The following is a 57671-nucleotide window of genomic DNA, read 5'->3' as shown; positions in this document are numbered from 1 at the left end:
CGAAGCGCCGAAAACCTGGGACGAGTATTACCAGCAGCTCGCGCTCATCAAGAGCAAGACCGACAAGTATCCGTTGGCCGGGCAGTTCAGCCGTAACAGTGGACAGAATCTCTACACGTGGCTGACAATGCTGTGGAGCAACGGGGCCGAACTGTTCGACGGGGACGGCAATCCGACCTTCACCTCACCGGAAGCAGTGGCCACCACTGAGAAGTACATCGAATCGGTCCGTCAGGGATACACGCCACCGGCGTCCACGAACTGGGGTGAGACCGATGCGACAACGGCGTTCCTCAAAGGAAACGCTGCCACCGTCATGACTTGGTCGTGGCACCTCGATGACTTCACGAACACGGGCAAGGCTGCACCGGAACTCGACGGCAATGTAGGCGTAGCGGCGCTGCCGGCTTTCGCTGGCAAGACTCCGTCCAGTTACGCCTACACCTGGTTGACGGGAGTGCTCAACACGTCGAAGAATCAGGGTGCTGCTTGGGAATACGTCAAGTGGATGACCAGTGCATCTACAGAGCGCGCCGTGGCCCTGGATAAAGACAACCCCGCCACCACGACCGGAATCACAGTTCACAATTCGAACATGCTCGATCCGGAAGTCAACGCGGCCAACAAGGATTTGCCGGAGATCCAGTACGAAGTTCTCCAGTCTGCTCGCGCGATCCCGATGAATCTGGATTGGCCTCGAATCATGGACATTCTGGCAGTCGCCGTCAATGAAATGGCGAACGGTGCGGATGTGCAGAGCACTCTCGAATCTGCGGCAGACGAGATCAAGAAGCTCGACTGATGGACAGCGAAAATCACTACCAAGGAAGCGAATTGATGAATGCCGATCAGACCGAACAGGTCAAAGCAGTGCTGAACGAAATTGCCTACCAGCCATATGCAGACCCGGAAGAGTTCATCGTCGAGTGGACGGACCGGATTTGGGTAGAGCGCGGAGTTGGGCTGATTCGGGAAAATTACGCACCGGATTCGATAGTGCACGGCGCCTACGGCACCGGAATCGGTGTCGAACCTGTCGTTCGGAGCACGCTGACCAAGATCAGCGGCTTTCCGGATCGGGTGGGGCAGGCAGAAGATGTCGTGTGGGAAGCGCGTGGTGACGATGCGTTTTTGAGTTCTCATCGGATCTTCAGCAGTGGCACGGATACCTCGTTGTCCACCTATGGTCCGCCCTCAGGCCGACGGTACTCCGCCAAGACGATCGCCAACTGTCTGTACCGGCGCGGTGTGATGGAAGAAGAATGGGTGGTGCGCGACGAATTTGCAGTAATCAGCGATCTGGGTCTCGATCCGGAGGCGGTAGCCCGGGGCCTCGCGTTCAGTGAATTCACCGGGTCGGCGACGCTTTCCGGCTCAGTGGACGTCCTCGCCGGCGGAGACTCCGGCCCACGCCCGGATCTGTTCCGGGGCGAATGCGATTTCGTCCTCGAAATGATCGAGGAGGTATGGAATCAGCGCAACTTCGATCGGATCGGGCAATACGTCCCGCGAGACGTGCTGTGCCACACCACCCGCAACCGCACACTCAGTAGACAAGGCAACTTCCAGTCGTCGATCATCGACATGCTCGCTCCGTTCCCGGATGCGCGCATTCACGTTCGGGACATCGCCGCTAACTACTCCGAGCACCATGGTGGTCTCCGCGTTGCGGTTGTGTGGTGGCTCACGGGAACGTACACAGGGGTGCCTGCGTACGGACGGCCGACTGGCTCGCCAGTGCAGGTACTGGGATCGTCCCAGTTCCTCTTCCGCGACGGCAAGATTACGACGGAATGGCGTATCTACGACGAACTCTCGACTCTGACCCAGATCGTCCATGCGCGCGGCGACGAGCCGGCCGTCATTTCAGAAAGGGCATGACATGGCCACAGTGAGCTACGACAGCGCCACTCGTCGATACCCGGGTACCGAGATCGCCGCAGTGGATCAGCTGAACCTCGAGATTGCGGACGGCGAATTTCTGGTGCTGGTAGGCCCGTCCGGATCGGGCAAGACCACGGCACTGAGAATGTTGGCGGGCCTGGAGGACATCGACGAAGGCGGAATTTCCATCGGGGATCGTGATGTGACCATGGTTGCACCGAAGGACCGTGATATCGCCATGGTGTTTCAGTCGTACGCGCTGTACCCACACATGACGGTCGCTGACAATATGGGATTCGCGCTCAAATTGCGCGGCGAGCCCAAGGACGTGGTGAAGGAAAAGGTTGCCGAAGCTGCGCGCCTGCTCGACCTGAGCGCGTACCTCGATCGGAAGCCGAAAGCTCTTTCAGGTGGTCAACGTCAACGAGTTGCCATGGGGCGAGCTATCGTTCGAGATCCTTCTGTGTTTCTGATGGACGAGCCCTTGTCCAACCTCGATGCGAAACTTCGCGTCGAGACCCGCGCGAACATCGCTGCGCTGCAACAGCGACTCGGCACCACCACCGTCTACGTCACTCACGATCAGGTCGAGGCAATGACCATGGGGCATCGGGTCGCGGTGCTCAAAGACGGTATCCTGCAACAGGTTGCCAGCCCGCGAGAGCTCTACGAACGTCCGTCCAACGCCTTCGTTGCCGCATTCATAGGCTCGCCCGGCATGAATCTCGCGACCCTGGCCGTAGCCGGGGGTGGCGTTCAGCTTGGTGATCTCGTCGTGCCGATCGCCCGTTCAGCGTCGTCGGGGCTCAGCGAAGTGACATTCGGAATTCGTCCGGAAACACTGCATCTCGTCGGCGTTGCCGACGAGGGGTTCGAACTCACGGTCGAGTTGGTTGAGGAACTGGGTGCGGACGCATACGTCTACGGCACCGTTTCCGGTTCGACAGGGACACAACGGGTGAACGTGCGAGTGGACGGGCGCACTCCGCCGAAACTGGGGCAAACAGTGCGGGTGGGCGTGCGAAACAACGCCGAAGTGCACCTGTTCCATCCCAGCAGTGGTGAGCGATTGGCCGCCTGAACCGATTGCCGATGGAGGATTGTCCGACGCTATGAGGGGCGTCGGACAATCGTTTCGAAGACCAGCCGGCTCTAAATCAGCTGCCGGACGGGGTTTTACCCGAGAGTCGATACACGCGAGATGAGGACGCATGACAACCATCATGTATGACCTGACGTCACGTGCCGGCCAAATATCACAGCCCATGGTTGGGCGCAGTTCGCGGCGACATCGAAGTCGGACCACGAGCGACAATGCCAGGCATATCTTTGCCTTGGACAGGTTCACAGGCGAATGACTATCAGTGTGTTCGAGCTCTTTTCGATCGGTATCGGGCCGTCGAGTTCGCATACCGTCGGACCTATGCGAGCGGCGAGTATGTTTGTCGACGATTTGAACGCACTCGCCGTCCTCGGCGATGTCGCTGAAATACGGGTAGATCTGTATGGATCGCTTGCGGCTACGGGCGCCGGGCACGGAACGCTGTCTGCCATCCTCCTCGGACTCGAGGGATGTCGCCCCGAGAGTATTGAGCCCAAGGAGATGGAAGCGCGACTCACCCGAGCTCGCTCCACTGGCAGAATCCGACTCGGGGGGACTATAGACATATCGCTGTCGGAAGACGATATGGTGTTGCGCCCGTTGACTATTCTGGATGTTCATCCCAATGCGTTGGCATTCGCGGCAACCGCCGCAGGCGGCCAAGTGGTCCATAGTCGGACCTACTACTCGGTCGGTGGTGGTTTCGTTGTCGCAGAAAATGATTCGGAGCCGTCTACGCGTCGTGATGGACATTCCTTGTCGTTTGGTTCCGCGCAAGAACTTCTCGAGCTGACCGAACGCTATTCACTCTCGATCAGCGAGGTGATGCTCGGGCACGAACGAACACTGCGCTCGGATATGGAGGTTCGAGATCGGCTCTTGCACATACGCGACGTCATGGTCGAATGCTGGCACCGCGGAATCGGCCGAGACGGCTACCTTCCCGGCGATCTCGGCGTGCGTCGCCGCGCTCGTGACTGGTACCAACGTCTTCACGCGGAAGACCGCGCGCGTGACCTGGCCTTCGCTGAGGACTGGGTCAATCTGGTTGCTCTGGCAGTAAACGAGGAGAACGCTTCCGGAGGAAGAATCGTCACGGCTCCCACCAACGGCGCCGCGGGGATCATCCCAGCCGTCCTGCATTACGCCTTGCATTACACCCGGGCAGGTCAAGCGGACCGGGACAATGCGACTATCCGATTCCTACTAGTGGCCGGCGCCATCGGTTCGCTCTACAAAGAACGAGCTTCGATTTCCGGTGCAGAAGTGGGTTGCCAAGGTGAGGTGGGTTCCGCTGCGTCGATGGCTGCCGCCGGTCTGGCCGAAATACTCGGCGGCAGTCCGAAACATGTGGAGAATGCGGCAGAGATCGCGATGGAACACAGCCTCGGGCTGACGTGTGACCCGATAGGCGGTTTGGTGCAGATACCGTGCATCGAACGTAACGCAATTTCGGCGGGAAGAGCGATCAATGCGGCTCGAATGGCATTGCGCGGAAATGGAACACACCGCGTCAGCCTGGACCAGGTAATCGAGACGATGCGGATGACAGGTGTCGACATGAACTCGAAGTACAAGGAAACGTCGATGGGTGGCCTTGCTGTCAACGTGCCGGTGAACATTGTCGAGTGTTGACATCAATATTCGGTATCTAGACCAGGCTCACCTTCGGGTATTGATCATCCGAAGTGCGAACCGAAATACCACTGCGGCACCCGCACCTGCAGCCAGACCGGCGACGACATCGGCAAGAAGGACACCGACGCCTATGCCCAGGACGGCAGCAGCGGCGACGGCAAGGGCGACGTCAGCACGAGGAGCGGCGATCGCGGCATCCTTTCCCCGAGTATCGAACGAGCACCCATCTCAACGGAGCATGTCACGAAACTGTCGTCCGCAGGTGTATCAACAGCAAAATGTGTGAAACGCGTCGGCCCCGACGGAGTTGGACTCCGCCGGGGCCGGGCTATGTGTACTGCGCAGTGTGTATTGGGTGCTGGTTCAGTGTGTCGGGACGGATTCCTTCGAGGAAGTAAGGGACGTATCGGTGTGCTGGCTACCAATCTCCTTGCGGGAGTTGGAGCCGTTGAACCGAGGGAGGAAACCGGCCAGGACGAGTGCGATGACGGCGGATCCGGCAGCGAGGGCCATGACGACGCGGAAAGCGTTCTCCGACGGCAGCGTTGCCCCACCGATGGACATGGTCATCTGGGCGATGACGACACCCGCGATGGCGCTGGCGAATGATGTACCGAGGGAGCGCATCAGGGTGTTGAAGCTGTTGGCTGCACCGGTCTCGGACGGAGGAACAGCCCCCATGATGAGAGCGGGCATCGCGCCGTAAGCCATACCGGTACCGGCGCCGATGATCACTGCGATCACGATCAGTTCCCAAATCGAGTGCATGGCGAAAATGCCGATGCCGTAACCGATTGCGACGACAACGGCGCCGAGCATGAGCGTCACCTTGGGGCCGTGCGAATTGGTGATGCGTGAGGACAGCGGAGAGATCAGCATCATGATGATGCCGGAGGGAGCCATGACCAGACCTGCGGTGAGCATCGAACCGCCTAGGCCGTAACCAGTGACTTCAGGCAACTGGACTACCTGGGGAAAGACCATGCTGGCGGCGAACATCGCGAATCCGAACACGATGGATGCGAGGTTGGTGAAGAGCACCTGGCGGCGGATGGATACGCGTAGATCCACCAGCGGCTTGGGGGTGCGTAGTTCCCACCAAGCCCAGAATCCGAATATCAGGATCGCGGCGCCGAACAGGGAAAGCGTGAGGGTGCTTGTCCAACCCCAGTCGCCACCCTTGGAAATGGCCAGTAGTAGAGCGATGAGGGCGGCTGAGAGCGAGATTGCCCCGCCGAAGTCGAACGTGCCACCTGTGCGAACCGTCGATTCGGGGACCAGGACGACAACAAGTCCAGCCGCAAGAGCGCCGAGCACGGCTGACGCCCAGAACAGGACGTGCCAGTCCGCGTATTCCGCGATCAGGGCCGCGATCGGAAGCCCCAGCGCGCCACCGACTCCCAGCGAAGCGCTCATCATCGCAACGGCGCCGGCGAGTTTCTTGGGCGGAAGTACGTCGCGCATCACGCTGATACCCAGCGGGATGACGCCGGCCGCAAGGCCCTGGAGGATTCGGCCGGCAACGAGGGGGATCACGCTCGAGCTGAGTGCTCCGACCACCGAACCGGTCACCAACAGCGCCATGCTGATCAGGAGCAGACGGCGTTTGCCGAACATGTCGCCCAACCGGCCCATGGTCGGGACGGCGACGGCAGCTGCGAGCAGGGTGGCGGTCACCGCCCACGCGGTATCGGACGCCGGCGCGTTCAGGTACTCGGGCAGATGCGGGATGATCGGGATCACCAGCGTCTGCATGAGCGAGACGACGATGCCGGAAAACGCCAGAACAGCCACCACTGCGGTGGTGGCTGGTGACTTCGAGGTTTGTGGCGGCGTTGTTGGTGGTGGAGAAGTCGGTGGTGGAGAAGTGTTTGACGACATTGCGGTAACTCCATCGGAGGAAGTACGAAAGTGGTTTAAGTCAGTTGCTTGAACTAAACTTAAATCAAGTGACTGACTTAAGGGAAGGGTGTGTCTCCGATCGTGACGAACATCTCCGGTGCCGAGCAGCTTCGGACAGTCGAGGATGATGGTGACCATGACTACGAGGGCTGAAGATGCGACGGCCGAAGCCGGCGTCGCGGCAAATTCCGCGCGTTCTGCTGCAACCCGAGACCGCATCCTCGCCGTCGCCGAGCAGCTGTTCGCCGAACACGGAGTTTTTGCGGTCTCGAACCGTCAGGTGAGCGAAGCGGCAGGTCAGGGCAACAATGCGGCCGTCGGATATCACTTCGGCACCAAGACCGATCTGGTCCGCGCGATCGTGAACAAGCACTCCCAGCAGATCGAGAAGAAGCGCGGCGAACTGCTACGGAAGGTTGAAGGGTCGAAGGACGTTCGAGATTGGATTACGTGTCTGGTTCGGGCGTCGACCGATCACTACGCTGAAATGGGCGGCCCGACCTGGTACGCGCGGTTCAGTGCGCAGATTCTCACCGATCCAGTCCTGCGGAAAATCGTCTACGACGAGGTTCTGGCCTCGCCCACCCTGCAGGAGACGCTTCGCGGACTATCAGCCTGTCTCACTGACATGCCGATGAGTGTTCGACGCGCTCGCGCGGACATCGGACGCAATGCGATCGTGCACATGTTCGCCGAACGTGAGCGCGCGCTTGCAGAAGAGGGGCCGGATGAAGTCACGTCGTGGGAGGACTTCACGACCGACCTCGTCGACGCATTGGTGGGTCTTTGGACTGCCCCGATCAGCCGCTGACCGGCCGCTCATCTGCGCTGTCCACCCGTTCCGGCGGAACCCTGCGCAATGGATCTTGTGCCGGTGGAAGATCCAGGAGCAGCCCGACTCCCGCAAGAATGATGGCGAGCCCACTGACGAGCGCGAACGTGACAGGCTCGTTCAACCACAGCACTCCGATCGCTGATGCCGAAATCGGCACCAAAAGAGTGACGGCCGATGCCGCGACTGGGCCCGCCTGGCGAATGATCCAGAAATAGACCAGGTAGCCACCGGCGGTAGCCCCCAGCCCCAGGGCTGCCACGGCGATGAGTGGACCGACGGTTATGGGCCCCGGTGGGGGAGCGACGGCGGACACGGGCACCAAGAGGGCAACCGCGGCAAGTTGTTGGCCGAGGGCCAGTGTCATTGGTGGAGTGTCCTGGAATGACTTTCGTGCGTAGGCACCTCCGACTGCATACAGCAGCGCCGCAGTCAACGACGCGCCGACGGTAAGCATTGCGCGACTGTCGAGCGCTGACGGCATCCCGCCGACGAGCACCGAGACGCCGGCAATGCCGATCGCAACACCCGAGATTTTTCGCCAGGTGATCTTTTGCCGAAGCCAGAAAGCGGCGACGAATACGGTGAACATCGGAGTCGTGGCATTCAGGATCGACGCCGTCGACGAGTTGAGGCCGACGATCGCAGTTGCGACAAGCGTCAGTGGTCCGGCGACGTTGAGGGCCGCTAACAGAAGGAATGCGGGAAACCGGTGACCGACTGCGCGCCAGGTCGATCTGCTGGAGGCCGTTATCAGCGCGAGAACCAGCGCTGCGACTATGAAGCGGGCATGCGTCGTGCCGACGGCGCCGAAGGTTGGGGCAGCCACGGCAACCAGGGGAAACGAGCTCCCCCAGAGCATGCCGACCAACAGCAAAGCTCCAACTACGGCGAATCGGCTGCTGCCGATTGCTTTCCGATTCTTCATTGAGCCTCTTCGTCAAAGACCTTGCGGACCTGGATGGTCAATGCCTCGACCTACCCTATACCCCCAGTAGGTATCATGATTATTGTGTCATGATGATGCAGGTGGTCGAGGATTGCTTGACGGATAATTCGTTTTCCCACAATGGTTTATGTGGCGAGGTGATGGCCGTACGCGCCTCCGAACCCTCTCCAATATACCTATAGGGGGTATATTGAAAGATGTGTGAGGCTGGCTTCTCGGCTCACCGCCGTCCCCCCCGAGAGAACAGGAATCCCAATGAGCAGATGTGGCTGTGGCAATACCCCGAAGACTGACGCCAATGGCGTTGCAGGCACTGTCGGTACGGCGATGCCGACCGGCGGGAAAGACCTACTCAACTCTGGGAGTGGTGAACTCGTCGAATGTCGGGTCATGCCCGGCAGTGTGATCGAGAAGGCGCGTGCCGAAGCGGAAGGCCTGTTCCGTGACTTCGAAGGCAATCGGTACTGGTTCTGCTGCAAGGGATGTGGTCCTCGATTCGACGCAAATCCCAGGAAGTACGCCGACGTGAGCTGAGCGAAAAGTGGTGGTGCAGGCGATGTCTGCACCACCACTTTTGTTGTAGCGCCGTCGGTGTTCGGGCGGACCGTCATCATCAGACAGCGCGAGCACAAGCGCACTGGGTAGCCGCCAAGGTGCATTCGCCTTGCGTCGTTTCGTATGACGGGGGTGCGGGCAATTTAGCACCGGTCTCCCGAGGCCAAAGTGCAAATCCTGCAACGGCTCCCGCTGCGGCAAGCGCTGCGAGGATGCTCCAGGTGACCGCAAATCCCGCGCTCGTGCCGACCCATCCGGCGATCGGATAGGTGACAAGCCAGGCGAGGTGCGACAGCGAGAACTGGGCTGCGAACACCTCCGGTATACCTGTGGGGTCGACGGAGCGCCGAAGCACCTTTCCGGTCGGTGTGACGATCATGGCCATCCCGGCGCCGATGAGTGCCCACACTGAGGCTGTGAGTATCCACGTGAATACGCCGGCCACGGCGAGGGATGCTGCCGCGCCGGCGCTGAAGACCAGAACGACGGAACCTGCTGTCATCACGGTGCGTTCAGCGGTTCTGTCGAGAATGCGTGGAAGAAGCAGAGCGGTCACCAGCGTGCCGGTGCCCGATGCGGCAAGCATCCAGGCTACGTCGGATTGGGTTCCACCGAGCTCGTCGCGAACGTAGTTGACGGTATTGACCACCACGATCGAGCCGGCTGCTGCCACCACGAGATTGAGGGCCATGATGCCGCGCAGTCGCGGTGTGGTCACGAAGATTCGCACTCCGGACGCGATCCGATCCCACGCCTTGCGGTGAGTACTTCGGCGAGCGTTGGGGATTCGGGTGGCCAGCACGAGCAGCGCCGAGACGGCAAAGCCCACGGAGGTGGCGACGAACAACAGGTTGAACGTCATGAAGGACAACGCGACTGCGGCAAGAACAGGGCTGAGCAGACTTTCCATCGTGTAAGCGACCTGCGATGCCGACAGCGCGCGGGTGAAATCGGCCTCGTCGGTCACGATGTCCGGGATGACCGCTTGGAACGTGGGAGTGAACGCTGCCGACGCAGCCTGGAGAACGCCTACCAGCACGTAGATGTGCCAGATCTCGCTGACGAAGGGCAAGGCGATCACTACCGCTGCGCGAAGGACGTCGAGTGCGACGAGGAAAGCTCGTCTCGGCAACCGGTCTACGTACGCCGCTGCGAGTGGAGCGATCACGACGTACAGGGACATCTTGATAGTCAGCGCGGTGGCCAGCACGGCCCCGGCGCTCGGTCCGGCGAGTTCGTATGCGAGTAGACCCAACGCAACCGTCGCCAACCCAGTGCCGAACAGGGCGATGATCTGGGCGCTGAAGAGCAGGCGATAGTCGCGAATCAAGAACAGACGCATGCTGTTCCGTTCTGGCACGGTCCTAGCGGTCCGGTTCATCTGGTTTCACTCCCGCGACAAGATTGAAAGCTCCGGTCAGGACATTGAGGGCGACGATTCCGACTACGTCGGCGATCTCGCGATCACCGTAGCCGTACGCTCGAAGGTCCGAGATGTGTTCGTCGGAAATCGAGGCAGGTTCCCGGTAGACGCGCAGTCCGAGGTCGATCATTGCCGCGATGGCGGGATCGGCCGACGTGCCCGCGCGGGCACGCTCGATCTCGTCCGCCTCGACGCCGTTGGCGTGCGCGGCGGCAACGTGGGCTTCGAGGCAAACAGCGCAACCTTGCTGGACCTGCACAGCGATCGAGATTCGTTCGCTGATCTTGCGGTTCAACTTCGCTCGCTTCATTGCCCGGCTGAGTTGCAGATAGCCACCCAGCACGGCGGGTGAATGAGCCATCGCCGCAACCATGTCGCCGACCTGTCCGTGACGGTTGACGAGCTCGGCGAGCAGGTCTTTTGATGTGCCGACAGCGGTGGCCGGTGTGAGAGGTGCAAGGCGTGACATGAGGAGTCCTAAGTGGTTCCGACGGTAGTGGGTTCGGTGGACGATCGCCCGCCGAACCCACTACCGGAGTTGGTCAAGAATTGACGGTGGACTTAACGGTTCGAGGCTCTTCGACTTTGGGTGAGCGCATCACTACCGCGGTGATTGCTGCGCCCACCACTGCGATGACGGCTGCACCGATGAACACTGCGGAGAACCCGTTCGTCAGCTCGGTCAGGTCGCCGAGTTGATCAGCGCCGAACACTGCTGCGATCGCGGTCATCACCGCGAGACCGACAGCGGAGCCGACCTGGTAACTGACGTTGACGATGCCGGACGCCAATCCGCCCTCCTCTGGGCGTGCGGCCGAAATCGCCGTACCCAGTGAAGGAATGAACGCCAGCGTCATACCGGCCGCAGCTACCAGCGAGGCCGGCAGCACGTCTACCCAGAAGTTGCCGGTGGGCCGGATCAACGACATCCAACCCAAACCTATTCCCAGGACCAGCAATCCGGCGACGATCATTGCTTTTGCGCCGAAACGCGCCATGGCCCGTGGTGCCACGACGACCATGCCGAGCATGACGAAGATCGTCATCGGCAGCAGAGCCGCACCGGCGGGGAAGGCGCTGTATCCGAGCACTTGCTGCAGATACAGGTTCAGGAAGAACCACATCGGTATCCAGGCGGCGCCGAGCACGAGCTGAGCGATGTTCGCGGCACCGAGGTTGGGCGCCTTGAAGATTCCCAGACGCACGAGAGGCTCCCGACGCTTGGACTGGATCAATACGAATGCACCCAACAGAGCGGCCGACACGGCGAGCGCCAGCCACGTCTGCCCGGATCCCCAACCGACGTCAGGTGCTCTGACGATGCCGAAGACGCCGACAGCGAGGCCCGCGGTGACCGCCAGTGCGCCGAGGAAGTCGATCGACCCGGTACGTGCCGGTGCGTTCGGCATCAGGAAGGGAATGGCGATCAATGCAATAACTGCGATGGGGATGTTGAGATAGAAAACCCAAGGCCAGCTGGTGTATTCGGTGATGACGCCGCCGAGGAACACGCCGGCCGTACCGCCCGCCGGGGCGGCAGCGCCGTAGATGGACAGCGCCTTGGTCATTTCCTTTTGCGTGCTGCCGAACAGCATCATCAGCAGGGTGAGCGCCGATGGCGCGATGAGTGCGGCACCGGCGCCCTGAACTGCGCGGCCTGCAAGTTCGACGGCGACGTTACCGGCGGCACCGGCGACAACGGAACCGATCAGCAGGATCAGCCAACCGGCGGTGAACACTCTGCGGGCGCCGAACAGGTCGGACAGGCGCCCACCGAGGAGGAGTAGCCCGCCGAATGCGATGACGTATGCATTGAAGACCCAGGTGAGACCTTCCTGGGAGAAACCGAGATCGCTCTGCATCTGGGGGAGAGCGACACCGATGATCGAGGTGTCCATGATGACCATGAACTGAGCGGCGGCAATCAACGCCAACGCCCACCACTTACGTGTGGATTGCGGTTGTGTGGACATTCTGAATTCCTTACCTGTACGGGGTATAGGTGATGCTTGCGTGTTCCGGGGACGTCGTAAGCGAGCCGCTGCGACATCGGTGCAGTGTGACGATGAAATGTGTGGGGAATTGATGCTTTCGGAACTCATTCGACCGGCGCTCGACGTAGGTGCGCATCGGATCTCCTTCGAGTGAATTCAAAGTACTTCGGTCGTTCGTTGCATACCCTAGGGGGGTATGGTACAAATTGCAACAGGTTCGATTTCGAAGAGTGCAGAACCCAACGCAGACGGCAACGGAAGTGCTGCCGACCTAAGCTCGGGAGGGCAAGATGTTCAGCAAGAACGGCTACACACTGGAATTGGCAACGTCGGAGGCGGCTGTCGGCAGCAATGTACCTCTGCAATTCCGGATTCTGGATTCAGCGGGAACTCCGTTGACTCAGTACACGGACACCCACGACAAGCAGTTGCATCTGATCGTGGTCGGTCTGGACCTGACCGAGTTCCAGCACGTGCATCCCGAATTGGATGAGAACGGAAACTGGCACGTGTCAGTTGATTTCGCTCATTCGGGAGACTATCGAGTCTTCGCTGACTTCACCCCGGACGGCGGTGACGGAATCACGCTGAGTGCGGATGTACGCGTCGTCGGCTCCTATGATCCCCGGCCGTTGCCTGCCGCTGCTGCCGACACGACGGTCGACGGATACACAGTCTCCCTCGAAGGCGCGGCCCATGCCGGTCAGACATCGAAGCTCACGCTCTCGGTCAGTCGTGACGGAATCCCGGTCACAGACTTGCAGCCCTACCTTGCCGCGTACGGGCATCTGGTCGCGTTGCGTGCCTCCGACCTCGCATATCTCCATGTGCATCCGGACGGTCATCCCGGTGACGGTGTCACGCCAGCTGGTCCGGCAATCACCTTCTACGCCAACATGCCGAGTGCCGAGGACTACCGATTGTTCTTGGACTTCAAACACGACGGGGTGGTGCGTACAGCGGAATTCACGCTGACGGCCGACAATGCGACCCCACCTGTGTCCGAACATGCGAACCACGCGCACCACGGGCACTGAGATCGAATGCGTTTCGCAGCAGCGGGAAAACGGGCATCGGCAATCGCCATGCACCCATCTGTTCGTGCAGTAGCGAAGTGCCTGGCGATGTGCGCAGTGATTGCTCTGCAGGACAACGGAAGCCGAAGAGTATCCGCACATCGCCCCGGAAATGAGAATTGTTGCGACATCACGCGTTGACGAAAAGGAGGATATCGAATGTCGGAAGCGACAGAAGTTGGCAGTGCTCCAGGCAGTGATTCGACTGGCGATGCATGCTGCACGAGCGATTCGCACGGCTACATCTCCGCCAAGGACGACTACCTGGCGCGTTTGCGCCGTATCGAAGGTCAATCTCGTGGCCTGCAGCGCATGGTCGACGAGGACAAGTACTGCATCGACATCCTGACGCAGGTCTCGGCGATGACCAAGGCTCTCCAGGCGGTGGCCATGGGCCTGCTCGAGGACCACATCGGCCACTGCGTCGTCAAAGCCGCTGTTGCCGGTGGGCCCGAGGCGGACGCGAAGATCAAAGAAGCGAACGACGCGATTGCGCGATTGGTCCGCTCGTAGAGCTGTGCTCGACGACCATTGATACCTTGGTGGGCATGTTCAGTGTCGAGATCCGTCGTACATTCGCTGTGAGGCAAGGGCTTCCGGCACCCGTGCGGGACGCAAAGAATTTGCCGCCGCTGATGCCTGCCGAGGGATTCCGCGTGACGATGCGAGTGGCGTTCTCGTTCGAGGACGACCAACTCGGAGATCGTGGATGGTTTGTCGACACGGACGCTCTGGACGAAGCGATCGATCGATGTGCTGAGCGACTGGCGAGCGCCGTCTGGCCGGAGATGTTCGATTTTCGTCCGTCATTCGAGAATGTTGCGAAGTGGGCTTTCGGTGAACTGGCGCCCAGCATTCCCCAACTGACCTACGTCGAACTCGACAACGAGACGATCGGTGTGGCAACAAGATACGTCAGATCGCAGTGATCTGACGTATCTCGTTGCCACGCAGGGTTCGATCGATCGGCTACTGGTAGAGACGCAGTGCGGAACCGATGAATGTCTTACCGAATGCGAGTCCGGCCTTGTTGAAGTAGAAGCTCAGGACCGTATCTGCAAACGGGACTGCGGACACCGTTTTGGTGATCTGCGACTCGGCGTCCGCCCACTCCGCGCATGCTGCGTCGCCGGTCAAACCGGAGGCCTTGGCAACGGCTGCTTCGTAGGCGGGGTTGTTGATCGAAGAGAAATTCTTACCTGCTGCCGGAGCGGGACCGGAGAAGAACGGGACGAACCCGCTGGGAACCGAATTGTTGATCTGGATCCACGCGATGTCCCACTGGTTGTTGTCTTTGCCGCTGAGCATGACGTCGACAACCTTGGTCTGGTCGGCTCCTGTCACCTCGACGGTCGCGCCGAGGTCGGACCATGCCGTCTGAGTGAGTTCGGCTGCTGCGCTGCGCGCATCTTCGCCGGCAGCGTAGAAGAGGCGGAGGGTCAGCGGCTTTCCGTCCTTGCTTCGCTTGCCGTCAGAGCCGGCGGTCCAACCTGCAGCGTCCAGTGTTGCCTTTGCTGCGCTGAGGTCGAAGTCCGGAATGTTGCCTGCGACAGAGTCGTACACGCAGGCGCGGGGTTCGACGGAGACAAGACTTGTTGCACGGGTGCCCTGGCCGCCGGTGATCACTTCAGCGAGATCGTCGAGATTGACGGCCTGGACTAGAGCTTTTCGAACGGCGGGATCACTGGTCGGATTATCCGCAATCTGATTGAAGTACATCTGACCGGCGGGAAGTGGGCGCTGGACCGAGTCGAAATTGGCGGCATCGATGCGATCCTTGTCCGGACCGGCGATCGGAGATGCGCTCAGTTCGCCCGAGAGAAGCTGGTTTGCTGCGGTGCTGACATTGGGTGCCATGACAGCAATGACTGTCTTGGGGACGCCCGGTGTATCGGAGGTGGTGTCGTCGGGGCCCCAGCTGTAGCCGTCGCGACGCTCGAACGTGTAGTGGTCGTTGGCCGAGACTTCGGTGACTTCGAACATGCCGGAGCCCAGCGACTTGTTGTTCGAGGCGGTCGGATCTTCGAGACCGGCATCGCACATGATCGGGAGGCGACTGATGGTGAGGAGGAGGAACGGGGTCGGCGCCGGAGTGGTGACCGTGATGGTGCGGGTGGCGAGATCGGCAGTGGCCGAAGCGCCGATGGGAACTGTGGTGCCACGTTGTTGCGAACCCTTGGCCGGATCGGCTACGAAGTTGATGTTGTTCGCGACGGTCTGTGCAGTCAGCGTCGACCCGTCGGTACAGGTCACGCCTTCACGAATGGTGAAGGACGCGGAGGTCGGCGTTTCTTCCCACTTCTCGGCCAACCATGGTTTGAATTCACTGGTTTCAGGATCCTGGTAGACCAGGGAGTCGTACGCCAGCTTCGAAATTTCCGCGGTTGCCGCCGAGCCGGACATGATCGGGTTGAGTGCACCCGGATCGCCTTGCAACGCATACCGGAAGGTTCCGTCTGTCAGAGGCTCACCGCCGCCGGAGCCCGAGGACGTGCCTCCCGAGCTGCAAGCCGACAACACGAGCGCGAGCCCCGCGGTCGCGGCAAGCGTCGAATAGGAGCGGTGTTTCATTGTGCCTCCGTGAAGGAGCCGGGGCCCGGGAGTGAATCGTGAGGGCGCAGTCGAGTGTGACCGCTAAATCTTGGCGTAGGACGTGACGGGCATCTCGGTTGATCCTCACGAAAATCCGGCAGATTTTTGTTCGATTTCACGAAGGCTGGAGTTCTGGCTCAGTTCAGGGGGAGTCGAGGGCACTTCGACGTGGCCACCCGGTCTCCGTGAGTACTACGGCCGGAACCGAGGTCGCCGGGGCGATCGGGCCGAGACCGCGGAGATCTTCGTCGTCGTCGATCTCGGACCAGAATTTTTCAGAAGAAACATCGAGGCCGAGAACGATCCACGGCGGTCCGGCCTTTTGAAAGGCGAAGGAGACGTTGCCGGTTCGAGGAACCGTCGCATCGAACAAATGGTCTCCGACGGGATAGCCCTGCTGCTCGCCGATCAAAGTCACGGTCGTCGGTTCGAAGGATGCCTCGCGCAGAATCTGCTCGACTGCGCGGTCGAAGCTCTGCTGGGCGCTGAACTCTTTGTCCGGCTTCGAACCGCTGAACTCGGGAAAATGCGCACAACACAAAACATGAGAGCCTGCCGAGGTGCAGTACAGGCGAAACACGGGAAATCCACCGGCCACGACGCGTGACGTTAGCAGAGCGTCGAAATGAAGGAATTGCTGTTTCAGCAAAGATTGTTGCGTGAATTGTTGGAGATGTTCATCCTGGATGAATGAGCCACGAACACCACAATCACCACGAAAACTCTGAAACCACCGAGAATCCGTACGCCAAGGCGGACGCACAGTTCTGGAACTCGCTGTACGAGGAACGTCCCGCGCGCTGGAGCGGAAATCCCAACCCACAGTTGATTGCCGAAGCCTCCGACCTCGAACCGGGCACTGCACTCGACGTCGGTTGCGGCGAAGGCGCCGACGCTTTGTGGTTGGCACGTCGCGGGTGGAAGGTCACCGGCACCGACATATCGTCGGTTGCGCTCAGCCGCGCCCAGGCTCACGTCGAGGGCGAGGGCGTCGACATCGAATGGCTGGAAGCCGACCTGACGAAGTGGGATCCGCAGGGGCGCTCTTTCGATCTGGTGTCCGCGCAGTTCTTCCACATGCTCGAACCCGCGCGCGGGGAATTGTTCCGTGCTCTCGGAGATCTGGTCGCGCCGGGCGGGCATTTGCTGATCGTGGGCCACTCGCCCCACGAGTCGCCCACCGAGCATCATCGGGCCATGCTCCATACGCCTGAATACGTGGAGTCGCTGTTCACCGATGGGTGGAAGGTGTTGGTCTCGGAGTCGCGGGAACGAGATCTTCCCGCGACCCCCGAGATGCATCACACCACGGATACCGTTGTGCTGCTTCAGCGATTGAGTGCGAGTACCGACAGCAACTCGTAGGCGACGTGAGCCGCTGCGATACCGGTGATCTCGGCGTGGTCGTACGCCGGCGCTACCTCGACGATGTCGGCGCCGACCACGTTGAGTCCCACCAACCCCCGCAGTGTGTTCAACAATTCGCGAGAGGTCATGCCGCCCGCTTCGGGTGTTCCGGTGCCCGGGGCGTGGGCGGGATCGAGTACGTCGATGTCGACGGAGACGTACACCGGCCCACCGTCGAGGCGCTTGCGCATGCGCTCGACGATGCTGGCGACGCCGTCGACCTCGTAGTCGTCACTGCGGATCACCTGGAAGCCGAGGACGCGGTCGTCTTCGAGGTCCTTCTCGCTGTAGAGCGGTCCACGGATGCCGATGTGCTGCGAGCGCTCCATGTCGATCAGGCCCTCTTCGCTGGCACGGCGGAAGGGGGTGCCGTGGGTGAAAGGCTGACCGAAGTAGGTGTCCCAGGTGTCGAGATGAGCGTCGAAGTGCAGGACGGCGATCGGGCCGTGATCGCGGGCCAGTGAGCGCAGGATCGGCAGTGCGATGGTGTGGTCGCCGCCGAGCGTGAGCACGGAGGAACCGTCGGCGCGCAGGTCGGTGACGGCGGACTGAACCGTCGTGAGAGCTTCCTGAATGTCGAAGGGGTTGACGCCGATGTCGCCGAAATCGGCTACCTGCTGGTTGGCGAAGGGCGAGACCTTGAGCGCGGGGTTGTACGGACGCAGCAGCTTCGACGCAGCGCGGATGTGCCCCGGACCGAACCGAGCGCCGGGGCGGTAGCTGACACCTGAATCGAAGGGGATGCCGAGGATTGTCACGTCGGCGCGCGAGACCTCGTCCAGGCGCGGGAGACGCGCAAAAGTGGTCGGCTCGGCGTAGCGGGGGACGCGCGTGGCGTCGACGGGTCCGATGAACGATCCGGGGTTGTTGGTAGCCATGTGCAGAGGTCCCTGCTCTCGATTCGGCGCACACCGGGCGCCCTTCAGTGATGTAGCTCTCTGAGCAAGTATGGTTTCTTCAAGAGGCTCGGTTGTCAACCCCTGTTTCCTGAAAGGGACACGGCGGTCGTGAAGGAGTGGGTTCAGTGGCCAAGGCGAAGGAAGCGGTCGAGCCGGTCGGACCGCGCATCGGGGCGAGGCTCAAGGCGGCACGTCAGTCGAAGCGATTGACCCTCGACGACCTGGCCGAGGCCTGCGGTGTGACCAAGGGGTATCTCTCGAAACTCGAGCGCGATCACGTCAACGCGTCGGTGGCGACCCTGATAAAGGTGTGCGCGGTGCTCGAGATCCCCGTCGGATCCCTGTTCGAGAATGCGTCCGCCGGTGAAGTAGTCCGCGCCGACGCCATGCCGCAAATCAGCTTCGGCGGCGAAAAGATGACGGAGTACCTGCTCACGCCTACCAACGAGCGTCGAATCCAGGTGCTGCTCGGCGAGCTGGAACCAGGCGGCGGAAGTGGTCAGGAGTTCTACAGCCTGCCGATCGACGTGAACTTCGTACACGTGCTCGAGGGTGGCCTGCGGGTCTCGTTCGAGGGCGGTCGGACGGATCCGAACGGTGAGGCCGTCGACGCCGAGGACGTTGTGCTTGCGGCGGGCGATTCCTTCACATTCACGCCGACGCACAACCATAGTTTTCAGGCCGAAGGCTCGGCTCTGGCGAAGGTTCTGTGGGTCTTGAATCCGGCATTGCCGGAAGGGCCACGCGCGTCGCCTTCGTGAGACACGAATCCGTGAATGTTGATTCTTAGGAAACAAGAGTTGACATGATTGGCGGCACCCGTCACGCTGGTAGTTGTCCCCGTCACACACACCGTCGAAAATTGGCGTCACGGAACTCCTGAAGGAGCGCACCATGCATGTCGATTCAGTTCGAGTTGGCCTGTTCCAAGGTCCGCTCACCACCCCGGACACCTTTGCGTCGGTGGAGTTCAACCTCGCTGCAATCGACACCGCTGCCCGCGAGGCTGCGGCATCCGGTGCGAAGATCCTGCTGACGCCGGAGATGTCCGCAACCGGCTACGACATCGGCGAACTGGTGTCGCTGCGCGCGGAGCCGGCCGACGGCCCTATCTTCGATTCCGTCGCCGAGATTGCTCGAAGTGCAGGCATCGCCGTCGTCTACGGCTACCCCGAACTCGACGGGGGAGACGTCTACAACAGCGTGCAGGTGGTGGACCGCGATGGCACTTCGCTTGCGCACTACCGCAAGACGCACCTGTTCGGCACGCTCGACCGCGAACATTTCCGGCCAGGTGAGACCCTGGTGGTCGGGTTCGATTTCGAGGGCATCCGCTGCGGATTGTTGATCTGCTACGACGTGGAATTTCCCGAAGCGGTTCGGGCCCATGCCGACGCCGGTACCGAATGGCTCATCGTGCCGACGGGGTTGATGACTCCGTACGAACACATTGCGCAGCAAGTGGTTCCGGCCCGCGCATACGAGAGTCAGATGTTTGTCACCTACGTCAACCGCTGCGGCGCCGAAACCGAGCTGACCTACTGCGGTCTCTCGTGCGCCATCGCACCCGACGGTGCCGAGTTGGCGCGGGCCGGGGGCGGCCAGGAATTACTCTTCGCGGATATCGCCGCCGCCACCGTCTCGCAATCGCGCACCCTCAACACGCATCTCGACGATCGACGCCTCGATCTGTATCCAGACCTTTCTGTCACGACTGTCTCCAAGGAGAACCGTAGATGACCATCCCAGTAGCTCCGGACAGTTCCTCGGAACCCGGCAAGCAGCCGCCCCTCACGATGTTCGGGCCGGATTTTCCGTTCCCGTACGACGACTACGTTTCCAGTCCGGCGGGACTCGGCTCGGTGCCCGATCTGGCACTGGGTACCGAAGTTGCCGTGATCGGTGGTGGACTCTCCGGCATGATCGCGGCCTACGAGTTGCTCAAGGTCGGTCTCAAACCGATTGTCTACGAAGCTGATCAGATCGGTGGCCGGATGCGGTCGGTCGAGTTCGACGGGCACCCCGGGGTTGTCGCCGAGATGGGCGCAATGCGTTTCCCACCGTCGTCGACGACGTTGTTCCACTATCTGAACGAACTGGGTCTGCAGACCGAGGAGTTCCCGAATCCCCTTGCCGAGGTCACGCCGAGCACCGTCATCGATCTCAAGGGTGAGAGCCACTACGCGCACACTCTCGAGGATCTGCCGCCGATCTACACCGAGGTGGCGCAGGCCTGGCAGCGCACTCTCGAAGAGCATGCCGATCTGATTCCGTTGCAGCAGGCCATTCGTGACCGCGACACCGCAGAGATCAAGCGGATCTGGAACGACCTCGTGGTGCGCTACGACGACCAGACGTTCTACGGATTCCTCGCCGCGTCGAAGCACTTCAAGTCCTTCCATATGCGGGAAGTGTTCGGGCAGGTCGGATTCGGTACGGGTGGTTGGGATACCGACTACCCCAACTCGATCCTCGAAATCCTTCGTGTGGTCATCACGGCCGCCGACGACGACCACCGCGGCATCGTGGGTGGATCGCAGCAGCTGCCGATGCGGTTGTGGAACCGCGCCCCGGAGCACATGGCGCATTGGCCTGCCGGTACGACGGTCGCTTCGCTCAACGACGGCGAGACGCGTCCCCGCGTCACCGAACTCCGACGTACCGAGCCTGGCAACATCACCGTCACGGACTCCGACGGATTCATTCGCACCTACGCGAGTGCCGTTGTAACAGTGCAGAGTTGGATGCTGCTCAACAACATCAGGTGTGACGACGATCTGTTCCCGATCGACCACTGGACTGCGATCGAGCGCACTCACTACATGGGGTCGACCAAGGTGTTCGTACTCGTCGACCGCCCGTTCTGGAAGGACAAGGACCCCGTGACCGGCCGTGATTCGGTGTCGATGACACTGACGGACCGTATGAGTCGCGGCACGTACCTGCTCGATCAAGGCGAGGGCAAGCCTGGCCTGATCTGTTTGTCGTACACCTGGTCGGACGATTCGCTGAAGCTGCTGGCGCTCGACGCCACCGAGCGCATGAACATCATGCTGCGCTCTCTCGAAGAGATCTACCCCGGCGTGGACTTCCGCAGCCACATCATCTCGAGTCCGGTGACGCTCTCATGGGAAACCGAGCGCGACTTCATGGGTGCATTCAAGGCGAACCTTCCGGGGCACTACCGCTACCAGGAGCGCCTGTTCTCTCACTTCGTGCAGAATGATCTCGAACCGCGTCATCGCGGCATCTTCCTCGCCGGTGACGACGTGTCGTGGACTGCCGGCTGGGCCGAGGGCGCGATCCAGACCGCGATCAACGCGGTGTGGGGCGTCGTCAACCATCTCGGCGGCGCTGCGCCTACCGAGAATCCCGGACCCGGCGACGTGTTCGAGGAGCTCGCTCCGATCAGGTTGGGCGACTGAGCTCACCGCAACTGCCGAAATGTCGTGCCCGATGGGGGTTGGTACTCCTATCGGGCACGACCTCTTTCCGGTGATCCACGCAACACTGGAAAGTGTTCGGATCCAATAATTTCCAGGAGGGTGTTCAATGGCGAGCACATCATCGGCGACCAAGACCGCAGCTGCAGAATCGAGACCGGCAGGCGGTGATCGACCCGGTGACCCGGCGCTCGAACTGGTCGCCGAACTGGCGGCAGCGGGCCAGCGACTCGTCTTCCGGCAGGGTGACGACCTGAGCAGTGGTGACCTGACCTGCGTGGTGCTGTGGCCGTCCGGAGAGCCCTCCCTCTCCGATCTGTGCGAGAACTTCGAATCCCTCGGACTCCGAGTGTCGACGCACCGCCCGATCCCGACCGTTCTGGGTTCGGCGCACTACTTCACCTTCGAGCCGAGCACTTTCGACGGTGGTGCGCTGGAGAAGATGGCGGACGCCTTCGAAGCCGTCATCGCCGGCCAGACCCGAATGGACGCCTTCTCCAGTCTGATCGGACGAGCAGACATCACGTGGCGCGACGCAGAGTTGCTGCGCGCTGCGTGCCGTTTCCTCGCTCAGGCTCGTATCGGGTTGTCCGAGAGCTACATCGTCGGAGTGTTGGCAGCGAAGCCACTCTTCGTACGACAGGCGATCGAACTCTTCACCGCGCGTTTCGATCCCACCGTTGCGGGATCGCGTGAGACAGCCGTGGCTACCGCGGCATCGGCCATCGACGAATCAGTCGACGGTGCAGACACTCTGGACGAGGACCGCGTCTTGCGCGGCGTGCGTTCGTTCCTGCAGGCGACTCTGCGCACCAACTGGTACCTGCGTGGTGAGTCCGGCGACCCGCTGCCGTACGCGTCGTTCAAGATCGACTCGCAGTTGCTCTCCACCCCACAGAAGACCGTTCCCTTCCGCGAGATCTATGTCAGCGCACCCAATGTCGAGGGCGTTCATCTGCGTAATTCCTCCGTCGCCCGTGGCGGCCTGCGTTGGTCGGATCGATACGAGGACTACCGCACCGAGGCCCTGAGCCTCATGAAGACCCAGAGCGTGAAGAATTCCCCGATCGTTCCTTCGGGTGCCAAAGGCGCGTTCGTGGTTCGGGGCACGTCGTCACCGACTCCGGCGCAGGTGCAGGAGTCGTACAGCACCTTCATTCGCGGCTTGCTGGACGTGGTGGACAACATCGTCGACGGCGCAGCGGTACATCCGGCCGAAGTGATCGAGTACGACGGTGAAGACTCCTACCTGGTCGTGGCAGCAGACAAGGGGACTGCACGGTTCTCGGACGTCGCGAACGGCATCGCCGTCGAGCGTGGTTTCTGGCTCGGCGACGCTTTTGCTTCCGGCGGTTCGGCCGGATACGACCACAAGGCGATGGGCATCACCGCTCGCGGCGCCTGGGTAGCGGTACGACGCCACTTCGCCGAGCGCGACCTCGACGTCGACACCGATCCGTTCACCGTCGCGGGCATCGGCGACATGTCCGGCGACGTGTTCGGCAACGGAATGTTGCTCTCGCACAAGATCCGTCTGGTCGCGGCATTCGATCACCGCCACATCTTCATCGACCCGAACCCCGACACCGAGACGACGTTCGCCGAGCGCGCTCGGCTCTTCACCGTGCCGCGCTCGTCCTGGGACGACTTCGATCGCACCGTGATGTCGCCTGGTGGTGGCGTCTGGCCGCGTAGCGCTAAGTCGATCCGCCTTCCGCTCGAGGCGCGTCAGGTCCTCGGTATCGCCGAGGAGAAGCTGACTCCGCAGGAACTGATCCGAGCGATCCTGTGCGCTCCGGTGGACCTGTTGTGGAACGGTGGCGTCGGTACCTACGTGAAGGCGTCGACCGAAAGCAACGTCGACGCGGCCGATCCGTCCAACGACGCAGTTCGCGTCAGCGCTGACGAGTTGCGTGCAACCGTGGTGAGTGAGGGCGGCAACCTGGGTTTCACCCAGCGTGCCCGCATCGAATATGCCGCTGGCGGAGGACGAATCAACGCCGACTTCATCGACAACGCGGCAGGCGTGGCTACCTCGGACCGTGAGGTCAACATCAAGATCGCACTCGCAGAGTTGGACGCGACCTCGCGCAATGAACTACTCGCGGCGGCCCAGGACGAGGTAGCCGCATCGGTACTCGAGGCCAGTGAAGATCAGACCCTCGCGATCAGCCTGGCCGAGCACCGCGCTCCCGCCCTACTCGATCAGCACGAACGGTTGATCGAGAACCTGGTCTCGGCGGGCGCGATGAAGCGCCTCGAAGAATCATTGCCGGACGCCAAGGCGCTGGCGGTCAGGGCGCGAGCCGGGCAGGGCCTACTCCGTCCGGAACTTGCTGTGCTGGTGGCGCAGTCGAAGAACGTGCTGACGGCGGAATTGGGGGCGTCGACCGTCCCGGACAATCAGATCTTCGCCGATCGTCTCCCGCAGTACTTCCCGCTCTCCGTCGTCGAGGCTGCACCGGACGCGGTCCGCGCACATCGGTTGGGCCGCGACATCATCATCACCTCGGTGGTCGACGAACTGGTCAACCGCGTCGGCCCCGGCGTGCTGTTCCGGCTGGAGGAACACCTCGGAGTCCACAGTCCGGAAGCGGCTCTGGCCTACGCAGTGGTCAGCGAAGTGCTCGGCACCGAGGATCTTCGGCGCGAGATCTTGAACTCGGAGCTTCGCGCCACCGAGCAGTTGCAGGCTCTCGATCGCTTGCAGCAGTTGTTGGAATCCGAGATGAGCTGGGTGTTGCGTCGTCCGGGAGCAGCCGGCCGGTTCACCGTGAACCCGCGAGCCGACATCGATCGATGGGCAGCGCCGGTGCGGGCTCTCACCGAAGGGCTGTCGGCCAGCGACCGCATCGAGGCGTCTTTCGGGGCGCTCGCCCTGGCTGACATTGCGTTGCAGGAGAATACGACGGCCGCGGCCGCGGCGGCGATCTACCGGGAACTCTCCGACACCCTCGATCTGGGCGACGTTCTCGGGGGCGTCGACGTTGCCGTCGGTGCCTCGCATTGGGAGGTCATGGGCAGCGCTGCCGTCCACGCCAGGTTGACGGCGCGTTTCGCGGACCTCGTGTCCGGAGCGCTCGGAGAAGGTATTCCGGAGGTCGTCGAGTTGTGGACCGCCGCCAATCCGCAAGCGGTGCGCCGGTTCACGGCTTTGATGTCGAGCGTGAGCCGCAGTGGAGCGCTGGACACCGCCCGTCTCTGCACGGTCGACGCCGAACTCGAACTACTCGTTCGCGGTGCGTCCGGTTTCGCTTCGGTGCACGCCGCGGAGCGTTCAGCGACCCTCCCAGGCGAGTAGCGATAGCAGCAGTTCGGCTCTGACCCTGGCCTGTCCGAGGTCGCATTGCAGCAGTTCCTCGATGCGTGCGATGCGACCTCGGAGGGTGTGCCGATGAACACCGAGTTCGGCTGCGGCCGATTCCCATTGGCCGTTTGCCTCGAGATAGGCGCGCAAAGACGCGACCAGCGCGGTCCCGTGTGCCTGGTCGTGTTCCGTCAGCACCGGGATGGTGTCCGCAGCCATTGCGATCAGTGCCTCACGGGCAGGCTCGGATGCCAGAATCGTCGAACCACTCAGAGCGTCGAACTCGAGAATGCGGGCAGTGGCCGTCGTGAGATTGGCCGCGGCGCGGGCCTGGACGAGTGCGCGCGGTGCGTCCAGAAGACGGTGAGGGGTGCTGATTCCGGCCCGCACCGTCTTCGCCTCGGTGGGGGAGAGCTGCGCCAGTAGTGTTTTGGCAGTGTCGATTGTGTCGGTTCCGCGAAGGAGGACGGTCAGCGAACCGTCCTCGGATTGCGCGAACAACGGCCGGCCTGCTCGCGCGAGAGCGTTGTCGAGTTCGCGAAGAACAGGGCCGAGTCCGGATCCGCGAACGTGGACGACACGGACATTGCCGTGCGTATCGCTCGCTTCGTCCAAGTACGACGGCACACCGTCCTCGGGGATTCGGCCGTCGAGTAAGAGCCCGAAAGCCATGGCGTTGAGTCGAGTTCGCTCGGCCCGTAGTCGAACCGGTTTCTCGAGTTCGAGAGTGAGCAGCGAGACCGCATGCCCGAGCAGCACTCTGTCGATATTGCTCAGGGGCCCGGCGCCCGCCATTGCGAGGTAGCCGTGCCAGCTGTCGGTGACGCCGACGGGGGACAGTGTCAGCGTCCGTTCGGGTGTGCTCTGCGAGATCGACGCCGGAGCGTTGGGATCGCGGGTGGTCGCCGCGACCGCGCGAACCTCGGTGATCAACGACTTCTGGTTTGCCGGATGCACCGCGGTGATCCGATCTCCGACAAACGCCACCGAAGTTTTTGTGGCCGTGGCCAGTTCACGCACGATGGCAGACACGCCTCCGCGCAGCGCAACGCGGGTGATGCGTGTCTGTACTTCTGCCGCGCGGAGTACCGATTCGTATTCCTGCTGGCTCAGACGGGTCATCACCGCGCGCGTGACCGCCGCGAACGGGGTCGTGAACGGCACTTCCAGCAGGGGGAGCCCGCGACTGCGGGCGGCGGCAATCAGGTCTGCGGGCACACTCTCGTGGGAAAGGCCGGTCCCGAAACCCAGAGCCGATACTTCTGCGGCGGCCAGACGGTCGATGTACTCGCTGTAGTCGGTGGCGTCCGCGCCCACCAGTGCCAGCCCGGTGGTGAGCACCAATTCGCCGCCGGAAAGCCACGGGGTGGGGTCCGTCAGCTCTGTGGCCTGCGCAAACGTGACGGGGTGGGTGGCGGCTGCTCGGTCGGTGAGCAGAGCCAGCGAGAGGTGTTTCTGGCGCAAGAGCCACGAGATCGGAACCGTCACCTGATCAAGGCTAGCTGTCGTTGCCGATATGGAGTAGCCCCGCAGCGTCAGGTATCCATTTCGGCAGTGCTTGCGGTGCTTCGCGCGTCGCATACTCGAATGCAATACACAACCGAGAGGGTGGTCACATGAGTGCAATCGAATACCGGCTTCCGCAGGAGCGTCGCATCGTCACGGAGTTCCCGGGCCCGCGCTCGGCTGCGCTCGCCGAACGTCGTAAGAAGGTCGTCGGCGCAGGCGTCGCATCCACCCTTCCGGTCTACGTCGCCGACGCAGACGGCGGAGTCATCGTCGACGTCGACGGCAACTCGCTGATCGACCTCGGTGCCGGTATCGCGGTGACCAGCGTCGGCGCTTCCAACCCGGCCGTCGTGTCCGCAGTTCAGGATCAGGTCGCACACTTCACCCACACCTGTTTCATGGTCGCTCCGTACGAGGGCTACGTCGAGGTCGCCGAGCGTCTCGCCGAACTCACCCCCGGTGACCACGAGAAGCGTTCCGTGCTGTTCAACTCCGGCGCAGAAGCCGTCGAGAACGCCGTCAAGATCGCCCGTCACGCGACCGGTCGCGACGCAGTCGTCGTCTTCGACCACGCGTACCACGGCCGCACCAACCTCACGATGGCACTGACCTCGAAGTCCATGCCGTACAAGAGCGGCTTCGGTCCGTTCGCCCCCGAGGTCTACCGCGTCCCGATGTCCTACCCGTACCGCGAGGGCCTCAACGTCGACGGCTCCAAGATCACCGGTGAGCAGGCCGCACAGCGCGCCATCACGATGATCGAGAAGCAGGTCGGCGCTGCCAACACGGCCGCCATCCTCATCGAGCCGATTCAAGGCGAGGGCGGATTCATCGTTCCCGCAGAAGGATTCCTCCCGACGCTCGTCGCGTGGGCCAAGGAGAACGGCGTCGTCTTCATCGCCGACGAGGTTCAGGCAGGCTTCGCGCGTACCGGCGCCTGGTTCGCCAGCGATCACGAGGGCATCGTCCCCGACTTGGTCACGCTCGCCAAGGGCATCGCCGGCGGCATGCCGCTCGCCGCTGTCACGGGCCGCGCCGAGCTCATCGACGCCGTCCACCCCGGCGGCCTCGGTGGCACCTACGGCGGTAACCCCGTCGCCTGCGCCGCGGCATTGGCGTCCATTGACCAGATGCGTGAGCTCGACCTCTGTGGCCGCGCACGCACCATCGAGTCGACCGTCGTCGGCCGAATGAACGCACTGGCAAAGGAACTCGACGTCATCGGTGACGTTCGCGGTCGCGGCGCCATGCTCGCCATCGAGCTGGTCAAGCCCGGTGGGCAGGAGCCAGACGCCGACATCACCAAGAAGATCGCCGCCGAGTGCCTCGCTGCCGGCGTCGTGATCCTCACCTGCGGTACCTACGGCAACGTCATCCGCCTGCTCCCGCCGCTGGTCATCTCCGAGGAGCTGCTCGACGACGCGTTGACCGTCCTCGAGACCGCCATCCGCTCTGCAGCGCAGGGGAACTGACATGTCCAACGTCTCGGATCTTCTCGACTCGGTACCCAAGGGTCTCTGGCTCGGCGGCAAGCTCGTCCCGGCCGAGAAGACCTTTGCGGTCTACAACCCGGCAACGGGTGAGGAACTTGCCCAGGTAGCCGACGCCACCGCAGCCGACGGTATCCGCGCGCTCGACCTCGCCGCTGCGGCGCAGGAAGACTGGGCGGCCACTCCGGCACGTGTACGCGGCGAGATCCTGCGGACCGCCTTCGAATTGCTGCACGCCCGCGCCGAGGACTTCGCGCTGATGATGACCCTGGAAATGGGTAAGTCGTTGGCAGAGAGCCGCGGTGAGGTCAACTACGGCGGCGAATTCCTGCGCTGGTTCAGTGAGGAAGCAGTCCGCATCGGTGGCCGTTTCACGCAGGCTCCGGCCGGCAACGGTCGCATCCTGGTCACCAAGGAAGCCGTCGGACCGGTCCTCGCGATCACCCCGTGGAACTTCCCGCTCGCCATGGGCACGCGCAAGATCGGACCGGCGCTCGCTGCCGGTTGCACGATCATCGTCAAGCCCGCCGAGGACACGCCGCTGACCATGCAGCTTCTCGGTCAGGTGTTTGCCGACGCGGGTCTGCCCGACGGTGTGCTCTCGATTCTCCCGACGTCCGACGCGGCTTCCATCAGCGGACCGTTGATGGAAGATGCGCGTCTGCGCAAGGTCACCTTCACCGGCTCCACCGGCGTCGGAAAGCTGTTGGTGCGCAATGCTGCTGACAAGCTGCTCCGCACGTCGATGGAGCTCGGTGGCAATGCACCGTTCATCGTCTTCGACGACGCCGACATCGACGCGGCTATCGACGGCGCAATGCTCGCGAAGATGCGCAACGGCGGCGAGGCCTGCACCGCGGCCAACCGCATCTACGTCGCCAACTCGGTGCGCGAGGAGTTCACCGACAAGTTCACCGCCAAGGTTGCGGCACTGAAGGTAGGCGCCGGTGACGCCGAGGGCACCAACATCGGCCCGCTGATCAACACCAAGCAACTCGCAACCGTCACCGGACTCGTCGACGACGCCGTGTCCAAGGGCGCTCGCGTTCGCACCGGTGGATCGGCACCCGAAGGCCCCGGCTTCTTCTTCACCCCGACGGTCCTCGATCAGGTGCCCGCCGATGCGCGCCTGCTGAAGGAAGAGATCTTCGGACCCGTTGCGGCAGTAGTCGGTTTCGACACCGAAGACGAAGCGATCGCGGCTGCGAACAACACCGAGTACGGTCTCGTGGCGTACTTCTACACCCGCGACATCGACCGTGCGATGCGCGTCTCGGCCAAGCTGGACACCGGCATGGTGGGCGTCAACCGCGGCGCGATCTCCGATGCTGCGGCACCGTTCGGTGGCGTCAAGGAATCGGGCTTCGGCCGTGAAGGCGGAACCGAGGGTATCGACGAGTACCTCGATACCAAGTACGTAGCGCTCTAACCTGCTGTGCGCCTTTATTAACCGCGGGCGGTTAATAAAGGCGCACAGTTGTCTATTGACCTAACGGAGTCGGGCGGTAGTACTTGCCCTCGTGGTAGAGCAGGGGCGCGGCAGCGGATTCGTCGTCTTCTTCGGCGTGAACCCGCGTGACGAGTCCGATGACCAGCGTGTGGTCGCCAACAGGGATCAGCTGGTCGACTTTGACGCGCATCCAGCTGGGGGTGCCGTGCAGAACCGGCTCCCCGGTGTCGAGCACTGCCCACAGTGACTCGTCTGCAAAACGTTGATCGGCGCTACGCGCAAAGCGCTGGGCCAGATGTTGCTGATGTTCGCCGAGAAGGTGGATCACCAAGGACTCGGCTGCCTTGAGCGCATTGATGCTCGACGACGTCTCCGCGATGTTGAACGAGACGAGCGGCGGCTCGAGGGAGACGGACGAGAACGAGGTGGCGGTGAAACCCACCGGGCCGGTACCCGAATCGAGGGTCACGACGGTGACACCGGCGGGGTGGCGGCGAAGCGCCGCACGGTAGTCACCGGCGCAGATGCCGGTCGACAACTCGGGCGTCGCTGCTACTTCGGGGACGTCGGGGGTGGTGTGGCTGGAAACGGCATTCGGCTTGTCAGACAACGGGAACTCTCCGGCTGGAACTCGAGGTGTGCGGTGTGGTCGAGGTGACTGCGCTCGGCATACACAGACATGCGTCGGTGCGGCACAGATCTACGTGCCGTCGTCGCCAGTGGTTGCCGGCCGGGGTCCTTGTTGCAGTGCACATGGTGCGTTCAACTATAGGTGGACGCACGTCTGAGTGGGTTCGGACCGGTCTGCCCGGGAGCGCTTCAGTCCATGTCGACGGCGAGGCCGGCGGTGATTCGGAGGAGTTCGGAGTACGTCGTGCGAAAGACCGTGTTGGGGTGCCCGGCGGCTGCCCACAACTCGGGGTACTGCTCGAGGGCGGTATCGATGTACGTGGGCAGATTGGTCGGATGCCCGAGCGGAGCGACCCCACCGATCGGCTGGCCCGTCGCGGACTTCGCCATTTCCAGCGGCGCCCGCGTGAGCTTGCCTTCGAGGCGTTCGCCGGTGGCCTTCAGGTTGACCTGATGTGCGCCGGAGACCAGCAGCAGGACCGGATCGTCGTCGAGAAGGAACACCAGTGACTTGGTGATCGCGCCTACCTCCACCCCGACGGCCGCCGCTGCCTCGGCCGCGGTGTGCGTGGCGTCGGGCTGCGTGACGATGACGCCGTGGTGACCCCGCGAGATCAGTGTTTCGGCGACGTGCGAGGCGTTGGGGTGGAGGAGGCTCGTCATGAGTTCAGACTAGGACTAGTCGGCGTTCGCCACAGCTGGAGTCGGCGTCGTGTCGGTGGACTTTCGGTTACGACGGATCGTGAAGCCGAACAGCATGACCGCACCGATCAGCGCGTACAGGAAGAGCGTCAGGGCAGGCTGGCCGACGCCGACGTTGTTGAAGTAGACGATGCTCCGGACGCCCTCGGTGCCGGCGCCGGGTGTGATCCATCGGCCGATAGCGGCGTAGAACGAGGGAATCACGTTGGAGCCGAATGCGCCTCCCGCACTGGGGTTGCCGAGGATCACGAAGACGGCGATAGCCAGCGGGACTGCCAGAACGCCGATGGCGGCGCGCAATCCGAGTGTGAACATGGCGGTGCCGAACACCACGGCTGTTCCCAGGATCCAGAGCGGGAACCAGTGGCCGGCGAAGGTTCCGAGTACGTGTGAGGTGATGAGGGCGCCGAGGGCTCCCGATATGACCGAGTAGATCGCGATCACGCCCGTGTGTGCGCTTGCCTGGCGGAGCGTCTTCGGCGCACCGATGAACAGTCCGATGGCTGCCGCAAGGAGATAGCCGCCGACGACCCAGCCGACCGAGAGGTAGAAGCCGGAGAGGCCGCGGTTATCGTGCGCTCCGACGGGGATCTCGTCGCGGACGACGAACTGTCGGTCCTGCGTTGCCTCGACCTTCGTGAACACCGCTTCGAGTGACGTCGCGATGGAACTGCCGCCCGCGCTCGCGGTGATCAGGGTGTCCGGTCCGGCCGGGTTGATGACAAAGGCGCCCTGGATCTCGCGGTCGTTGATCATGCGGCGAGCGGTCGCCGTGCTGTCGACTACCTGAGCGTCGAGCGGGCTGCCGTCGATGGCGTTGAGTTTGTCGGCGATCTGCTGATCCATGCCGTCGGGTGTGCCCTGATCGGCGATGACCGCGATTTCGATGTCTCGCGGAGTCGGCTGATGGAAGGCGGCGACGTAGCTGAGGATGAAGCCCATCTGCAGCAGGAGCACACCGACGAACAGCGCGGCCATCACCTTGGGTGCGCCGTATTTCACCAGCAGATTGTCATGGTGGTGTTCGTCGTGGGTGGAGCTGTTGTCTGGTGCGGCGTGTGCCGGATGCGTAGTGGTCACGAAGAGTCCTGATCTTGTCGAAAGTAAAGAGCTTGTCAATACCCGAGGTATTGAATACTCTAGGTATCGTGACTGAATCTCGTCAACCGGACTGGACTCCGGTAACCCGCCCCGGACGTGACGTGGTGCGGCAAAGACTGCTCGACGCTGCGGCGGAAGAGTTTGCCGAGCGCGGATTCAGTGCTGCACGTCTCACTGAAGTTGCTCGCCGCGCGGGCTTCACCAAGGGCGCTGTCTATTCCAACTTCGAGTCGAAACAAGATCTGTTCGCTGAACTGTTTGCGCAACGGTCTCTCGAACTGGCCGGCCGCGTACTCGCCGAGATTGCCGGCATGAACCCGGCGGATGCGGCGGGCAAAGGCGGTGAGGCCATTGCAACGTGGATGGTCGACGATCCGGGGTGGTCACTGCTCGTCCTCGAATTCGGAGTCCTCGCCGGACGTGATCCGCAGATCGCTCAGGCGTACTTGCGTGAGCGTCGCCACTTGCGTAGTCAGCTCGTGGAGTTGATCGGCGAACGTGCCCGGGAGTGGGGAGTGGACGAGTCCTTCGATGTGCGGACCACCGCAATCTCGTTGATGGCCTTGATATCCGGGCTCGTTCTCGAGCACTCCGTGGATCCGGAAGAAGTTGACCAGAGCGTGATGGGCGCCGCTGTGACGGCACTCTTCGCCGGTGCCGTCGCACGGGCGGGATTGCCCGCCGTCTGAGTTGCTCGGTTGACAGGCAACAGATTTGAGAACTACCCTCTGGGTGCAGTACCTCGTTAGGTGAGGCTTCTGCACGAACACAGGCCACTGATCTCACGACGTCGAGAGACGCCCAAGGTTAGGACAGATCTCCCCGGCTTAAGGGGTGATCCAAAGTGGCTTCCCGGTTTGGATCGGGACACGTCGTGCAGTGCCAAAACTCGGACGTGGAGGTGTTTTCGCAGCTTGATGCCGGTTTCTTCCGGCAAAGGCGAGAGTACGTCGATATTCGGTTCTCCTGGCGTGTGCTGTGCGCATGCAATCGTGTGGCGTCAACGGACGCCCCGAACTTTCAGGAGGTGACCATCGTGGACGACCCGCCGAGTCGATATCCGACCCATCCTTCTGTACTTACCGACGGTGCTCGCCCCGGTCTTTCGCTCAGCCTCTGACCTTTTTGCACCCTCGGTTTCATCTGCGCGGCTTTGTCGCGTCCGCTGACGACTTCCATTGTCGTTCAGCGCATTCTGCTGCCCTGATGCACTGACGTGGTCTGATGCGTTCGGGCAGCCGAGGAGATTCGTCATGTCATTTTCCGTTCTCGCACTGCGGCCGCGGCCCACGAGAAACAGTGCACAACAAACACATTCAACAGTCTTGGCAAAGGAAAGCGCACAGGAATTGGTCGACTACTCGACCTCGGACACGCGCACCGTTCTCGCAGATCTGACCACGACGACCAACGGGCTTCGTGACGATCAGATCGACGATCTTCGCCGGCAATACGGGCGCAACGACGTCCGCCACGACCGCCCGGCGCCGGCAATCGTGCAGTTCGCGGGGGCGTTCAAGAACCCGTTCATCCTGATCCTGGTGTTCCTCGCCCTGATCATGGTCGCGACCGACGTGGTGTGGGCGGACCCGGAAGACGGACCTTCCTACGAGGGCATCATCACCCTCGGGTTGATGATCTTTGTCAGTGTGTCACTGAGGTTCTGGCAGGAATATCGCTCGAGCCGCGCCGCCGAGGCGCTCAAGGCAATGGTGACGACAACAGTCGCGGCCACCCGCAAGATCAACAACACCGTGGTCACGGCGGAGATTCCGATCGAGCAACTACTGCCAGGTGATGTAGTCCAGCTTGCTGCCGGCGACATGATCCCGGCCGATGTCCGCATCATCCGGGCCAAGGATCTACAGATCAATCAGTCCATGCTCAGCGGTGAATCGATGCCGGCCGAGAAGTCTGCGGAACCATCCTCGGGGATCGACGTCGATCGACTGCTCGAAGCCGAGAACATCGGATTCATGGGTACTTCCGTCGTGTCGGGCAGCGGCACCGCTGTCGCGGTTCACACCGGCAAGCGCACCTACTTCGGTGCCATGACAGCACAATTGGCGTCCAAGCGACCCGAGACCAGCTTCGACGTCGGAGTGCGCAGCGTCAGCTACCTGCTGATCAAGTTCATGCTGATCATGGTCCCCGCGGTGTTCATCATCAACGGACTGACCAAGGACTGGAGTCAAGCACTACTCTTCGGCGTCGCAACCGCAGTGGGGTTGACACCGGAAATGTTGCCGCTGATCGTGACTGCGAATCTGGCCAAGGGCGCGCTGCACATGTCGCGCAAGAAGGTGATCGTCAAGCAGATCAACGCGATTCAGAACTTCGGCGCCATGGACGTTCTGTGCACGGACAAGACCGGAACTCTCACCGAGGACCGCATCGTTCTCGGTGAGCATCTTGATACTGCCGGACGTAAGTCCGAGGACGTATTGCGGCTAGCGGCGGTCAATTCCGTGAATCAGACCGGATTGCGCAGTCTTCTCGACGACGCGGTGATCGAGGCCGCCGGTCCCGGAGTGGTCGAGGAGATCTCGCGTCGCCACGGGTTGGTGGACGAGATTCCCTTCGACTTCAAGCGCCGTCGACTCTCCGTGGTGGTCGACCACGGAGACGCCGATCTGATCGTCACCAAAGGTGCAGTGGAAGAGCTCCTTTCGATCTGTGAATCGGTGGAACTGGACGGGGTGACCCACCAATTGACACCGGGATGGCTGGCCCGAGTCGATCGACTGGTCGCGGAACTGAACGGTCAGGGAAAGCGAGTGCTTGCGGTGGCAACCAAGACAGTCGTCGAAGAGCAGCGCCGCGAGTACTCGACGGCCGACGAAGAGGGCATGACCCTGGTCGGGCTGCTGGCATTCCTCGACCCGCCGAAGGAATCTGCGGCCGGGGCGATCGAAGCCCTCGCGAGCCACGGAGTCGCGGTCAAGGTAGTGACGGGTGACAACGAACTGGTCGCCGAAACCGTCTGCGGCAAAGTCGGTATCGACGTGGGAACTGTTGTATCCGGCGCCGAGATCGAAGCGTTGAGCGACGAGGCCCTCGACGAGTTGGTGCAGCGGACAACCGTCTTCGCGAAGACGGATCCGATGCAGAAGGCACGTATTGTCGAATCGCTGCGCCGGGTCGGCCACACGGTTGGTTTCCTCGGTGACGGCGTCAACGACGCACCCGCACTGCGGGCCGCGGACGTCGGCATCTCCGTCGACACGGCGGCGGACATCGCCCGCGAATCCGCGGACATCATCTTGCTGGAGAAGGACCTCGGCGTACTCGAACAAGGAGTCATCGAAGGGCGTCGTACCTTCGGAAACATCCAGAAGTACATCAAGATGACCGCGTCATCGAACTTCGGGAACGTCTTCTCGGTACTCGTCGCCAGCGCCTTGCTGCCGTTCATCCCCATGATTCCCGTAGTTCTGTTGTTGCAGAATCTGATCTACGATCTCTCGATGCTCACGATCCCGTGGGACCGAGTCGACGACGACTTCCTCGCGAAGCCCCGTAAGTGGGAGACCAAGAGCCTGCGCCGGTTCATGGTGTTCATCGGCCCGATCAGTTCGATCTTCGACATCTCGACGTTTGCGCTGATGTGGTTCGTGTTCGCTGCCAACTCTCCCGAGCACGCAGCCCTGTTCCAATCGGGTTGGTTCATCGAGTCATTGATCTCGCAGACGCTGATCGTTCACATGATCCGCACCCGCAAGATCCCGTTCATCCAGTCGCGTGCATCGCTGCCGGTACTGCTCAGCACGGGCGCCGCCTGCGTCTTCGCGCTTGTGTTCCCGTTCACGTCCTGGGGTCATTCCCTCGGGTTGGTTTCACTGCCGTGGAACTACTTCCCGTGGCTGGTCCTCACTCTCGCGGCATACTGCGTCGTCACGCAGGTGGCCAAGGGAATGTTCATCCGTCGATTCGCGACCTGGCTCTAGGAGTTCACCGTGGAAATTCACGTCATCCTTGTGCGGATTGCGCTCGGGCTCGTCCTCGGCGCTGCCGTGGGGATCGAAAGGCAATGGCGCGCAAGGATGGCGGGTCTGCGAACCAACGCGTTGGTGAGCTTGGGTGCGACACTCTTCGTCATCATGGGCGCGTACGGGTTTCAGGGTCCGGACGCTGATCCGACGCGCGTCGCAGCGCAGATCGTCTCGGGGATCGGTTTTCTCGGTGCCGGAGTGATCATGAAGCAGGGAGCCTCGGTCACCGGTCTGAACACCGCCGCAACCTTGTGGGCCACGGCCGCCGTCGGCGCGCTGGCAGGCGGCGGAATGTACTGGGTGGCGGTGTTCGGTGCCGGCGCAATCATGTTGGCGAACACGCTGTTGAGGCCGTTGGGTCGGATGATGGATCACCAGCCTGCCCGCACCGGTCGCGAGGAACCGCCGGCGGACTACACCTTCGAGGTGACCTGCCACGGAGACGCCGAAGCCCACATCAGAGGTCTTACCGTGCAGTCCATTTCGAGGCCGGAGTTCCAACTGCGGTCAGTGCAGTCCTTCGATATCCCGGACAGCGACCGCGTGCGGGTGGTGGCCGAACTGGCTGCCGCCGAGCGTGACGACGGACTCCTGGAATCCGCCGTCAGCCGGCTGAGCTTGGAACCGTTGGTGACTCACGTTCGCTGGGAGGTGGAACCGTCGAAGTAGTTCCGCAGGCCAGTTAGCGCGCATGTTCCTGCGGCGCAAGAGAGTTCCCCGGTGCGATGTTCGCGCAGTTGGACGGTGCAGGCTTACCGTTCAATCGGTCGTCGACCCAAGCGAGCGCACCGGGGAGCCAGAGCATGGCGCCGAGGAAGTGGCTGATGGTGTCGTACTGGTCGTACTGAATCGCCAGGCCGGCGTCGCAGTACTTGCGTGCGAGGCTGCGGACGTCGCCCGTGATCATGACGCCGTCTCCTGCTCCGACGTCGGGGCCGCCGGGTTGGGTGCCCTCGATGGTGCCGTTGGCTGCTTGCGCGATGAACATCGGAATGGTCGGTGTCGCCGCGGTGCCCATGTTGATCTTGTTCACGACATCGACGTACTCGGGAACCGTATTGGGATCGGCGTACTCGGGTTTGACCAGATCCTGCCAGGTCAGTCCGGGATACTGCGCCAGCACATTGCCGATGGACGCGTCTTCGAGTCGAGCCATGACGTCGCGTCCGCGGTCGCTGAGATACTTCCCGAAATCGATGTCGTACGAACGCGCGACGCCGACGACTGCCATGCCGACAACGCCGCCCCACCCGATACTTCCGCTCGCGTAGCGAAGGTTGTTGGCCGGATTGACCAGCACGCCGCCCTGCGCGGCACCGATCAAGTTGTCGTTGATCTCCGGTGCATATGCGGGAGCGAGGATCGAAGCCCAGTTGGTGGCGATCGCTCCGCCGGAGTACCCCATCAGAGCGATCTCGGCGTTGTCGGTGATTCCGGTTTCCGGGACATCTCGAGCAGCACGCAGAGCGTCGAGCGTCATCATCCCGTATTCGGGTCCGGCAGCGAAGTTCGCATCCGGGCCCTCGGTGTCCGGGACGACGATCGTGTAGCCCAGCGCGAAGAGTGGGCCGAACAGAGCCGCTTCGATGCTCGTGAAGGTTCCGCCGATGTTGAAGTTGCGTCCACTCGGCGTCCAGTCACCGATCGGGGTGTTACCCGCGATGGCCCGCGACGGACTGTCGTCGGGGTTCAGCGAATCGTAAAAAGACTGGTACGAAACAACTTTGTTCGGTTGGGCGTTGGCCGGGCGCAAGATCGAGGTGACGTTGGCGGACGGCTGGCCGAGGGCATCGGTCGAGCGATAGAGGACCTGGACTGCCTGTATCGGGGTCGGGATGTTGAGCACGGTGTACGGCACGGTGCGAGTCTCGAGGACCGCACCCGGGGCGTACGACGAGAGGGGTGCCGCGCCGCCGTAGCTGTAGAAACCGTCATCGGGGGACTTGGCATGGGCTGGCTGCGCGAGCGCTACCGGTGCGCCGACGCCTGTCAGTGCAAGCGCGAGTACTCCGACAACTGCGCGAGATACGACCCTTGACGACATACTCGTCCTCCACATTGGTGTGCCACGCCCCACCCTGAGATCGTGGTGTGACGACCACCATATATTACTCGCGGGTAATGTGGGGATCGGTCAGATCGGGCGCCGTCTCGAGGTCTCGCCGTAGGAAGATCTCGGAGGATTCGCCCGGGAGTAACAAGACTCCGGCGTCGATGTATCCCATTGCGCGATAGAAGTTCTGGGCTGATTCGTCGGAGAGGGTGGAGGTGAGAACCCTCGAATATCCCGCACGGCTCATCTGTTTTTCCCAATATGTGACCAAGGCGCGCCCTGCGCCCTGGCTGCGCTTAGAAGACAGGACGGTCAGCATGTTCATGAACGGAATTTCGTCCCAGAACAAGCCCCATCGCAGCCACCCGACCGCTTCACCATTGTGCTCAGCGAGGAGCACCCGACCGCGTTTAACCACGGACGTGAGTTCCTCGGCTGCGATGTGCGAGTCATGCTCACGTAAGAACGGCAAGTCTGTCTGTGCTGCGACGCGAATGTTCACCACACAAGTCAGTATCGCCGTTCAGTCGGCGACGGCGACCTTCGGCTTCGACAAGTAGACAACTCCGGGGATGTGGTTGGGGTTCGTGGGCAACTGCACGTAACCCGCCCGGGAGTACAGGCGAATGTTCCGGACGCTCTTACTTCCCGTGAACAACTCGAAACTGGTGATGTGCGCCGGAGCATTCTGTTCCACGTGCTGCAGGAGGCGCCGGCCGAGACCGTTGCCCGCCAAGTCCGGCGCAACCATGAGACGCCCTATCTGCCAAGCGGTTCCGTCCGCTGTGCCTCGAACGGCCCCGACGAGCCGGCCGCCGCGTCGTGCGGTCCAGACGGTCGACTCCTCAACCCAGGCCCGGACCGTGGGAAGGTCCTCCTGGAGTGGGGGTATGTCCATGCTGTTGTTGGAAATTGCTTCCGAAACCCAGCAACAGCGTTGTAGAACAAGGATTTCCGCGGCGTCCTCGTCGGTTGCGCGTTCTATGACTATCTCGTCCATGGTTTCCTTTACGAATCGGTTCTTCGCACCCGCAGGGCAATTGTTCAGCCGCAGGCTGAATGTGGCGCGCGGCTGAACAATAGCCGCGCGGCTGTGAATGCAGAAAGTTCCGATTGAGGCATAACAAACAAAACGCCCGCGACCAATTGGTCGCGGGCGTTTCGAAAAAGAACGTCAGACAGTTGCCGGAGTGTTCTCGTCCAACTTCGGGTCTTCGTTCGCGATTCGCTTGTTGCGAATGAGGCTGCTGATGAAAGCAGCGCCGATCAAGAAGACACCGACCAGGCCGGTGATGATCTCGTTGATGTGAACACCGATGGACACCATCAAGATGACGGCCAGAGCGCCGATGGCCCAGTGGGCACCGTGCTCGAGGTAGACGTAATCGGAGAGCGTGCCCTTGCGGACCAGGAAGACCGTGATGGAACGGACGAACATCGCGCCGACGAAGCCGAGGCCCAGGGCGATGATGATCGGGTCCGCCGTGATGGCGAATGCGCCGATGACGCCGTCGAAGGAGAAGGACGCGTCGAGCACCTCGAGGTAGAGGAACAGGAAGAACCCGGCCTTGCCGGTTGCCTTCGCGAGCTGCGTGGGTCCGCCGGACTTGGCGCCCTCTTCCTCTTCGCCTTCTTCCGGCAGATTGAACAGTTCACCCAAACCGTTGACCGCGATGTAGGTGATCATGCCCAGAACACCCGAGATCATGACGGTCGAGACCTTGTCGTCAGCGGCGAGGAACGAACCACTCAGTACCAGGATGATGCCGGCCACGACGACCGAAAGCTGATCGAGCTTGCCGATGCGAGCGAGGGGCTTCTCCAGCCAGGACAGCCAGGTGATTTCACGCTCTTCGAAGATGAAGCCGAGGAAGAGCATCAGCAGGAACATGCCACCGAAGGCAGCGATCTGCGGGTGAGCGTCCGTGAGGATGGTTTCGTAGCTAGGCTCGTTCGTGCCGGGGAAGTACGCCGCTCCGTCCGGCGGCGGGTTGAGCGCGAGGTCGAGTGCAGCTACAGGACCGAGTCCGGAAGCAGCCCAGACGATCACGAGCGGGAACACCAGGCGCATGCCGAAGACAGCGATGATGACGCCGATGGTGAGGAAGATCTTCTGCCAGAATTCACTCATTCTTTGCAGAACAGTGGCGTTGATGACGGCGTTGTCGAACGAAAGCGAGATTTCCAGAATCGACAGGATGATGACGAGGAACAGTGCCTCGGGTCCGCCGTAGATGAACGCAACGATCATCGCGAGGATCGAAATTGCGATGGATAAACCGAATATTCGCAGTACCACGGAGCGTGGCCCTTTCTAGTTGGTCAATGCAGAGTGGTTACTGCAAGCGGTCTCTCACCGCATCCGAACGTGAAAACGGGGAGGGTTCCACAGACTACTGCGGAACCTTCCCCGAGTCAGCTCGTCGAGAGCGAAGATCAGACGTTGACGCCGTAATCGCGCGCGATGCCCGCGAGGCCGGACGCGTAGCCCTGGCCGATTGCGCGGAACTTCCACTCTGCACCGTTGCGGTACAGCTCACCGAAGACCATGGCGGTCTCGGTGGAAGCGTCCTCGGAGAGGTCGTAGCGAGCGAGCTCGTTGCCGTTCGACTTGTCGACGACGCGGATGTACGCGTTGCGGACCTGGCCGAAGGACTGCGAGCGAGCTTCTGCGTCGTAGATCGAGACGGGGAAGACAACGCTTTCGACCTCGGCGGGAACCGCTGCGAGGTTCACGTCGATCTGCTCGTCGTCGCCTTCGCCTTCGCCGTCCGTGTTGTCACCCTTGTGCTCGATCGAGCCGTCGGGCGAACGGAGGTTGTTGAAGAAGATGAAGTGCTGGTCGGAGAGGACCTTCTTGTTCGAGCCTGCGCCGATTGCGCTGGCGTCGAGGTCGAAAGCAGCTCCGGTGGTGGAACGCGCGTCCCAGCCCAGGCCGACGACCACTGCAGTCAGGTTCGGGGCCTCCTTCGTGAGAGAGACATTGCCGCCTTTGGTCAAGCTGACGCCCATTCAGGGGTCCTTTCAAGAGGAGAGACAAGGCCCACTACGACGCGAAGTCGTCTTGGGAGTGTGTTTACCTCCACCACCCTAACCGCAGTTCCGGTGTGTTCGCCGTAACAGCAGAATTACGAACCGAGAAGCGAAGTGCTGGACCCGTAGGATTCAATCGTGGTGGGAAGATGGTCGGAGCGCTTCAATCGGGGGGCAAGAGTGGGGGAGTCGGTCAGTCGTGCGCGGGAGGCGCAGACGGCCATGGTTTCGGCGTTCCTCGACATGGACAAGCGGCAGACAATCGCGTCGGCAGCAGTCGACGCTTCCGCCGAGCTGTACCCCGAGCGAGGGCTGCGCGCGGAGTGGGAACCCGTTCGTGACCGGTGCTACCAGGCAGCGTCGGACTACCTCGACACATCCGAGCGATACGGCAACGATCAGGTACTTCACCAGAACCCGAACGGTGCTCGGGCGGCGTTCGAGAAGTCGGTAGCTGCACTTGTCGAGGCAGCGCAGGGCGTCGACGCCTTCTACAACGGGCATCGTGCGCACCTCGAGCAGGCGACGGTCACGATGTCCGCCATTCCCGTCCTCGGCCAGCAGGCCCGAACCCTGGCGAACGCCGTCCGGGAAAAACTGGCTGCCACCGATCAGCGCTATCGCGAGTACCCGTCGGTGGTGACGGCCTCCGAACACCTCGACGACGCGGTTGCAGCGCTCGACAAGGCGCGCTCATCCGGTCGCGCCGACGCAGTCCGCACGCGGGCCGAGAGTGTCCGCGAAGCGGTATCGGCGCTCGAAGAAGCATTGGCAGAAGCCCCGTCGACCCAGCACCGTGCCGAGATGACGATTTCCTCGGTCTCGACCAGGTTGTCGGCAGTGCGCACTCGAGTGGACCGCCTGGATCCGGCGTACTCCGCATTGCTGCGCGAGTTCAACGCCGCGAGTTCCGCTGACCTCGTCGACAACAGCAGTCGCAGCCGAGCACATATCGATCAGGCCGACATCGATCTCAAGGAAGCGAAGCAGTCGCTGGCTGCGGGAAACCCCGAACATGCACTCGCTTTGATGGCCGAAGCCCGCGTGCACCTCGCCGACGCCGAAGCGTGCGCCGATGCCGTGACGGACCGTCTCGCTACTCTGCGTGCAGTTCGGGCAGATCCGAGCCAAAAGGAACGTGAGGTTCGTTTCCGGTTGAAAGACGCCCAGATGTTCGCTGTTAACCAAGGGTTGGTGGCGGAGTGGGGCTCCGTACTCGATGCTCAACTAGCAAGGATCGAGCGAGCGAGTGCGTCACTGTCGGGAACTCATCCGGACTACTGGTCGTATGTATTACAGCTGGACTCGGTATCGACGTTCATCACCGAAGTTGTCGAGAAGATGCGGGCGCGAGCCGGCAAGAACTGAATGGTCGAGCCGATCGGGGGATCGGAGTTGCTCGACGCGTTGTCACAGGGGGGCGTTTCATGGACTTGATTGCGGTTACAGAGAGAAGAGAAATGCAGCACTTTCAACATCTCGAGGATGACGTGCGGGAGCAACTGTTCCTGCATGCGCCTCGATCGTTCGCGGATTCCGACGAGAGGGATCTGCTTGCGATTGCGCTGGGTGCAACTCTCTACGTTCCCGCCACTCGGGCCGGGTTGGCCGACGTCGTGTCCAAGCGTGCGTCCGAGGGCGTCAGCTCGATGGTGCTCGATCTCGAGGACGCTGTCGCCGATCACGAGGTCGAATCGGCGCGAGCAAACGCGGTCGAAGCTCTCGACAAGATCGCGTCCACCGACGCCGTCGGAATGCTGCTGTTCGTTCGGGTCCGCGAAGTCGCGGACATCCACAAGGTCGCTGCATCGTTGACCGAGGGTCGTGCAGCCCTCACCGGGTTCGTCATCCCGAAGTTCGGCAGCGAGTCCGGCCCCGTGTTCCTCGACGCCGTCGCGGATGCATCGGAGTTGCTGGGTAAGCATCTCTACGCGATGCCGGTGCTCGAATCACCCGCGCTTGTTCACCGTGATACGCGGGATCTCGAATTGCGCACCATCAGTGGGATTCTCGCGCAACACCGCGATCGAATTCTTGCGGTCCGCATCGGCGCCACCGACATGTGCAGCACCTTCGGCATCCGTCGCGACCGCGATCTGACCATTTACGACGTGCGCGTGGTGGTTGACGTCATCGCCGACATCGTCAACTATCTCGGCCGCGCCGACGGTTCGGGTTTTGTCATCACCGGGCCGGTGTGGGAGTACTTCGCCGATCACGAACGCATGTTCCGGCCGATGCTGCGCGCCACCCCGTTCGAGGAACACGACGCCGTCCGGTTCCGTCAGCATCTTGTCAGCCGCGACCTCGACGGTCTGCTTCGTGAGATCGCGCTGGACCGAGCCAACGGAATTCAAGGCAAGACGGTCATCCACCCGTCGCACGTCGCGGCGGTCAATGCCCTGTCCGCGGTCACGCACGAGGAATACCACGATGCCCTCGACATTCTCGGTGCCGACGCTGGTGGAGTTCAGGCCTCCGGCTACCGGAACAAGATGAACGAGATGAAGCCGCATCGCAATTGGGCGCGGCAGACCGCGCTCCGCGCTCACGTGTTCGGTGTGACCAACAAGGGGATCACGTTTGTCGAGTTGCTGACGGCGTTGGTCGATCGATGACAGAGCTTGTCCAGTCCAAGGATGTTCCCTGGGCTACAGCAGAATTCGGCTTGGACCTCGTTCACGGTGATTCGTCACTCGGGCATTCGGTGCCCGATCTGGTGATCCCGGGTCTTCGACGGAATCCGCGCCGCGCGCACCTGCTGGTGTCCACCGTCCTGGGTAAGCACGTGCCCACCGAGCCGTCCGTGGTCATCGGTGCTGCCGACGACCTCGGGGACCTGGTGCGAACCACCCTCGGTGACGGTGTGGACGTCGTCGTGCTCGGGTTTGCCGAAACTGCAACAGGTTTGGGTCACTGCGTCGCAGCTCGCCTGCACGCTCACTGCTACCTGCACTCCACGCGCCGAGACGTACCCGGTGCTACGACGCTCGCCGGGTTCGAGGAGGGGCACTCGCACGCCACGAGTCATTTGATGCAGCCCACGTCCGCCGAGTTGTTCGAGAACGACCTGCCGCTGGTCCTCGTCGACGACGAGATCTCCACCGGCGCCACCGCGATCGACGCCATCCGGGCGCTGCATGGTCAATGCCCACGAAGCCGCTACGTCGTGGCCTCGCTGGTGGACATGAGAACCGAGGAGCACCGCGCCGTCAGTGAGGCGGCGGCCGCGGAGTTGGGCGTGCGGATCGATTACGTCTCTCTCGCTTCGGGTTCGACGGTCCTGCCCGACGGCCTGACCGAGCGTGTCACGGCTCTGGATGCTCCGGACCTCAATCCGATCGGTGACCGACGCGGCACGCTGTCCCGCCTGGATCTGCCGTGGCCGGCACATGTCCCCGACGGTGGCCGGCACGGATTTCTCGCCGGCGACACCGAGGCATTCGAATCCGCCGTCGAGGCGGCGGTGTCCATCCTCGGGTCATCGATCGACCCGTCGCGTGCTGTGATCGTGATCGGTCACGAAGAGTTGATGTACCTGCCATTGCGCATCGCTGCGGGCTTGGAAAGCTCTGGGCGAGCAGTTCGGTACCAGACCACAACTCGCTCACCCGCGTACGTCGTCGACGTGCCGGGATACCCGCTGCGGCGCGGGTTCACCTTTCCGGCACCGGAACTGGGTGAGAACGAGCCTCGATACGTGTACAACGCGCAGTGGCCTGATGTGGCGGTCGACGCCCTTGCGCTGCTGGTCATCGACGAGCCCGCCGACACCGATCGGTTGACGGCGATGGACGGAGTGGTCGAGGTGTTGCGGAACTCCGGCACCGACGTCCTGGTCGCCACCGTTCGCGGGGCCGATCCGTCGGCGCTGCGAGATTTCAGAGCAGGAGAGTCGACATGAACGAACCATTGGTCGGACCCGATTTCGGTTCGTACGCGCCGGGTGAAGTGAAGTGGCTGCTCAAGGATCTCTCGCATGTGGATCTCGAAGCTGATGTTTCCGTGCGCGAGAAGCGTATTCAGTCGGGTGAGGCTCACTATGCCGAGTCTCTTCCCATCGAGTACCAACCCGATCAGGCGTACCGGGATCTGTTCGAGACGGTGCTCGCCGAGAGCGCTCCTCGCCTGGCGCGCGCTGTCGGGACCGTGATGGACCTGGTGCTGGCCGAGCGGGGGAGTGACATCACGTTGGTCTCACTTGCCCGGGCCGGGACCCCGATCGGGATTCTGATGCGGCGCTGGGCGCAGCAGACTCGCGGATTGACGCTGCCGCACTACGCGGTGTCCATCGTCCGCGGCAAGGGCATCGATTCCGTCGCGCTTGATTACCTTGCGCACCATCACGACTCGGAGAACGTCGTCTTCGTCGACGGCTGGACCGGCAAGGGCGCCATCGCCCGCGAACTCGATGCAGCGTTGACGGAGTACCACGAGGCGGGCGGAGCGAAGTTCGATTCCGATCTGGCTGTTCTCGCAGACCCCGGCCACTGCGTGCGAACGTACGGCACTCGCGACGACTTCCTGATCGCGTCCGCGTGCCTCAATTCGACGGTGTCGGGCTTGGTCTCACGAACAGTCCTCAACGACACCCTCATCGGGCCTGGCGATTTCCACGGCGCCAAGTTCTACGCAGACCTCGCCGACGTCGACGTCTCCAACAGGTTGCTCGACGTGGTCTCAGCCGAGTTCGACTCCGTCCGTGCCGATGTCGCGGATTCTCTGGCCGCAGTGCTCGATTCCGATCGGACGCAGACCTGGGCAGGCTGGGAGTCGGTGGAGAAGGTGCAGGCCGAATACGGGATCTCGACGGTCAACTTCGTCAAACCCGGTGTCGGAGAAACAACCAGGGTGCTACTGCGCCGGCTTCCCTGGAAGGTTCTGGTGCGCGAACTCGAAGCCCCGGAGCACGCACACATTCGGTTGTTGGCACAGGCCCGTGGGGTTCCGGTCGAGGTCGTCCCTGATCTCGCCTACTCGTGTGTCGGGCTGATCAAGGACATCACGTGAGCCGTGTTGACACCGCTGCGTCCCAGGTCCTGATCGCCACCGATCTGGACCGCACGATGATCTATTCACAGGCCGCGATCGGCGGCGATCCCAGTGGCTCCGATCTGGATTCGGCACCGAGCCCGCTGTGCGTCGAGTACTACAACGGCGGCCCGCTCTCACACATGAGCGTCGAATCGATCGAGTTGCTGACTGCGCTAAGCTCGCGGGTTCCGGTGATTCCGACAACCACCAGGACCATTGCGCAGTTCCAGCGGATCGATCTTCCGGGCGGACCGTGGAAGTACGCGATCACGAGCAACGGCGGAAACATCCTGGTGGACGGCGAAGCCGATCGCGACTGGCGAAACGAGATCGACCGTTCGACCCGTAAGGCCGGCGCCGAGTTGCCGCAGGTTCAGGCGGAACTGGAAACGCGGATCGACTCGAGTTGGGTCAGCTCCATTCGTGTTGCCGACGACCTGTTTCCGTACCTGGTCGTCGATCTGGCCGTGATGCCGAGTGATTTCGAAACCGAATGGAATCACTGGTGCGTGACGCGGGGCTGGAACGTCTCGCGTCAAGGCCGGAAGATCTACACGATGCCCGACGCGGTCTCGAAGTCACGCGCGCTGGCAGAGGTTCGCCGCAGATTGGTCGAGTCGGGTGATCTGGATCAGTCAGCCGTCGTGATCTCGGCTGGTGACGGTGCGTTGGATGCGGACATGCTCGAATACTCCGATTCTGCGATCCGGCCGAGGCACGGTGAGCTGGAAGAACTGAATTGGCAACGGCCGACCGTTACTGTGACAGAAAGGTCCGGTATCGCAGCGAGCGCGGAGATATTGCGGTGGTTCTCTTCCGCGCTCGGGTAATACACGCTCTCTATGAAGGGGATTTAGTTGTCTGTATCGCTTGCCAAAGGGCAGAACGGCCCGCTGGACGTCTCGGATGTAGTTGTGTCGGTTCAGTTGGCTGCAGCCGCTGACCTGTCTGCACTCCTCGTGACGAGCAACGGAAAAGTTCGTTCCGACGCCGACTTCGTCTTCTTCAACCAGCCGACCGGACCCGGCGTGCAATTGGTACCCAACCCGGGTGGCATTGCCTCACTCCGAGTCTCACTCGCCGGCGTACCCGCCGATATCGAGCAGGTTCGCGCCGTCATCACGCTCGACGACGCGTCGTCGAACTTCGGGCGCACTGCTGCACCGACCGCTCGGGTTTCCGACGCGACCGGGAACGTGTTGTACGAGTACGTGATCGACGGTCTCACCACCGAGTCCATCGTCATCGCACTCGAGGTGTACCGCCGCCAGGGCGCGTGGAAGGTGCGCGCTGTCGGCCAGGGTTACGCGGGTGGATTTGCCGCGCTGGTCACCGATCACGGTGTGTCCGTCGACGATGCGCCCGCGCCGCCGCCGCCCACTCCGGTCGCGGCTCCGGCTCCGATCACCCCGCCCTCGTCTGTCGCTCCTACACCGCCGGCATACAACCAGCCGCCGCAGCAGCAGCCTTCGTACAACGCGCCGCCGGTTCCGCCGGCCCCGCCCGCGTACAACCAGCCGCCCGCCTACAACCAGGGACCGACGCCGCCGGCCTACCCACCGGCACAGCAGCCTGCGTACAACCAGCAGCCGACTTACAACCAGCAGCCGACGTACAACCAGGCGCCCCCGGCGCCTCCCGCGCAGAACCAGCCGCCGGCGCAGCAGCCCGAGGTGAGCCTGGTCAAGGGACGTCCCGTCAGCCTGACCAAGGGCCAGAAGGTCACGCTCCGCAAGGAGGGCGGCGTCGCGCTCACCATGATCCAGATGGGTCTGGGTTGGGATCCGATCAAGAAGAGCGGCCTGTTCGGAAGCCGGACGGCCGACGTCGACCTCGACGCTTCGGCGCTCCTGTATGCCGATGGCAATCTCGTCGACGTCTGTTACTACGGTCAGCTGACGTCCAAGGACGGCTCCGTCCGTCACATGGGTGACAACCTGACCGGCGACGGCGACGGTGACGACGAGGTCATGCTCGTCGATCTGCAGCGGGTCCCGGCTCACGTGACCACGGTGATCTTCACCGTGACCTCGTACCGCGGGCACACGTTCGAGCAGGTCTCCAACGCTTTCTGCCGTCTCGTGGACAGCACCACCAACTCCGAGCTCGCCCGATACACGCTCCAGGGCGGCATGGCGTTCACCGGAATGGTGATGGCCAAGGTGTACCGCGCGAACGGTGAATGGAAGCTGCAGGCCATCGGTGAAGGTATCCAGGCCAAGCACGCGGGAGAAGCTGCGCCGCAGCTGGGTCGCTTCCTCACTGCTTGAGTCGAGACTGCATAAGTTCTGACGAATCCGGTTCGGCGGTAGGTGGTTTCGATCGCCGTCCGCCGAACCGGACATCGTTGTCCCTTCTGTGCGTTAACCTCATGCGGCATGTCGAGCCGTCAGTCGAGCGGCCGTGCGCGAGAGGACTTGGCACAGTAGATGATCATTCGAGGGAAACGTCTCGGTCGGGCGGCGGCTGTCGCAGGCGTTGTGCTGGCGCTCGTGAGCACCGGGATCGCGCAGGCTTCGGTGCCGCAGTCGGAAACGCTGTCAGGTGTATCCGGCACCGGGATCAAGTACGTCGCCCTCGGTGACTCCCGCGCCTCCGGCCCAAGGCTGGAACCGATGTACCCCGACGCCTGTTCGCGTTCGTACGAGAACTTCGCGGGCAAGATCTCGCGGGCACTCGAGGTCGCCGAGTTCGCCGACGTCTCCTGCAGTGCGGCCCGCGCCGAGAACATCATCGACACCCCGCAACTGATTCCGAACTACTGGCCGGTCCAACTCGACGCCGTCCACCCGGACACCGACCTGATCACCATCTCGATCGGCGGCAACGACTCCAACAGCATCTTCCTCGGCCCCCTGTGCGTCGCTCCGGGACCAGGAACCGATCGTGGATGTCGATACGACCCGCTCGCGAATTCCGTCGCCCAATCCGGAATCGACCGGGCTGCCGGAGAATTGGATCGCATCCTGACCGCGGTCACGCAGCGCGCGCCGAACGCTCGCATCTACCTGATCGGTGAGGGCGGCATGATTTCCTCTCGCGGATGCTGGCCGAACATCCCGTTCTCCGACGCCGACGCAGCCTGGTTCATGGACTACTTCGCGCGCTACAACACGAAGTTCGACGAGGTCGCCCACGCCCACGGTGTTCGTACCGTCGACATTGCGGCGGCGAGCATCGCCGGCGGGCACGACGCGTGTGCGAGTGCAGATCAACGTTGGTTCGAGGGCCTGTTCTCGGAGTCGTCGGCGCAGCGCTTGCACTTCACGGACGCTGGGATGACCGCGGTGGCCGATCTAGTGGTGGCGGACCTGCGAGGCTGACCGAGAGAGCCGGGTCATGGCATAGTTCGCTGCTGTGGGTATGACTTTTGTTCCCGGACAGAACGCGCCGCTGCCGGCGCCCGTGGTGACGTTTCGAGCCGAGAGCCAGACACCGTTCGACGTGTCGGCGCTGGTAGCGGACGCGAACCTGCGGGCATTGACGTCCGCTGACTTCGTTTTCTACAACCAACCGTCCACCGCTGGAGTGCAACTCGACGAGAGTGGCATCCGGGTGGAGCTCGATCGACTTCACCCCGATGCGGCAGCGGTGTTGTGCATCGTGAGCGTGGATCCGGCAGCGACGGCCGCGGGCGTTTTTCGCACGGCGGGGCTCTCCGCCACCCTGAGCGATCAATCCGGTTCGGTCCTGGCCGAATTCGCGATCCCCACCGCAGGTACCGAAACAGCGGTCATCTGCTGGGAGCTGTATCGAAAGTCCGGTGCGTGGAAGATCCGGGCCGTCGGGCAGGGCTATGCGGGTGGTTTGGCGGAACTGATCTCGGTGCACGGCGTCGAGGTGGACGACGAGCCGGCACAACAAGCCCCGACCGCTGCGCCCGCGTGGGACTCCGCGGTGGAGCCGTTGGAGGTAGGGCGAGGTCTCGAGCGTGCGTGGGTGATCTTCGAGGACGCCTCGCGATCTGCCGCTTCCTTCGTCTCCAGCAGCGAGTACGCGCTGGCTCGGTTGGACGAGGATCTGACCGCAGCCGTCGCAGATCCGTCGTTGCGGAACTCGGCAGCGGGAGTGGCGGCGCGCGATGCCGCACAGAAGCGGCACGACGACCTCGTCTCACTCGCGCGAGACAACCACGCCCGTGACAGCGCCCAGCTTGCACACGAACTCGGCGTGATCGACGGCGTGCTCCCACGGTCGATGGCGTCGTGGAAGTCGGTGTCGTGGGCGGGTACAACTGATCCGGCGCAGATCACGGCCGTCAGCGACGGAATGCGTCTTGGCGAGCTGTCGGCTCCGGACCGCGGCACGCTCACCGTTCCATACTGCGTCCCGTTGCCGCTGCGCCGGCCGATCTGGGTGGACAGTACGTCGAGCAAAGCAGCGCTCGGTCTGATCAGTGCCGTCACCGTGCGCGTCATGGCCGCAGGCCCGATGCCGCTACTCGACGTCGTCGATCTGACCGGCTCGCTCACACCATTGACCGATCGACTGGCACCGATGCTCGCGGGGCCGGTCATCACCGCTCACACCGAGATCTCGGCGCGCTTGCGGGCACTGGCCGAGGCCGTCGACATGGGCGAACTCGCGCGAATGAGTGGCGTCGCCGATGGCCCGAGTTCCCTTCGCCTGTTGATTCTCAGCGATTTCCCGCACGGATACTCCGCCGAAGACGCACAAACCGTCATGTTCCTCGCCGAACGCGGGCCGGCAATCGGTTTGTCGATACTGATTGTCGGAGAGGACGAGTCGAACTTCGCGGAAGAATCCGTCGCCGCACTGTCCGAGGGGTGCCAACATCTTTCGGCAGCAGGGCAGACCGAGGTTCACGATCCCTGGACCCGCACGCAATGGCACTTCACCCCGGACGTGCTCGACCCGATCTCCGAGTCGCGAATTCTGGCAGTGTTCGACCGCACCTAGTGGCCGATGGCGGATTGCCGAGCGCACAGGCAGAGTGGTGGTACGACCACGCGCGGTGTGTGGCGGCAATACTCGAGGAGACTCATGGCATTCTGGGATCAGTTGAAGGCTAAGGCTCAGGAGATGAACGGCCAGCTCAAGACAAAGACCAGCCAGTTCCAGAACAAGGAATTCAAGAACGCGAGCATGGCAATGTGCGCGTTGATCGCCGCCGCAGACGGTTCGATCGATCCGTCGGAGCGTCAGAAGACCGCCGCGCTGATCATGAGCAACGAGTCGCTCGCGGTCTTCCCGCCGGACGAGCTTCGTGAGCAGTTCGACTGGTACTGCAGCAAGCTGTCCTCCGACTACGAGTTCGGAAAGGTCGAGGCAACCGCGACCATCGCCAAGCTCAAGTCGAAGCAGGATCAGGCTCGCGCGGTCATCCAGATCGGCATCATCATCGGCGGCGCGGACGGCAACTTCGACGAGCACGAGCGCGGCGTCGTACGCGACATGTGTTTTGCCGTCGGAATCTCTCCGGCCGAGTTCGATCTCTGACCGATTCAGAGTATGAAAGCGGGTGCAGCGCGAAAGCGCTGCGCCCGCTTTTCTTTTCAGTACTCGGGATAACCGTCCTCGGGTCCGAGCATGCGCTCGATCCTCGTCCGCGTGATCTTGGCGAGCTCGTCGACGCAGACCTTGCGCTCGACGGAGCGTTCGTTGGACATGCGCTGGCCGATGTTCTCGAGCAGGTCGTCGGCGTCATGGCCGTGCGAACACCACAGATACCGGAAGCCGAAGTTTCGCTCGTACTCCTCGCCGGCGCGATAGATGGTTGCCATGACGGCGTCGTCCGGAACCCAGATCGAGCATTGCTCGAGGTGGGACGGCACGCTGTTCTTGCGCACGCCGACCGGTGGATGGCACTGCAGGGCGCGTTCGACGTCCTCGTCCGAGAGGTTGAGAATCGCGTCCTCGGCGCGCGAGAGGATCTCCGCGTGATCGGCGAACGGACGTCCGTCGCTGACCCATCCGGCCCACGTCAGCGAGCAGCAGCACTCGAACAATGCGTGAACCGCCTTCTGTCGCGGTAGTTCGTTGAAGCGCTCCAACCCGATCGATTGATGTAGCAGCATGTGACCTCCCGGCCCGTTGTGCCTTCAGGCGCGCTTGACATGCCGCACGGTAACCAGATGCGCGGCCACTTCGATAATCCGCCGCTTCACCTGGGAAAGGAAGGTTTGCTCACCGAGTTTTCAGGTTCTTAACGCGGCGTAACGAGCTGATCGGGGAGGTGGGAGTGCGTGCGGGTCGCTGAAGACGGCCCCAGTCCCACACTCGCTCCAATTGCCTGCACACCTTGTTGATTGAGCGAGTATTCTTAGTATTTGCAAAATATGTAGACCGGTCTATTATTGGGCTATGGCATCCAAAGGAGATCTGACAAAAGCGCGGCTCACCGAGTCCATGCTCGAGCTCATTCAGGCCAACGGCTACAGCGGCACCGGTCTCAATGCTGTGATCGAGCATGCAGCAGCACCTAAGGGGTCGATCTACTTCCACTTTCCCGACGGGAAGGAAAGTTTGGGCGTTGCAGCGGTTGAGCTCGCCACGAAGCAGTTCGAGACGCTGATTGCAGAGGCCGCGGTATCAGCGGGCGGTGCGGCCGGAGCTGTCCGCGCTGCGATCGAGGCTCTGACGGCCATCGTCAGCGAGAGCAACTTTCGTCTGGGCTGCCCGGTCTCCGTCGTCACTCTGGAGATGGGCGCAGAAAGCGAGCGACTGCGGCTGGCGTGCGCCACTGCCTTCGAATCGTGGATCGCACCGACGGCCGCGTTTCTGGGGGCCAGCGGTCTCGGCGACGAAGAGGCGCGGTCTCTGGCAACCGTCGTTGTGTCGACGATTGAGGGGGCGGTCATCGTCTCTCGCGCTATGCAGAGCACTCAACCCCTCATCGCGGCCGCTGACGTCGTCACGGAGCTCGTCAGCCAGCGCTGCCCGACAGTCGGAGGGACGCGGTGACGCCGCACGAAGGCTCCCGCCACGCCCTGGTCTTCGGAGCCTCGGGCCTGGTCGGGCGGCACCTCGTCCTGACTCTTGCCGAGGCAGGTGCGAAGGTCACGGCGGCAGTTCGGACCGCCGAGTCCGGATCGCGTGTCGAGCGATGGGTCAGCGAGCACGGCCTGACACGAAGTATCAGCACGACGATCGTCGACTTCGATGCTCCTGAGGTGGTCTCCGGCGGCCCATCGGCATTTCCGTCCATCACCGAGATCCACAACTGCGCCGGGTCCTACCGATTCGGAATGACCGCCGAGGAGGCGCGCAGCGCGAACGTCGGCATCGTCGAGAAGCTGATCGACTTCGCCACGGACCTCCCCAACCTGCAGCGCGTCGTCCATGTGTCGGGCTACCGCGTCGGCGGACAAGACCCCAAATCTGTTCCGTGGTCAGACGATCACCGCGCTTCGGTCTACAAGGAGCTTGGCGCATACGAAGCGTCGAAAGTGGAGTCCGACGCAATCTTCCAAGCCCGAGCCCTCGAGCACGGGGTTCCATGGACCATCGTCAATCCCTCCAGTGTGATCGGCGACAGCGCCACAGGGGAATCCGACCAGTACATCGGGCTTGCCGGCACGATCGAGCAGATTTGGGATGGTGCCGCGGCAGCGTTGCCCGGAAACCAATCGACGTTTCTCCCGATCGTCACGGTCGACTACCTGGCGGCTTTCATGACGGCCGCAGCGGTCGACCCGGCTGCCGAAGGCATGGCCTACTGGGTTCTCGACGACGACACCCCGCCGCTGGCGGACCTGCTCACACATGTCGGTCGACATCTCGGCGCGAAGGTCCCACGGGTACGAATACCGATCGGTGTCATCAAGCGGCTTCCGCAGCAGATCACCAAGGCGGATCCTGAGACGCTCACCTTCATGTCCGCCGACCGATATCCGACAGCGTCCGCCGTCGAGTTCGCAGACAGACACGGGATACACACGCCAGACGCGCTGCTGTCCCTCGAACGATGGGCCGACTACTTGGCCGCACATCGATTTGGAGCGGCCCTGACTGACAGCCGTCGATTCGTCGATGTCGGCGGCCTGAGGACATTCGAACTCGGCGTACCCGGATCCAGTCGAGCGGTCCTTCCCGGTTTGCCCGTAAACGCCGATACGTGGGCAGCGGTAGCGGCCGGCATCGCGGGGCGGGTCGTCGACCTGCCCGGGCTCGGCCTCAGCGGCGGAGTCGGCGTTCAGGACTGGGAACAGTGGCTTCCGGCGGTAGTGGCTGGGGAATCTGCTGACCTCGTCGGCCACTCCATCGGTGCGGCTGCGGCCGTAGTTGCGGCTGATCGGTTACCGGAGCAGGTCAAGTCCCTTACGTTGATTGCGCCGTTCTTCCTCCAGCCTCCGATAGGTCTTTCAGCCAGACTGAGGCCGCTCGTATGCGCCTACCTCCGACACGCGAACCCAACACGGCTGTCACGACTACTGACGGGATCAGAAGCGAGCGCGGCCGCTCTCGATTCCAGTGTCAGTGACCTCGAGCGAAGCACCGCGAAGAGGGTGGCCGAGCATCTCGCCCTTGCGGAATCGAAGCAGTGGCGTTCCGAACTCCAGGAGACGCTCGGCAGATTCAGTGGCCCGGTCCTCATCATCACGGGAAGCAACGACCCGATCGCCCCGGACGCGGTCGAGCATCTCGAGTCACTTCCGAACGTCGAACTGAGGTCGGTGCCCGGTGCCGGCCATCATCCACAACTCACCCATAGCGATGCTCTCGTCGACTTACTCAATGGATCGATCGTGTGACAATGACGCCGGAAGTTCCAGCCTCTGGCACTCCCGACCTCCGACTCACCTCTGTCGAACCTTTGTCGTTCGCGTGGGCGTCGGTGGCCGCGCCGCGTCAACCGACGTGGACGTGGGGTCGCCTGGACTGGTCGGGTTCGGCGCGGCGAAGGACCTCACGGGTCACCGGAGCGGTTTCGCCCTCACCGATGAACAGGAAACGGAGCAGGTACATGATCGGGTTTCCCTCGGTCCACTCGAAGTAGACGTCGGGAATCACTCCGGTGATGTCCCTCGTCCGCAGGAGAACCGCCGCGATGGTGTTGGGGACTGCCGGGCTGTCGACCCACAGAATCCGGTGCTCACCGCGCTGTCGCCCGTGGACGAGGAGGTCGGTGCTGAATTCGGAGGAGTCCGTGACGTTGACCTCGATGAAGATGATCGACTCGCCCTCGGGGATGTTGCTTTCGGCGCGCTGCTGCGATTCCTTCTGCCGATACTCGTCCTCGTCGAGGCGGTCGACGTCGTGCGCCACCATCGCGAGGTAGCCCTTCTCGGCTGCCTCGGTGATGAATTGCAGCGCGGTCTCGTCGAATTCGACAGAGGTGGCGCGAAGTTCGAAGGCTCGCGAGATTCGGGAAAGGAAGGACACCACAATGATCGCGGCGATGAAGAACGACGCCACTTTCACACCGTCCGGGCGTTCGAAGATGTTCGCGATCGTCGTGTAGACGAACAGAACTGCGACAAAACTGAACCCTACGAACAGTTTTCGCTGACCGTGCTTGCGGGCGGACAGGGCAACGGCGACGGTCGCCGACGAGATCAGGACGAGGACGCCGGTTGCGTACGCGGAACTCTGAGCGTCGACACCGGCGTCGAAGTAGATCGTGACGGTGATGGCGATGACGCTGAACACGAGGACCAGAGGACGCACGGCGCGGGCCCACGACGGCGCCATGCCGTAGCGGGGGAGATACCTGGGGACGAGGTTGAGCAACCCTGCCATTGCCGACGCACCGGCAAACCAGAGGATCAGGATCGTGCTGAGATCGTAGACGGTTCCGAAGATCTCACCCAGATAGTCGTGTGCGAGGAAGGCAAGTGCGCGACCGTTGGCAGCGCCTCCCGGCTGGAACTCGTTCTCCGGGATCAGGATGGTCGTGACCAGGCTCGACGTCAGTAGAAATCCACTCATGATCAGCGCTGCCGTGGTGAGCAGGCGTCGTGCGCCTTTGATGCGGCCACGTGGATTCTGTTCGGTGTCGTGCGGATCGCCCTTGATCTGCGGCATGACCGCGACCCCGGTCTCGAAGCCGGACAGGCCGAGAGCCAACTTCGGGAAGACGATCAGCGCGATCAGGATCATCATCGCCGGATTTCCGTGCTCGGTGGTCATGGCGCGCGTCCAGTCGGTGACCAAAGACGGCGCGGTCGCGATGTGCCACAAACCTACGGAGATGACCACCACGTTCAAGGCGAGGTAGACGGCGACCAATCCGACCGCGATACCGATTGCTTCGGTGAATCCGCGGAGGAATACCGCAGCGAGGAGCGCGAGCAGAACCAGGGTGACGGCGACGGTATGTCCGGAGAGAAATGTTGGTGCAAAAGGATTCTCGACGAGGTGTGCCGTGGCGTCGGCAGCCGAGAGCGTCATGGTGATGAGGAAATCGGTGGCCGCGAAGCCGAGAAGCACGAGAACGAAGATCTTGCCTCGCCACTTGGGCAGCAGCTTCTCGAGCATGGCGATCGAACCCTCGCCGTGCGGACTCTCGCGAGCCACTCGCCGGTAGACCGGCAGCGCACCGAACAGCGTCAGCAGGATCAGTACGACTGTCGCGATCGGAGCCAACGTGCCGGCCGCCAGTGCCGCGATACCGGGTTGGTAACCGAGAGTGGAGAAGTAATCGACACCCGTCAGGCACATCACTTTCCACCACGGGTGGCGCTTCTCCTTCTTCGGCGCCATCCGGTGTGGCCCCAGATGTCCGGCGGGTTCCTCGGTGATGTCCGCGAGCAGCCAGGCCTCGGTGCGTTGTTTCACCGACGGAGCCGTGTTTTCGGCCGGGACCTCGTTTTCGGCGGCGGTCACCACGGCGTCACGGCCTCAGATACACATCGTCGAGCGTGACAGTCCGCAGGTTTCGGCTCCGGATGATGTCCACCAGTTGCGGATACACGTGGGTCACGGGCAGATAGTTGAGGTGCCCGATCACTATCGCCCCCGGATTGAAGTACTGGTTCGCCATCTGGAGGATGTACTCCTCGGTGATCAACGAAGAATCCGACAGTGATCCGTACCAGAGGGTGGGCACGGTGTATCCGACGCTCGCTGCCACGGAATCGACTGTTGCGTTGTGCCTTCCGTACGGCGGTCGAAAGTACGGCGCGGCATCCACGCCGTAAGTGTTGCGCAGGAACGTGCCGTTCTTCGTCAACTCCTCGGCGATCTGCTGCTTCGACACGGACGTCAGATCCGGGTGCGAGAAGGTGTGATTGCCGAGCTGAACTTGTCCGCTCTCGACCAGCGGCCTCAGAAGTCCGGCATTTTCGGTCCACGAGTTGTATTGCCCGTTCACGAAGTACGTCAAACGGATGCCGGTGTCTTTTGCGAACTGTGTGTAGAGACGCACGACTTCGGAACTGGCCCCGTCGTCAACCGTCAGGGCGAGCAGATCTCCACCACCGGGCAGTGCGGTCAGCGATCCGCCGGCGGGCAGCGGCACCCGGGCAGACGGCGGTGGAGGCGGCAACAACGCAGGCGGGAGATCCGCGCCGGGCACGGCATCTGCTGGTTCGTCGGCTGCGGCGATAGCCGTGCCGACCGAACGTGACGAACAAGCGGTTCCCATGGTCACCGCGGCGGTTCCGGTCAGAGTTGCTGCTGCGAGGGCACTGAGGAAGCGTCGGCGGTCCACAGGGCGGAGCCTAGAGCAGATTTGCCCAATTCGGACTTCATTCTCAGCGTTTTTTCAGCG

General features: G+C 62.5%; 50 protein-coding genes and 1 riboswitch (1 of these 51 running past the window's edge). Of the genes, 30 read left to right on the top strand and 20 right to left on the bottom strand.

Annotation, left to right across the window (positions count from 1 at the left end; translation table 11 throughout):
* From ACFQ6H_RS11175 to ACFQ6H_RS11160, 4 genes are all read left to right on the top strand, one after another.
* Positions 1–802 carry the 3' portion of an ABC transporter substrate-binding protein gene (locus ACFQ6H_RS11175; protein WP_378646086.1) on the top strand. It extends 572 nt beyond the left edge of the window, so the window shows 802 of its 1374 coding nt (coding positions 573–1374); its start codon lies beyond the left edge, outside the window; it ends in the stop codon at positions 800–802.
* The gene (locus ACFQ6H_RS11170) at positions 802–1881 is read left to right on the top strand and encodes an ester cyclase (RefSeq protein WP_378646084.1); all 1080 of its coding nucleotides are present in this window, start codon (positions 802–804) and stop codon (positions 1879–1881) included. Before ACFQ6H_RS11175 ends, ACFQ6H_RS11170 begins: the two co-directional genes overlap by 1 nt.
* Position 1882: 1 nt before the next feature.
* A complete protein-coding gene (locus tag ACFQ6H_RS11165) occupies positions 1883–2965 on the top strand; it encodes an ABC transporter ATP-binding protein (RefSeq protein ID WP_378638736.1) in 1083 nt (360 codons plus the stop codon).
* Positions 2966–3238: 273 nt separating this feature from the next.
* Entirely contained in the window at positions 3239–4621 is a 1383-nt protein-coding gene (locus ACFQ6H_RS11160) for an L-serine ammonia-lyase (RefSeq protein WP_378546105.1), read from the top strand.
* A 366-nt stretch (positions 4622–4987) separates the two neighbouring features.
* Here the strand turns inward: ACFQ6H_RS11160 and ACFQ6H_RS11155 are convergent, their stop codons facing one another.
* Positions 4988–6505, bottom strand: a complete 1518-nt coding sequence (locus tag ACFQ6H_RS11155; RefSeq protein WP_378646082.1) for an MFS transporter — start codon at positions 6503–6505, stop codon at positions 4988–4990.
* 157 nt (positions 6506–6662) lie between these two features.
* Here ACFQ6H_RS11155 and ACFQ6H_RS11150 point away from each other — a divergent pair, with 157 nt between their 5' ends.
* Positions 6663–7337, top strand: coding sequence for a TetR/AcrR family transcriptional regulator (locus ACFQ6H_RS11150; RefSeq protein ID WP_378534685.1), 675 nt, complete (start codon positions 6663–6665; stop codon positions 7335–7337).
* Here ACFQ6H_RS11150 and ACFQ6H_RS11145 read toward each other — a convergent pair.
* Positions 7327–8286 carry a DMT family transporter gene (locus tag ACFQ6H_RS11145; protein WP_378646080.1) on the bottom strand — a complete coding sequence of 320 codons (960 nt, stop codon included), beginning with the start codon at positions 8284–8286 and terminating at the stop codon, positions 7327–7329. The two genes, ACFQ6H_RS11150 and ACFQ6H_RS11145, sit on opposite strands and share 11 nt — an antisense overlap.
* Before the next feature lie 276 nt (positions 8287–8562).
* On the opposite strand from ACFQ6H_RS11145, the gene ACFQ6H_RS11140 reads away from it, so the two are divergent.
* Positions 8563–8841, top strand: coding sequence for a hypothetical protein (locus tag ACFQ6H_RS11140; RefSeq protein WP_378646078.1), 279 nt, complete (start codon positions 8563–8565; stop codon positions 8839–8841).
* A 79-nt stretch (positions 8842–8920) separates the two neighbouring features.
* On the opposite strand, the gene ACFQ6H_RS11135 is transcribed toward ACFQ6H_RS11140, so the two are convergent.
* The 3 genes from ACFQ6H_RS11135 to ACFQ6H_RS11125 all read right to left on the bottom strand — a co-directional run bounded on the left by ACFQ6H_RS11135 (position 8921) and on the right by ACFQ6H_RS11125 (position 12258).
* Positions 8921–10243, bottom strand: coding sequence for an MFS transporter (locus ACFQ6H_RS11135; RefSeq protein ID WP_378646076.1), 1323 nt, complete (start codon positions 10241–10243; stop codon positions 8921–8923).
* Positions 10227–10754, bottom strand: a complete 528-nt coding sequence (locus tag ACFQ6H_RS11130; RefSeq protein WP_378534693.1) for a carboxymuconolactone decarboxylase family protein — start codon at positions 10752–10754, stop codon at positions 10227–10229. The genes ACFQ6H_RS11135 and ACFQ6H_RS11130 overlap by 17 nt, the downstream gene beginning before the upstream one ends.
* 73 nt (positions 10755–10827) lie before the next feature.
* A complete protein-coding gene (locus tag ACFQ6H_RS11125; RefSeq protein ID WP_378646074.1) occupies positions 10828–12258 on the bottom strand; it encodes an MFS transporter in 1431 nt (476 codons plus the stop codon).
* Positions 12259–12569: 311 nt separating this feature from the next.
* Here ACFQ6H_RS11125 and ACFQ6H_RS11120 point away from each other — a divergent pair, with 311 nt between their 5' ends.
* From ACFQ6H_RS11120 to ACFQ6H_RS11110, 3 genes are all read left to right on the top strand, one after another.
* Positions 12570–13316 carry a hypothetical protein gene (locus tag ACFQ6H_RS11120; protein ID WP_378646072.1) on the top strand — a complete coding sequence of 249 codons (747 nt, stop codon included), beginning with the start codon at positions 12570–12572 and terminating at the stop codon, positions 13314–13316.
* A 198-nt stretch (positions 13317–13514) separates the two neighbouring features.
* The gene (locus ACFQ6H_RS11115) at positions 13515–13868 is read left to right on the top strand and encodes a metal-sensitive transcriptional regulator (RefSeq protein WP_378638766.1); all 354 of its coding nucleotides are present in this window, start codon (positions 13515–13517) and stop codon (positions 13866–13868) included.
* A gap of 35 nt (positions 13869–13903) precedes the next feature.
* Positions 13904–14284 (top strand): 6-carboxytetrahydropterin synthase, encoded by a 381-nt coding sequence (locus tag ACFQ6H_RS11110; protein WP_378646070.1) that lies wholly within the window; start codon positions 13904–13906, stop codon positions 14282–14284.
* A 40-nt stretch (positions 14285–14324) separates the two neighbouring features.
* On the opposite strand, the gene ACFQ6H_RS11105 is transcribed toward ACFQ6H_RS11110, so the two are convergent.
* Together ACFQ6H_RS11105 and ACFQ6H_RS11100 are read right to left on the bottom strand one after the other, a co-directional pair.
* A complete protein-coding gene (locus tag ACFQ6H_RS11105; protein ID WP_378534703.1) occupies positions 14325–15926 on the bottom strand; it encodes an ABC transporter substrate-binding protein in 1602 nt (533 codons plus the stop codon).
* Positions 15927–16089: 163 nt separating this feature from the next.
* Positions 16090–16545 carry a hypothetical protein gene (locus ACFQ6H_RS11100; protein ID WP_378646068.1) on the bottom strand — a complete coding sequence of 152 codons (456 nt, stop codon included), beginning with the start codon at positions 16543–16545 and terminating at the stop codon, positions 16090–16092.
* Positions 16546–16637: 92 nt separating this feature from the next.
* Here ACFQ6H_RS11100 and ACFQ6H_RS11095 point away from each other — a divergent pair, with 92 nt between their 5' ends.
* Complete coding sequence (locus tag ACFQ6H_RS11095) at positions 16638–17312, top strand: class I SAM-dependent methyltransferase (protein ID WP_378646066.1); 675 nt, start codon at positions 16638–16640, stop codon at positions 17310–17312.
* Here the strand turns inward: ACFQ6H_RS11095 and speB are convergent.
* Positions 17276–18232, bottom strand: a complete 957-nt coding sequence (speB, locus tag ACFQ6H_RS11090; RefSeq protein ID WP_003941134.1) for an agmatinase — start codon at positions 18230–18232, stop codon at positions 17276–17278. The two genes, ACFQ6H_RS11095 and speB, sit on opposite strands and share 37 nt — an antisense overlap.
* Before the next feature lie 146 nt (positions 18233–18378).
* Here speB and ACFQ6H_RS11085 point away from each other — a divergent pair, with 146 nt between their 5' ends.
* From ACFQ6H_RS11085 to ACFQ6H_RS11070, 4 genes are all read left to right on the top strand, one after another.
* Positions 18379–19014 carry a helix-turn-helix domain-containing protein gene (locus tag ACFQ6H_RS11085; RefSeq protein ID WP_092765464.1) on the top strand — a complete coding sequence of 212 codons (636 nt, stop codon included), beginning with the start codon at positions 18379–18381 and terminating at the stop codon, positions 19012–19014.
* A gap of 133 nt (positions 19015–19147) precedes the next feature.
* Positions 19148–19993 (top strand): carbon-nitrogen hydrolase family protein, encoded by an 846-nt coding sequence (locus tag ACFQ6H_RS11080; RefSeq protein ID WP_021342734.1) that lies wholly within the window; start codon positions 19148–19150, stop codon positions 19991–19993.
* Positions 19990–21678, top strand: a complete 1689-nt coding sequence (locus tag ACFQ6H_RS11075) for a flavin monoamine oxidase family protein (protein ID WP_378646063.1) — start codon at positions 19990–19992, stop codon at positions 21676–21678. Before ACFQ6H_RS11080 ends, ACFQ6H_RS11075 begins: the two co-directional genes overlap by 4 nt.
* Before the next feature lie 127 nt (positions 21679–21805).
* Positions 21806–24997 (top strand): NAD-glutamate dehydrogenase domain-containing protein, encoded by a 3192-nt coding sequence (locus tag ACFQ6H_RS11070; RefSeq protein ID WP_378646061.1) that lies wholly within the window; start codon positions 21806–21808, stop codon positions 24995–24997.
* Here ACFQ6H_RS11070 and ACFQ6H_RS11065 read toward each other — a convergent pair.
* Entirely contained in the window at positions 24974–26491 is a 1518-nt protein-coding gene (locus ACFQ6H_RS11065; RefSeq protein ID WP_019746725.1) for a PucR family transcriptional regulator, read from the bottom strand. The two genes, ACFQ6H_RS11070 and ACFQ6H_RS11065, sit on opposite strands and share 24 nt — an antisense overlap.
* 128 nt (positions 26492–26619) lie before the next feature.
* Between ACFQ6H_RS11065 and gabT the strand changes: the two genes are divergently transcribed.
* Together gabT and ACFQ6H_RS11055 are read left to right on the top strand one after the other, a co-directional pair.
* Positions 26620–27984 carry a 4-aminobutyrate--2-oxoglutarate transaminase gene (gene gabT, locus ACFQ6H_RS11060; protein WP_378546153.1) on the top strand — a complete coding sequence of 455 codons (1365 nt, stop codon included), beginning with the start codon at positions 26620–26622 and terminating at the stop codon, positions 27982–27984.
* 1 nt (position 27985) lies between these two features.
* Complete coding sequence (locus tag ACFQ6H_RS11055) at positions 27986–29431, top strand: NAD-dependent succinate-semialdehyde dehydrogenase (RefSeq protein WP_378646059.1); 1446 nt, start codon at positions 27986–27988, stop codon at positions 29429–29431.
* A gap of 52 nt (positions 29432–29483) precedes the next feature.
* Here ACFQ6H_RS11055 and dszD read toward each other — a convergent pair whose 3' ends face one another.
* The 3 genes from dszD to ACFQ6H_RS11040 form a co-directional block, all read right to left on the bottom strand.
* A complete protein-coding gene (gene dszD, locus ACFQ6H_RS11050) occupies positions 29484–30062 on the bottom strand; it encodes an NADH:FMN oxidoreductase DszD (protein WP_003941189.1) in 579 nt (192 codons plus the stop codon).
* 209 nt (positions 30063–30271) lie between these two features.
* Positions 30272–30745 carry a YbaK/EbsC family protein gene (locus ACFQ6H_RS11045; protein WP_003941167.1) on the bottom strand — a complete coding sequence of 158 codons (474 nt, stop codon included), beginning with the start codon at positions 30743–30745 and terminating at the stop codon, positions 30272–30274.
* 15 nt (positions 30746–30760) lie between these two features.
* Positions 30761–31864 carry a hypothetical protein gene (locus ACFQ6H_RS11040; protein ID WP_378448107.1) on the bottom strand — a complete coding sequence of 368 codons (1104 nt, stop codon included), beginning with the start codon at positions 31862–31864 and terminating at the stop codon, positions 30761–30763.
* A 68-nt stretch (positions 31865–31932) separates the two neighbouring features.
* Here ACFQ6H_RS11040 and ACFQ6H_RS11035 point away from each other — a divergent pair, with 68 nt between their 5' ends.
* The 3 genes from ACFQ6H_RS11035 (at position 31933) to ACFQ6H_RS11025 (ending at position 36546) form a co-directional block, all read left to right on the top strand.
* Complete coding sequence (locus ACFQ6H_RS11035) at positions 31933–32574, top strand: TetR family transcriptional regulator (RefSeq protein ID WP_378646057.1); 642 nt, start codon at positions 31933–31935, stop codon at positions 32572–32574.
* Positions 32575–32619: 45 nt separating this feature from the next.
* A riboswitch (M-box (ykoK) riboswitch) is annotated at positions 32620–32793 on the top strand.
* 345 nt (positions 32794–33138) lie between these two features.
* The gene (gene mgtA / locus ACFQ6H_RS11030; protein WP_378646055.1) at positions 33139–35832 is read left to right on the top strand and encodes a magnesium-translocating P-type ATPase; all 2694 of its coding nucleotides are present in this window, start codon (positions 33139–33141) and stop codon (positions 35830–35832) included.
* Positions 35833–35841: 9 nt separating this feature from the next.
* Positions 35842–36546, top strand: coding sequence for an MgtC/SapB family protein (locus tag ACFQ6H_RS11025; protein ID WP_003941187.1), 705 nt, complete (start codon positions 35842–35844; stop codon positions 36544–36546).
* Between the two features lie 13 nt (positions 36547–36559).
* Here the strand turns inward: ACFQ6H_RS11025 and ACFQ6H_RS11020 are convergent, their stop codons facing one another.
* The 5 genes from ACFQ6H_RS11020 to ACFQ6H_RS11000 all read right to left on the bottom strand — a co-directional run bounded on the left by ACFQ6H_RS11020 (position 36560) and on the right by ACFQ6H_RS11000 (position 40942).
* A complete protein-coding gene (locus tag ACFQ6H_RS11020; protein WP_378646053.1) occupies positions 36560–37921 on the bottom strand; it encodes a lipase family protein in 1362 nt (453 codons plus the stop codon).
* 64 nt (positions 37922–37985) lie between these two features.
* Positions 37986–38435, bottom strand: coding sequence for a GNAT family N-acetyltransferase (locus tag ACFQ6H_RS11015; RefSeq protein ID WP_378646051.1), 450 nt, complete (start codon positions 38433–38435; stop codon positions 37986–37988).
* Between the two features lie 18 nt (positions 38436–38453).
* On the bottom strand, positions 38454–38930 hold the full coding sequence (locus tag ACFQ6H_RS11010) for a GNAT family N-acetyltransferase (protein WP_378646049.1): 477 nt from the start codon (positions 38928–38930) through the stop codon (positions 38454–38456).
* A gap of 174 nt (positions 38931–39104) precedes the next feature.
* The gene (locus ACFQ6H_RS11005) at positions 39105–40229 is read right to left on the bottom strand and encodes a DUF475 domain-containing protein (RefSeq protein WP_378646047.1); all 1125 of its coding nucleotides are present in this window, start codon (positions 40227–40229) and stop codon (positions 39105–39107) included.
* A 137-nt stretch (positions 40230–40366) separates the two neighbouring features.
* Complete coding sequence (locus ACFQ6H_RS11000) at positions 40367–40942, bottom strand: TerD family protein (protein WP_003941199.1); 576 nt, start codon at positions 40940–40942, stop codon at positions 40367–40369.
* A gap of 243 nt (positions 40943–41185) precedes the next feature.
* Between ACFQ6H_RS11000 and ACFQ6H_RS10995 the strand changes: the two genes are divergently transcribed.
* From ACFQ6H_RS10995 to ACFQ6H_RS10955, 9 genes are all read left to right on the top strand, one after another.
* Complete coding sequence (locus ACFQ6H_RS10995) at positions 41186–42331, top strand: hypothetical protein (protein WP_378646045.1); 1146 nt, start codon at positions 41186–41188, stop codon at positions 42329–42331.
* Between the two features lie 92 nt (positions 42332–42423).
* On the top strand, positions 42424–43581 hold the full coding sequence (locus ACFQ6H_RS10990; protein ID WP_378448116.1) for an HpcH/HpaI aldolase/citrate lyase family protein: 1158 nt from the start codon (positions 42424–42426) through the stop codon (positions 43579–43581).
* Entirely contained in the window at positions 43578–44867 is a 1290-nt protein-coding gene (locus ACFQ6H_RS10985; protein ID WP_378646043.1) for a phosphoribosyltransferase family protein, read from the top strand. Before ACFQ6H_RS10990 ends, ACFQ6H_RS10985 begins: the two co-directional genes overlap by 4 nt.
* Positions 44864–45973, top strand: coding sequence for a cysteine protease StiP family protein (locus ACFQ6H_RS10980; RefSeq protein ID WP_378646041.1), 1110 nt, complete (start codon positions 44864–44866; stop codon positions 45971–45973). Before ACFQ6H_RS10985 ends, ACFQ6H_RS10980 begins: the two co-directional genes overlap by 4 nt.
* On the top strand, positions 45970–46827 hold the full coding sequence (locus tag ACFQ6H_RS10975) for an HAD family hydrolase (RefSeq protein WP_378646039.1): 858 nt from the start codon (positions 45970–45972) through the stop codon (positions 46825–46827). Before ACFQ6H_RS10980 ends, ACFQ6H_RS10975 begins: the two co-directional genes overlap by 4 nt.
* 27 nt (positions 46828–46854) lie before the next feature.
* The gene (locus ACFQ6H_RS10970; protein ID WP_378646037.1) at positions 46855–48267 is read left to right on the top strand and encodes a TerD family protein; all 1413 of its coding nucleotides are present in this window, start codon (positions 46855–46857) and stop codon (positions 48265–48267) included.
* A gap of 159 nt (positions 48268–48426) precedes the next feature.
* A complete protein-coding gene (locus ACFQ6H_RS10965; protein WP_378646035.1) occupies positions 48427–49320 on the top strand; it encodes an SGNH/GDSL hydrolase family protein in 894 nt (297 codons plus the stop codon).
* A gap of 40 nt (positions 49321–49360) precedes the next feature.
* A complete protein-coding gene (locus ACFQ6H_RS10960) occupies positions 49361–50917 on the top strand; it encodes a TerD family protein (protein WP_378646033.1) in 1557 nt (518 codons plus the stop codon).
* A gap of 84 nt (positions 50918–51001) precedes the next feature.
* Entirely contained in the window at positions 51002–51457 is a 456-nt protein-coding gene (locus ACFQ6H_RS10955) for a tellurite resistance TerB family protein (protein ID WP_003941110.1), read from the top strand.
* Between the two features lie 56 nt (positions 51458–51513).
* Here the strand turns inward: ACFQ6H_RS10955 and ACFQ6H_RS10950 are convergent, their stop codons facing one another.
* Positions 51514–52035: a 2-oxo-4-hydroxy-4-carboxy-5-ureidoimidazoline decarboxylase gene (locus ACFQ6H_RS10950; RefSeq protein ID WP_007727034.1), complete on the bottom strand. Its 522-nt coding sequence runs from the start codon at positions 52033–52035 to the stop codon at positions 51514–51516.
* Between the two features lie 286 nt (positions 52036–52321).
* Between ACFQ6H_RS10950 and ACFQ6H_RS10945 the strand changes: the two genes are divergently transcribed.
* Positions 52322–52921 (top strand): TetR/AcrR family transcriptional regulator, encoded by a 600-nt coding sequence (locus tag ACFQ6H_RS10945; RefSeq protein ID WP_378546193.1) that lies wholly within the window; start codon positions 52322–52324, stop codon positions 52919–52921.
* Positions 52918–54711 carry an alpha/beta fold hydrolase gene (locus ACFQ6H_RS10940; protein WP_378646031.1) on the top strand — a complete coding sequence of 598 codons (1794 nt, stop codon included), beginning with the start codon at positions 52918–52920 and terminating at the stop codon, positions 54709–54711. Before ACFQ6H_RS10945 ends, ACFQ6H_RS10940 begins: the two co-directional genes overlap by 4 nt.
* Before the next feature lie 97 nt (positions 54712–54808).
* On the opposite strand, the gene ACFQ6H_RS10935 is transcribed toward ACFQ6H_RS10940, so the two are convergent.
* Positions 54809–56788 (bottom strand): amino acid permease, encoded by a 1980-nt coding sequence (locus ACFQ6H_RS10935; protein ID WP_378646029.1) that lies wholly within the window; start codon positions 56786–56788, stop codon positions 54809–54811.
* A gap of 4 nt (positions 56789–56792) precedes the next feature.
* Positions 56793–57545, bottom strand: a complete 753-nt coding sequence (locus ACFQ6H_RS10930; RefSeq protein WP_378646136.1) for a polysaccharide deacetylase family protein — start codon at positions 57543–57545, stop codon at positions 56793–56795.
* Positions 57546–57671: the final 126 nt, after the last annotated feature.

This window comes from Rhodococcus sp. NPDC056506 (assembly GCF_042794945.1).
Taxonomy (GTDB): domain Bacteria; phylum Actinomycetota; class Actinomycetes; order Mycobacteriales; family Mycobacteriaceae; genus Rhodococcus_F.
This window is presented reverse-complemented; position numbering and strand designations above follow the sequence as displayed.

What these genes read in the sequence shown, in the direction of transcription:
- ACFQ6H_RS10945 (WP_378546193.1), top strand. Translation starts at nt 52,322, where the DNA reads ATGGCATCCAAAGGAGATCTGACAAAAGCGCGGCTCACCGAGTCCATG.
- ACFQ6H_RS11010 (WP_378646049.1), bottom strand. Translation starts at nt 38,930, where the DNA reads ATGGACGAGATAGTCATAGAACGCGCAACCGACGAGGACGCCGCGGAA.
- ACFQ6H_RS11140 (WP_378646078.1), top strand. Translation starts at nt 8,563, where the DNA reads ATGAGCAGATGTGGCTGTGGCAATACCCCGAAGACTGACGCCAATGGC.
- ACFQ6H_RS10995 (WP_378646045.1), top strand. Translation starts at nt 41,186, where the DNA reads ATGGTTTCGGCGTTCCTCGACATGGACAAGCGGCAGACAATCGCGTCG.
- ACFQ6H_RS11095 (WP_378646066.1), top strand. Translation starts at nt 16,638, where the DNA reads ATGAGCCACGAACACCACAATCACCACGAAAACTCTGAAACCACCGAG.
- ACFQ6H_RS10990 (WP_378448116.1), top strand. Translation starts at nt 42,424, where the DNA reads ATGCAGCACTTTCAACATCTCGAGGATGACGTGCGGGAGCAACTGTTC.
- ACFQ6H_RS11070 (WP_378646061.1), top strand. Translation starts at nt 21,806, where the DNA reads ATGGCGAGCACATCATCGGCGACCAAGACCGCAGCTGCAGAATCGAGA.
- ACFQ6H_RS11150 (WP_378534685.1), top strand. Translation starts at nt 6,663, where the DNA reads ATGACTACGAGGGCTGAAGATGCGACGGCCGAAGCCGGCGTCGCGGCA.
- gabT (WP_378546153.1), top strand. Translation starts at nt 26,620, where the DNA reads ATGAGTGCAATCGAATACCGGCTTCCGCAGGAGCGTCGCATCGTCACG.
- ACFQ6H_RS11160 (WP_378546105.1), top strand. Translation starts at nt 3,239, where the DNA reads ATGACTATCAGTGTGTTCGAGCTCTTTTCGATCGGTATCGGGCCGTCG.
- ACFQ6H_RS11075 (WP_378646063.1), top strand. Translation starts at nt 19,990, where the DNA reads ATGACCATCCCAGTAGCTCCGGACAGTTCCTCGGAACCCGGCAAGCAG.
- ACFQ6H_RS10930 (WP_378646136.1), bottom strand. Translation starts at nt 57,545, where the DNA reads ATGGGAACCGCTTGTTCGTCACGTTCGGTCGGCACGGCTATCGCCGCA.
- ACFQ6H_RS11165 (WP_378638736.1), top strand. Translation starts at nt 1,883, where the DNA reads ATGGCCACAGTGAGCTACGACAGCGCCACTCGTCGATACCCGGGTACC.
- ACFQ6H_RS11115 (WP_378638766.1), top strand. Translation starts at nt 13,515, where the DNA reads ATGTCGGAAGCGACAGAAGTTGGCAGTGCTCCAGGCAGTGATTCGACT.
- ACFQ6H_RS11120 (WP_378646072.1), top strand. Translation starts at nt 12,570, where the DNA reads ATGTTCAGCAAGAACGGCTACACACTGGAATTGGCAACGTCGGAGGCG.
- ACFQ6H_RS10985 (WP_378646043.1), top strand. Translation starts at nt 43,578, where the DNA reads ATGACAGAGCTTGTCCAGTCCAAGGATGTTCCCTGGGCTACAGCAGAA.
- ACFQ6H_RS11135 (WP_378646076.1), bottom strand. Translation starts at nt 10,243, where the DNA reads ATGAACCGGACCGCTAGGACCGTGCCAGAACGGAACAGCATGCGTCTG.
- ACFQ6H_RS10950 (WP_007727034.1), bottom strand. Translation starts at nt 52,035, where the DNA reads ATGCTGCTACATCAATCGATCGGGTTGGAGCGCTTCAACGAACTACCG.
- ACFQ6H_RS11055 (WP_378646059.1), top strand. Translation starts at nt 27,986, where the DNA reads ATGTCCAACGTCTCGGATCTTCTCGACTCGGTACCCAAGGGTCTCTGG.
- ACFQ6H_RS10960 (WP_378646033.1), top strand. Translation starts at nt 49,361, where the DNA reads ATGACTTTTGTTCCCGGACAGAACGCGCCGCTGCCGGCGCCCGTGGTG.
- ACFQ6H_RS11105 (WP_378534703.1), bottom strand. Translation starts at nt 15,926, where the DNA reads ATGAAACACCGCTCCTATTCGACGCTTGCCGCGACCGCGGGGCTCGCG.
- ACFQ6H_RS10980 (WP_378646041.1), top strand. Translation starts at nt 44,864, where the DNA reads ATGAACGAACCATTGGTCGGACCCGATTTCGGTTCGTACGCGCCGGGT.
- ACFQ6H_RS11000 (WP_003941199.1), bottom strand. Translation starts at nt 40,942, where the DNA reads ATGGGCGTCAGCTTGACCAAAGGCGGCAATGTCTCTCTCACGAAGGAG.
- ACFQ6H_RS10955 (WP_003941110.1), top strand. Translation starts at nt 51,002, where the DNA reads ATGGCATTCTGGGATCAGTTGAAGGCTAAGGCTCAGGAGATGAACGGC.
- ACFQ6H_RS11155 (WP_378646082.1), bottom strand. Translation starts at nt 6,505, where the DNA reads ATGTCGTCAAACACTTCTCCACCACCGACTTCTCCACCACCAACAACG.
- ACFQ6H_RS11020 (WP_378646053.1), bottom strand. Translation starts at nt 37,921, where the DNA reads ATGTCGTCAAGGGTCGTATCTCGCGCAGTTGTCGGAGTACTCGCGCTT.
- ACFQ6H_RS11170 (WP_378646084.1), top strand. Translation starts at nt 802, where the DNA reads ATGGACAGCGAAAATCACTACCAAGGAAGCGAATTGATGAATGCCGAT.
- speB (WP_003941134.1), bottom strand. Translation starts at nt 18,232, where the DNA reads ATGGCTACCAACAACCCCGGATCGTTCATCGGACCCGTCGACGCCACG.
- ACFQ6H_RS10965 (WP_378646035.1), top strand. Translation starts at nt 48,427, where the DNA reads ATGATCATTCGAGGGAAACGTCTCGGTCGGGCGGCGGCTGTCGCAGGC.
- ACFQ6H_RS11110 (WP_378646070.1), top strand. Translation starts at nt 13,904, where the DNA reads ATGTTCAGTGTCGAGATCCGTCGTACATTCGCTGTGAGGCAAGGGCTT.
- ACFQ6H_RS11080 (WP_021342734.1), top strand. Translation starts at nt 19,148, where the DNA reads ATGCATGTCGATTCAGTTCGAGTTGGCCTGTTCCAAGGTCCGCTCACC.
- ACFQ6H_RS11125 (WP_378646074.1), bottom strand. Translation starts at nt 12,258, where the DNA reads ATGTCCACACAACCGCAATCCACACGTAAGTGGTGGGCGTTGGCGTTG.
- ACFQ6H_RS11145 (WP_378646080.1), bottom strand. Translation starts at nt 8,286, where the DNA reads ATGAAGAATCGGAAAGCAATCGGCAGCAGCCGATTCGCCGTAGTTGGA.
- ACFQ6H_RS11130 (WP_378534693.1), bottom strand. Translation starts at nt 10,754, where the DNA reads ATGTCACGCCTTGCACCTCTCACACCGGCCACCGCTGTCGGCACATCA.
- ACFQ6H_RS11045 (WP_003941167.1), bottom strand. Translation starts at nt 30,745, where the DNA reads ATGACGAGCCTCCTCCACCCCAACGCCTCGCACGTCGCCGAAACACTG.
- mgtA (WP_378646055.1), top strand. Translation starts at nt 33,139, where the DNA reads ATGTCATTTTCCGTTCTCGCACTGCGGCCGCGGCCCACGAGAAACAGT.